Below are 54118 nucleotides of genomic sequence, written 5' to 3'. Positions count from 1 at the left end.
GTGAACCGACGGTGTGTCAGGCCGAAGGCGGGCCGTGGCCGTGGCCGGGTGATCCACAGTGGCGGAAGGAAATCCTCCGCCGAGAGGACCTCTTCCGTCTTCTGGAGTGGATCGTGACGTTCTCACTGTCGGATGCTGCCCGCCGGTCGGGACCTGGTGCCGGGCATCGTGCCGGCTCGGCCGCCGCCCGGGGCCGGGCGCTGGCCGTGGCGGCCGGCGTGTTCTGTACCGCCGCCATCGCTCCGGTGGCGCTGTCCGGGGCCGCCCACGCGCAGGGCACCTGTACGGTCTCAGGCCCCACCACCACCTGCACGTTCGCCTTCACCAGCGCCGAGCAAACCTTCACCGTGCCCAGCGGTGTCACGCAGGTCGACGTCATGGCGATCGGCGCCGGCGGCGGCGTGGAGGACAACGGCGTGAGCGGCGGCCGGGGCGCCCAGGTGTCCGGCACGCTCACCGGGCTGTCCGGCGGGCAGACCCTCTACGTCGAAGTCGGCGGCACCCCCACCAACGGCTCGTGCGCCGGCAGCGCGCAGTGCGCCGGTGGCTTCAACGGCGGCGGCAGTACCCACTTCGGCGGAGGAGGCGGCGGTGCCTCCGACGTCCGCACCCAGCCCGGCACCACCCCCCTGACCACCACCGACTCCCGCCTCATCGTGGCCGCGGGCGGCGGCGGAGCCGGCTGGGCCGGCCAGTGCACCGGAAGCCCGGGCGGAGACGCCGGTCAGCCAGGCGCGGACGCGACCTGCAGCGGAGGAGACGGCGGCGGGGCGGGCACGTCCACCCACGGCGGGACCGGCGGCACCGGCGGGGGCGGAGTGTTCGACGGTGGCCCCGGCACGCTCGGTGTCGGCGGCACCGGCGGCGGCCCGGGCAACTCCCTGACCGGTGGCGGCGGAGGCGGGGGCTACTACGGCGGAGGCGGCGGCGGCAACATCAACCCCTTCATCACTCCGAGCGGCGGCGGGGGTGGCGGAGGCGGCGGCTCGTCCCTGGTCCCCACCGGCGGCACCGGCCCCACGGTGACCAGCGCCGCCGCGGGCATCACCATCAGCTACCTCACCCCGGGCAAGCCCGTGACCACGGATCTGGTCTCGCGCCCGCACCGGACCCCACGAGTTGGCAAGACGGTGCAACTACGCGATGTGGTCTGCCCCACCGCCAGGAGCGCCAGGACAAGGCCCACCGGAACCGTGGTATTCACCGACACCACCAACCACACCACCCTGGGCACAGCTCCCCTGAGGCCCTTCCGCCGGAACTGCGCCGCCGCGATGGTCATCACCTCGTTCCGGAGCGTCGGCATGCACACCATCACGGCCGTCTACAGCGGCGACACCGTCTACCAGGGCAACAGCGGGAACCCAGAAACCCTCACGCTGACGGTGCGCCCGCGCTGGTGACGCCGCAGCACAACCATTAGGCACACCCCTACGGGCCCCTGCCGAACCACCCACCCGGCCGGGGGCCCCACACGTCCCGCCCCACCGACACGCCCTCCCGGGTGCTCTCGATTCCCACCGACATCTCCCGGCATCTCGAGTTCTTACCGGCACCCCGACCTGGGCCTGCCCGGCTGACGCGGGACCTGGGCGACTGCGGGGTCGTGCTCGACTGCCTCCGGGTAACAGTCCGCTGCGACTGTTACCCTCCTGACCTGCGGAAGTTCTAAAACTCGGCTCTCATCTGAGAGGCCAAATCAGGAAGCGGCGGCCGCGCGGTCGCACCCACCTCGTCGCCAATTGGCGAGTGCCCCGCGGCGGGTTCGACGGACGGGTCAGCACGACGCGGCACGCTGAGCGGAGCGCCCACGACGGACCCGGCCACATCGCGGCAGCAGCTGCTCCCCCGCAACCCACGGTGGCGGTGCGGTCTGCTCACGCTCGCGCATATGTGGCGGCGGCAGTACGGCGAGCGGCCCGATTCCGGCGGGGTCGACGGCGTACCGGCCCAGCGCCCTTCTCCGCCCCCTCCGCAGCCAGCCTGTCCTTCGTCACAACCGAGCTGCTGCAGTCGGCAGCGCGCCGGGCCACGTAAACCGCCTACGGTGTCCGTGTGCCGGCGGCGTCCAAGAACCGATCAGTTCTTGGACTGCGATGCCTGGGGGTCGACACGCCGAGCCGGAGCCGGCTGCTGTGAAGCTGTAAAGAATCAACCTGTTGGCGTGTCGCTATCCGGTGGGACTGCGGCGAAGAGTTCGTCCGCGGTGCGGTAGCGGGTAGGTGCGGGGCGGGCATGCACACCATCACGGCCGTCTACAGCGGCGACACCGTCTACCAGGGCAACAGCGGCAACCCCGAAACCCTCACGCTGACGGTGCGCCCGCGCTGGTGACGCCGCAGCACAACCATTAGGCACACCCCTACGGGCCCCTGCCGAACCACCCACCCGGCCGGGGGCCCCACACGTCCCGCCCCACCGACACGCCCTCCCGGGTGCTCTCGATTCCCACCGACATCTCCCGGCATCTCGATCAAAAGCCGATGCCAGAACACACCGACACCCGCTCTCAGCGCTCCAGCGCTCACCTACACAGCCAGCTGGCAAAGGCCGTGTACGGTTCGCCATCCACGGTGGTGACCGTGATCGCGGGGTCGTCGACGCCGGCCTGGGCGTCGTGGACGGCGACGGTCAGGTCGGCTGCTTCGGCGGCGTCCAGCAGCCGGTGGTACAGCGTCCGGTCGCTGACGAAGCCCTCCACGGCGGCACGCTGCTCCCACCACGACCCGTCGTGGCCGACCCCGGCCTCGCCGGGCTGGGAGGCGATGGTGAGGAACCCGGCGCGGTTGAGCGCCGCGAGGGAGGGGACCAGGTGCGCGGTCTCCTCATCGGGGCCACAACCTGGCATGTAGCCGGGCCAGGACCGCAGGTCGCCCTCCAGCCATAACGCCATCAGCGCGCCAAGGTCGGCGACAGTTTGGGCGGACCGCCAGCAGCGCCGGTCGGAGCGGCTCATCCACGGGAGCGTAGGTTTCACGGCCATGCTCCGGCGGCTCAGTAGCCGGCCCGGTAGCAGCGGGCCCGCTTCAGTCGAGTGGTCACCTCGGCGCCACGGACGGCGAGGCTGTCCCTGTCCTGGGTCCAGTCAGTGAGGCCCTCGAGGGCCGCAGCGCCCTTCAGGGCGTGGGCCTCAGTCTCGGCGATGGCGAGTGCCACTCCGGAGTGGTGGCCGATGCGCCACCGTTAGACATCACCGCAGTTGACGGTGTCGGGCAGCTTGTAGACGTGCAGGCCCGGCACGGGAGATGTGGACGTCACCAGGATGGCTCTGTTCACGAGAACGGGTTCTGGCTCGCTTTCCGTGATGCGCGCACGCTGAGTGACGGCTGACGCTCCGATCAGGCTCCGGAAAGTTGCCTGAAAATGACCAGGCCCATCTTGATGTGGTCGGAGCAATGCTCAGGACTTGTGGATCGGCCCCGGGAGGACACGCGGAGGGCGTACCTTCCCGAATGATCCGTAAGGTCTCCGAGTAGGCCCGCGTTCGCAGCGCGGGTCGGGAAGGCACGCCCGTGCTCAGCGTAGTGAATGCCGAGGGTTCCACCGAGTCCGGCTCCCTGATCGACGAGATCGTGCGCGAGGGCGCCCGTCGGATGCTTGCTGCAGCGCTGGAGGCGGAAGTCAACCAGTACATAGCCGAGTTGGCCGCCGAGCGGGACGAACGCGGACACCGCCTGGTGGTCCGCAACGGCCACCACCGGCCCCGCACTGTGGTCACGGCCGCCGGGCCGGTGGAGTTGAAAGCGCCCCGGGTGAACGACCGCCGCATCGACGAGGCCATCGGCGAGCGCAAGCGGTTCTCGTCCAAGATCCTGGCCCCGTGGTGCCGCAAGTCCCCGAAGATCTCTGAGGTGCTGCCCTTGCTCTACCTGCACGGCCTGTCCTCGGGCGACTTCGTGCCCGCGCTGGAGCAGTTCCTCGGCTCGACGGCCGGGCTGTCGCCGGCCACGGTGACCCGGCTGACCAAGCAGTGGGAGGACGACCACGCCGCCTTCTGCGACCGGGACTTGTCGGACCGCGACTTCGTCTACGTGTGGGCCGACGGCGTGCACCCCAAGGTCCGCCTCGGCCAGGTGCACTCCTGCGTGCTGGTCCTACTCGGGGTGCGGCTGGACGGCACGAAGGAGCTGATCGCGCTGGCCGAGGGGCTGCGGGAGTCGACCGAGTCGTGGGCCGACCTGCTGCGCGACTGCCGCCGCCGCGGCATGCGCGACCCCGAACTCGTCGTCGGCGACGGCGCGATGGGCCTGTGGAAGGCCCTGGCCGAGGTGTGCCCCGTCGCCCGGCACCAGCGCTGCTGCGTCCACAGAAGCCGTCAAGAATCAACCTGTCGCTTCGCGGTCAGCGGCTCGTTGGCCTTGTATGGCGATCACGGAGGAGATGCTGTCCCAACTCGACCGCCGCTTCGCGGCATTGCTGCCCCATCTGAACGAGCGGCAGCGGCGTCTGGCGGTGGCGGCCGAGGCGAGGCTGCTCGGCCATGGCGGGGTGCGCGACGCCGCCCGGGCAGCGGCGGTCAGCGAGACCACCGTGCGCCGGGGGATTACGGAACTGGAAGCCGGCGCCGGGCCGCTGCCCGGCGGACGCATCCGCGCCGAAGGCGGAGGCCGCAAACCGGCCGAGGAGATCGACTCCGGCCTGGTGAACGCGCTGATGGCCCTGGTCGAGCCCGACGAGCGCGGCGATCCGGAATCCCCGCTGCGCTGGACGACGAAGTCGCTGCGCCACCTGGCCGAGGAGCTGACCCGGCAGGGCCACCCGGTCTCCGCGCCGACGGTGGGCCGGCTGCTGAAGCAGGCCGGCTTCAGCCTGCAAGCCAACGCCAAGACCCTCGAAGGAGCCCAAAATCCCGACCGGGACGCCCAGTTCCGTTACCTCAACGAGCAGGTCAAGCAGCACCAGGCGGCAGGCGATCCGGTGATCCGGTGATCCGGTGATCCGGTGATCAGCGTGGACACCAAGAAGCGCGAGCAGATCGGGCGCCTGCCCATGCCCGGACGCGAGTGGCGCCCCAAGGGTAATCCGGTACAGGTCGAGGACCACCACTTCTTCTTCAGTGGACCGGACGTCGAGCAGGCCATCCCCTACGGGATCTACGACATCGCCCGCAACACCGGCTGGATCAACGTCGGCGTCGACCACGACACCTCCACCTTCGCCGTCGAGTCGATCCGCCGCTGGTGGAAGGCCCGCGGCCACAGCGACCACCCCAAGGCCACCCGGCTGCTGATCACCGCGGACGCCGGGGGCTCCAACGGCTACCGCTACAGGGTCTGGAAGAGCGAGCTGGCCGCACTGGCTGCCGAAACCGGCCTGACGATCACCGTCTGCCACTTTCCTCCGGGCACTTCGAAGTGGAACAAAATCGAGCACCGGCTGTTCTCCCACATCACCCACAACTGGCGCGGACGCCCCCTGACCAGCCACGACGTCGTCATCGAGACGATCGCCGCCACCCGCACCCGGGCCGGACTACGCGTCGAGGCCCGCCTGGACCGCGGCGACTATCCCACCGGCATCGCGATCAGCAAGGACCGCTTCGCCCCCCTGCCCCTGGTCAAGCATGAGACCCACGGCCAGTGGAACTACACCCTGCTGCCCACCCCCGCCGACACCGCGAACGCTCTGCCCGCCACCGGCGAGACGCAAGGTGTCGCCGACCGGCGCCGCGCACTCCTGGCCCGCCTGTCCGACCCACGGCTGACCGGGCTGAACAGCATGCAACTCACCGATCTAAGCGTCGAGTTGGCCCCACTTCAGGCCGCCCGGGCCCAGGAACGCTACAGCAAGCAGCGCGGCGGACGCGCCCGGCGGGCCACCGGCAACCAGCGGGCCAAGCCGCTGTTCGACGACGCGGCCAGGGTGATGCTCACCCTCCTCTACCAGCGGCAGGTCTGCTCGATGAAGCTGCTGGGCGACATGCTGGAGGTCACCCCCACTTGCATCGGCCACCTCGTCGCCGAAACCCGCCGCGCGCTGGAGGACCACGGCCACCAGCCCGGATACGCCCCCACCCGGTTCACCACGGCGGCCGAGTTGCTGGCCTTCCTCGACACCTCAACGGCCCCACCACGCACCCGGATCATGGAGAGCCTGTCCCATCCACGCCTGACCGGCATGTCCCACGAGGACCTCGACACACTCGCCCGGCGCCTCGCCCCACGCCAGGCCGCTCAGATCGAACGCGCCTCCCACCAGCGCCGGGGCGCCGATCGCCAGCCGGGCAGCCGCGGCGGCGTCTTCCCCCAAAAGATCGGCGACAAGGAGCGCGTCGTCCTCGCCGTCCTCTACCTGCGGAAACTGTGCACCCTGGACGTCCTCGCCGACGCGCTGGGCGACGTGAGCAGGTCCTTGATCGGCAACGTCGTCCGCGAGATCCGACCTTTGCTCGTGGAAGGCGGGCTCCTCCCGCCTCCGGCGACCGTCCGCTATCGATCCGCAGCTGATCTCCTCGCTGTCGCACATAGCGAAGACGACACACCGACAGGTTGATTCCTTACGGCTTCACAAGGCCCGGAATATCACGAATGCCCTGCCGAAGTCTGCACAACCGGGCGCCATCAAAAGCGATGCGGGAGATCTACAACGCCGAGGACCGCGCCCGCGCCGAGCAGGCGATAGAGGCGTTCGCCAAGACCTACGGCGCCAAGTGGCCCAAGGCCGTCGCAAAGATCACCGGTGACACCGACGAGCTGCTGGCGTTCTACGACTTCCCGGCGGAGCACTGGATCCACCTGCGGACGACGAACCCGATCGAATCGACGTTCTCCACCGTGAAGCTCCGCACCAAGGTCACCCGCGGCGCCGGCAGCCCGGCCGCGGCCCCTGGCGATGGTGTTCAAGCTCGTCGAGTCCGCTCAGGAACGCTGGCGCGCGATCACCGGCGCCCATCTCGTCGCCCTGGTCCGCTCCGGCGCGAGGTTCGAGAACGGCATCCTGGTCGAGCGTGAACAGAGCGCGGCAGCCTGATCAAGCGCCACCTGAACCAGGGAGGGGCTCGTCGTCCCAGTCAGGAACGGTTGTGCTGCCGGAGAGCCAGTCACGTCGCAGAATCGCGTACCCGACGGCGTCACGAACCTTGCCGTCGACTGTCGGCCATGCGTCGCGATAGTGCGCTTCCTTGGCGTAGCCGCACCGTTGAAAAGCACGGCGCATCGCCACGTTGTCCTGGCGAGTGGTTCCCTCGATCCGCTGGACCGGGGGGACCTCGGTGAAGACGTACCTGGTGAGCCAGGTGAGGGCCTGTCGGCCGAGACCCCGCCCTCGGTGCTCGGAGCGGATCCGCAGATCAAACAGCGGCGTGTCGTCGCCCAAGTCCATTAGCCGGACAAGGCCGGTCCGTTCGCCGGCAACCGTGATCCAGAACGTCCGGTTGCCCTCGTTGTCGTAGCGCCCTTCTCTGATCCCTTCCCGGACCTCGGCCTGGCTGACAACGTTCGAGCCATGGAACGGCCACGTGTCGCCCGAGAGGAAGTCGACCAACTCTTCTGCGTTGGTGGACCTGAAGCGTTCGTAGGTGATGTCCACGGGCGCACTCTAGAGACGGCGACGTCAACCCGGAACCGATTTTCTAGGCCACCGACGGAACGCTATGAGGGCCGCGGGGAAGCTTCACAAGCCGCCGGAGTCGAGTGATCCACAACTCTTGACAATTGCTCCCATACCTTTGGGCGAGGGGCCGTGCTGACCGTGGCACAGCCCCTCGCACCGCGGGTCAGGAACGGTTGTCGAACGTCACGAAACCCGCCTCCGTGTAATACCGGTCGAATTCCCCGCTGGGTTCGGCGCGGTCAACCAGACGGGCGAAGGCGCTTTCGTAGCGGGTGACCTCGTAGCGCACCACCGTGGTCTTGCCGTCGCGCTCCTCGAAGCACGGTTTGGGCAGGGGCAAGATGACGCGCCCACCGTCGACCGCTGTGAGGTAGTGGCGGTCGACGAGTACGCCGTGGGTGCGACGCTCGACCACCGGCAGCAGCGCAGCAATCCGCTCCCACAGCCCGTCATCAACCTCCCACGGCCTCCGCTGGCCCATGCCCATCCCGATCCGATCCATCGGATGTAGGCAAAGCGTCAGCTGACTGCCTGTCATTCCAAGGCAACAGCCGTTCATTTTGCTAGGAGTCCTAAGCGACACCGAGCCTCCGGCCGCGTCGCCCTCGGCTATCCAGATCCCCACGAACCTTCGCAGATCGCAGCACAACAACGGTCAAACCGTGGAGATGATCACAGTCGAGTTGGGTCCTCATTATCCGGTTCCGAGCGTTTTTATCTGGTGGGCATGTCATGTCCAGGTCACATAGGAAGGTGCTGCGACACCGAACGGATGTCGCAGCCATCCAAGAGTCGCCGCTGGTGGACGCCCACCCGCGTGAGAGGACCAACACCCATGAATGGCAAGAACTTAAGAAGGGTCCAGCTCCGCCCCGGAACACCTTCAGGGCAGGGCCGGAGGGGGAACACATTGCCTGGTCCGTCCAGAGGAAAGCTCATCCTTCGCCGGATAGCCATCGGCACCGCGGCGCTGCTGTTCCTGGGATCCGGGGCGGCGACCGCGACCGCAGCCGGGGGCGGCGGCTTCGATCGCAACACGAATCCGAATGCCGCACCGTCGAGCCGACCGGCCGCCGGGCCCTCGATGAAACCCATGACCGCGGCAGCGTCCCGGCCTGTGTCGGGCAAGAACCCCACGGCCGGGCCGGGCACGAAGGACGCCTCCGGTGTCTGGCAGGTCACCACGCCCAGGGTCAAGCTGAGCAACACCGTGACCAATGCCGACGGCGGCACGGCCGACCTCACCTTCGAGGTCTGGACCGCCGACTCCTCGGGGAACGCCAAGACCCAGGTGCCGATCAGCGGCGACCAGTACGGCGTCATGGTGTCCGGCTTCGTCAACTCCGGTTCGACCGCCTCCGTGACCGTCGGGGCCGGATACCTGAAGCCGAACGTTGACTACGTGTTCCACACCTCCGCCTACGCCAAGGAAAGCGGCCTGTACGAGACGTCGTGGTCGCCGTGGGCGCGATTCCGCGTCACGATGCCCGTCGACCTGACCCTGCCCAACCCCAACGCCTCGGCGGTGAACCCGGACCAGTCCGCCCAGCCGTACACGGACACGATGGCACCGCCCTCTCCGTGGACGACCACGGTCGCTCCGAACCGCGACCGCTCCACCGACCCCGAGTTGTTCCCGACCCACTGCACCACCTCCTCGGACGGAGTGAAGGTGTGCGGCAAGGCCGAGCCCTACGACGGCCGTAACTTCACCCTCCACCGCGGCACCGGCGCGCAGGCAAAGGCCGCCGCGCAGTCGTCCCTGGTCAGCGGCTGCGACCCGGCCAACCCGCGGGCGGGGCTGTGGACCACGCGCTTCGAGGAGTGCTCGTCGTTCACCATGGAGTGGGAGGCGTCCCTCAACGACGTCCCCGTGGGCACCGTGAAGGCGCTGGTGGTCAACGAGCGTCAACTCGACCCGAAGTCCGGGAACATCACCGAGCGGATCAACGTCACCGACGTGGACGTTCCGGCAACCATCCCCGCGTTCACCCTGGATGCCCCGGAGATCGACTGCGAGCCCTCCGGCAACTGCGGCGTCCAGAACGTCAGCGGCTGGACGGGCGCGGCCGCATGGGTGCCCGGCGACCACCACACCGTGACCGCGGATGCCACCTACCTCTGGGGGCCGACCCTGACCGGACCGTCCACCACCGACCCGCAGGTGATGAAGCTCGGCGTCGCGGTCGCACTGCAGGGCAACCCGAAGATCCCGGGCCGGACGGTGCAGACGACCCCCGCTTTCTTCATGGACGTCGTGGGCGGCGACCTGGAGAACGGCGGAGCTTCCGACCAGATCCGATGCGACAACACCAAGATCATCAACAAGGTGCCGACGATCGGCTGCGCGTTCCACAACTACGTGCCGACCTACACCTTCAACGCGGCGAAGTATCCGCAGGCCTCGTCGCACGCCTGGCTGATCCAGCACAAGCTGACCAACCACCCCGGCAGCAAGGCCGACAGCAAGCCGCTGTACTTCCTGCCCGACGGTGACATCAGCGGCAACCGGGCGGTGATCTGCCCCACCGGATGGGCGGCGGCCAACGGCGACACCAGCGCCCTCAACGGCGCGACGGACAAGGAGCTGAACTGCGACGAGTTCGCGTTCAACGCCACCTACAACAGCGGCGGGATGCCGTCGCTCGCGGGTGGCCTGAACCCGGTCAGCAGCGGGGACGCCTGTGTGCAGACCCTTGCGAGCAAGCAGGACGGCACCGTGCACCTGTTCAACATCGACGGCCTCGTGCCGACCTGGAAGGAGGTCTGCGGACGGTCCGCGATCTCCGGGAACGACAACAGCGGTTCGATGGCCGGGTTCGCAGCCTTCAACGCGAACCAGCGACTGCTGGACCGTGACCCGTACTGGCTGAACACGAACATGAGCGCGTCGTGCTCCGCCGACAGCACGACCGTGAAGTGCACCATGACCGCGAACAACCAGTAGCACCACCCCGCTCACAGGGGGCGCCGCGCCGAGAGGGCGCGGCGTCCCCGCTGCTACCGGTTCACACTGGCGAGGGCAGGTGCACCGCGGGCAGCAGCCCCAGCTCGATCTCCCGACGCGGCAGCGACAGCCCGAGATGTTCGCCCACCGCCGCGAACAACCGCTTCGCCAACTCCTCGTCCTCGTCCTCGGGGTCCTCGCAGCCGGGGAAGGTGTCCCGCACCGCCCCGGCCCGGCGCATGGCCGCATCCAGTGCCGCGAACGTCCCCAGCCGGTCCCTGGTCGGGACCGCGGTCTCCCGCAGGCTGTCACCGGGCTCGCCGGAACTCACCTCGCCAACTGCGTCGACGCAGCACACCCACGGGTGCTCGTGCAGGAAGCGGTCCAGGCAGACGAGTTCGTCGCCCTGCTCCACCAAGGTGTCCTGGCCCAGCCGGTCGAGGAAGACGAGGTGCCAGGTGGACCGCTCGACCTCCAGGACGTACGTCCACCCCCCGCTGCGACCGAACATCGCCACACTGTCCCCCAGGGGCACGCCTCGCCTGTCGAAGTCCTTGAACAGCGGCGGCCGTTCGGCCATGCCGCGGTCGGCGCCGAGGCTCACCACGAAGTCCACCGGGTCCACGCCCCGCACCGCCGTGAGGCTGATGTCCGAGAGCATCCCGTCCTTGGCGATCGCGCCGCTGTACCAGTGCTCGCCGATCCACCCCAAGCTGTTGCCCGTCACCGTGGCGACCCCTCTCCTCGACCTTCGCGCACACGATACTGACTTCGGCTGGTCAAGGTGACGTTGGATCACCGGGAGTCAGGCCGGTGCCAGCTATGAAGCTGTCGAGGGCGTCGGGCCGGTACTGGAGGCGTTTGAGCCGGTTGCGGACGAGGGCCTCGAGCCGATCGAGAGCGACGACTGCGAGGTTGGCCAAGCTGCGTTTGACGTGCGCCCATACGGCCTCCACGGGGTTGAGGTCGGGCGAAGGCGCTGGTGATCGCGCCTGTGCTCGCCGCGTGGTTCGCAGGCCTCCGGGTGACCAGCGGCATCGGGGCCCTGCCTGTCATGGCCCAGGGGTTCGGACGTGCAGGCCGGAGGGCTGAAACTCACCCGGACGACTCATCGAACAGGGCTCCGACTGGCGCCGAGCTCTCACGTCGAAGTGCCTTGCTCTGTGACAGGACGGCAGGGACTGGGCGGCCCCGTCCGCGCCCTGGTCCGGGGCCGCCCATACCTCGGTTGTTGTCGACCGGAGCCCGAGTCCGGCGGCGACGTCACCACCCTGTCCCCGCCCGAGTGCGCTTGCGGATGCTGCTGCGACCGCTGTCGCAGGCCGCCACGTAGCGGGCCGTGAGCGTGTCGGGACCGTGCACGGTGACCGTAAATCGGGTACGCCCGCGAGGCCCGAACCACTCCTGCCCGACCCGTGCGGTCAGTTCGGCGTACCGGTCCCGATGGCGGCCGCGGACTACATCGGCGGCGCGGACGCTCGACGCATGCACGGTGGCGACATCCGTCGGCCGGCCGGGCGGGTGTAGTCGTCGACGATCGCCTGCACGATCTGTTCGTCCAGGCCGGGCTGGTGGGGTCGGCCGCGCAGGGCGTAGGCGAGGTGGCGGCGGGCTTCGGCGAGCAGGTGGTGGCGCTTGAACGCGTCGCGCATCACGTACACCACGGCGACGGTATCGACGGCGGCCAAGGCGACGTCGACCACCGGCCGGTCTCGCGCCCACACGGCCGCGGCCGCCGCTCGCGCCCGCTCCGCCAGCCGGTAGATGGTGCAGGCGCCGAACGCCCGGATCGCTGAGCCGCGCCACCGCTCGCGCAGCTCGGTCAGCGACAGCGGCACGGTGCGCTTCGGCGGGCGTGTCTGGTCGGCGGCCTGGCAGCCCAGCGCGTAGGCGGCCCGCTCCCCCGGCGGGTGCCCCTGCCTCTCTTCGTAGTCGGCCGTGAGGACGGACAGCGCGTCTTCGATCTGCTGGCGGCGGGTCGACTGCCAGCAGATGAGGCGCTGGTCGATGCCCGCGATCTCCATGACCGGCCGGCGGCCGGGTGCCACCTCGCGCGGCTCCCACGCCCACCCGAGCCGGGTGGACACCTCCTCCATGAAGTACGGGGTGTAGAGGGTGCCGGCCGCAACGATGTGGTCCAGCATCGAGTCCGCCGACAGATTCCCCCACGTCCCCTTGGCGTCCGGCCGCCGGGCGCGGATCGACACCACCGCGTGATCGTGGAGCAGCCGCTTCCCGGCTCTGGACTCGTAGTGCCAGCACACCGCGACAATCCAGTCGCGCACCCATCACTACCCGTTCCGCCTGGTGCCGCCGGGCACCCTGGTGCTTCACAGCCCTGATCTCACCGTTGCTGCTCGGGTCTGTTTCTTGCCTGGGCCGTCCCTTGCGTTGGCCCTGGTCTCGCGCCGAGGTTTTCACCGCACGCCTCCTTGTTCACCAGACCTCAGAAGGTGATCACCCCCGCGTACGACGAGGACTGTCTGAGGCGTCTCAGGTTCAGCAGGGGGCGAGGGGGGCTGAGGTAGAGAGAGCTGGGTCGATGTCTTTCCCCAGGGCAGCCAGCCGGCGAGGGCCGAGAAGATTGACGCACCCAGCAGCCCGGTAGCCCCTCACTCCAAACGGTGGGGGGCTACTCGCGTCCGAGCAGACGAGCGATCTCGTCCTCCTCGGCTCGCTGCCTGGCGAACCGCTCCCGCAGCCCGACCTCACCGTTCGGCACTGGCGGTTTCCCCGACGAGTATCTTCAACGGCGCTATCTCGTTCGGGCTGGTCAGCGTCCCGATCACGGTCCTGAGCGCGACCGAAGACCACAGCGTCCACTTCCGGAGGATCCACACCGCCGACAACGGTCTGGTGCGCAACCGCTACTGGTGCGAGGTGGAAGACCGCGAGGTCACCTTCGGAAAAACAGGGCGCGGTTATGAACTGCCGGGCGGCCGGGTCATCCCGGTCACGGACGAAGAGCTGCGGACCCTGCCGCTGCCCACGGCGCGCGCCATCGAGCTGATCGCGTTCATCCCGGCCTCCGCCGTCGACCCGCTGCGCATAGGCCCCGGCTACTACCTCCAGCCGCAGGGCGCCGTCGCCGCCAAGCCGTACCTGGTGCTCCGGCACGCGCTGGAGCGCGCCTCGCGGGTCGCACTCGCGCGGTACGCGTGGCACGGCCGCGAGCGGCTCGGTCTGCTGCGGGTCCGGGGCGACGTGATCGCGTTGCACGGTCTGCTGTGGCCGGACGAAATCCACGACCCCGCCGCGATAGTCCCGCCTCCGGTCCAGCTGGACGAAGACGAGGTCGACGAAGCCATGGCACTGATCGAGGCCATGACCCGCGACGATCTCACCGGCCCGGAGTTCACCGACCGGTACACCGAAGCCCTTCACACGGTGATCGAGGCCAAGCAGGAAGACCGCCAGCTGCCGCAGCCCCCCGAGCCGACAGCCCGGCCGGGGCAGCTGGTGGACCTGATGGCCGCGCTGCAGGAGTCCGTCGACAAGGCCCGGACGGCGCGCGGCGACACGGATGTGCCCGAGGTGCCGGCCAAGCCCGCGAAGAAGGCACCCTCACCGAGAGCTTCCTCGAGGACCGCCGGGCGCGCGGGCGGCCGGCGCGGTACCTCAGCGCGCTGACCTGCCGTGGTCGAGCCCATGGCCGGGGCTACGGTCAGGGCGTGTCGCCGAAATGGTAGAAACGGCACGCGACGCCGGGACCAGGCGTGCGCGCCTCGCCGGGGCACGGGTCGTACAGATCGCGGCCGCCGACGAACTGCCCAAGCTCGGTGGACAGGGCCACGCCGTCGTCGACTTCATCCAGCCGCCAGCTCGTGATGTCCAGCAGCAGCCCGTCCAGCGGGCCGCCTATGAGCGTGGCGTACGTCTGGTGCGAAAGCGGACCGGGTTGGGATCGTCGTGGTCGTGGCCGTAGACCCGGCCACGCCGCCGGCGGAAGGCTTGCCCGGGTCAGGCACGGAAGCGGCAGAGCCAGCCGTCGGCCTTCCGGGCGGCCTGTTTGGCTTCCTGCTCCTGGTGGCGGCGCTCGTGCTCCTGGTGCTCGCGTTCGTCGGCTTCGGCCTGTTGCTCGCGCAGCGTCGGTCAGCTCTGCTGCATGGCCTTGAGGTCGCGCAGGAGCAGCTCGTTCGTGCCGCGGTCGGCCGCGCTGCCCTGGGTCCAGGCGAGGATCGCGGGGTGCGCCATCTCATACGGGGTGACGGCGGCCGTGTTCTGGCCGTCGGTGGCGGCGAGCTGGGTGAGGTAGGCGGCGAGGGCGTGCGGGCCGCCGCCGTTGTACCCGATGTTGTAACCGACGGCGTTGCGCTGCGGCAGGATCGACAGAAGCCCTTTCTCCGTCCGAGCCCAAAACAGGCAATGCGGCATCCATAGGTGACTCCCCGCGGTTCAGCCCTCATCCGTGGGCCTCGAGGAGTTCCCGGGTGCGACGCAGCAGGGCTTGCTGTACCGACTCCGGAGCGAGGACCCGCAGCGGCGTTCCCAGGCTGAGGAGGTAGCGGGCGAGGCCGTCCGGATCGGGACCGCCTATGTCGACCAGGGTCGCGTCCGGGCCGTCGGGGCGATGGGTACCGACCGTTGCGGGGACGACGCGCAGCGCCGCGTCCATGGGGAGCGGGAGCCGGATGGTCGCCGACAACGGGTAGGGGCCGTTCGCGATGTTGCGAGAGACCAGCCGTGCCGGGTCGGGCGGGTCGGTGAGATCCGCCGGCTGGCCGGTGCTCTGGAGACGGTCGACGCGGTCGGCACGGAACGTCCGCCACTGGCCTCGTTTCACGTCCCGCGCGACGAAGTACCAGCGACGTCCAGTGCGGACGAGATGGTACGGGTCGACGTCCCGGACCGTGGCCCGTCCCTCTGCGTCGACGTAGGACAGCCGGGCACGCTCGCCTCGTCGGCAGGCGACTGCCAATTCCAGCAACAGGCCCGCCCTGATCTGCGCTCCGTCGGCCCCGGGGAGGCTGACGAACGCGTCGTCCAGCTCACCCAATCGTTCTGCGATCCGCCGAGGCAGCACCTGGCGCAGCTTCAGCAGGGCGGACAGCGCGGCCTGGTCACCCCCCAGGGCGTCGCTCATCGCCGCCTCCCGTAGTCCGACCGCTACGGCCAGCGCCTCCTCGTCGTCAAGGATCAGCGGCGGCACCCGGGAGCCGGCGCGGAGGCGGTAACCGCCCCACGGCCCGGCCTCGGAGTCGACGGTGTAGCCGAGTTCCCTGAGCCGGGAGACATCCCGGCGGACTGTTCGATCCGTGACCTCCATGCGCTCGGCCAGTTCGCCGCAGGTCCACGACAGCCGGGAGGACAGCAGGGACAGCAGCCGTAGCAGGCGGGCGGAGGAGCTGATCACTCACGGAAGCTTTCCACATCCACGCCGCAACCAGGACCAGAACTGTCCGGGTCACGGCATAGCGTCCCTTCCATGAGCACGGACACCACTTCCGCACCCGCGTTCCGTTACGCCGCTGTCACCTTCGACTGCGCCGACCCCACCGAAATGGCCCACTTCTACGGCGAGTTGCTCGGCATGTCAGTCCTCTTCTCCAGCGAGGACTTCGTCCTGCTCGGCAAGGAAGGAGCGACCGGACTCGGCTTCAACCGCCTGGCCGACTACCGCCCGCCCACCTGGCCGGACCCCGCCCAGGAGAAGCAGGCGCACATCGAGCTGGGCGTAGACGACCTGGACATCGCCGAGAAGCGACTGCTCGACCTGGGCGCCGTCAAGCCCGCGTTCCAGCCGCAGCCGGAACGCTGGCGGGTGCTGCTGGACCCCGCAGGCCACCCGTTCTGCATCACGACCTTGGTCTGACACACCCTCGACCAACCGGAAGGACACACACCGCTTGACCTCCGCGATCCCCGACCCGACGTGATCCACCCACTGCACCAACGGGCTGTCCTCCTCAAGCCGCTGGTGACCAACCCACGCATCGAGGTCGGGGACTTCAAGATTGAGGAGTCCGTACGTACGGGTTGCTGCGCCGAGCATCCTGGCCGGAGTGCGAAGCTGATGTGGCGGCCCCCACTCAGGGCGCAGAGTGGGGGCCGCCTGGTGCCCTGGCGTCCTGCCAGCGCCAGGCATTACGACGCTACGTTCCAGCCCACGGGATCGCTCCTACGGTGCGTCGTACCGGGTGAATGCCGTGGCGCGATGCCGAGGAAGCGCCCCCCGCTGCAGCGCGCCCTGCGGGCGGCGGGAACGGCGGGGAGCCGCATCACGCCCCGGCCCAACAACAAGGGCGAGGACGGGCTCGTAGAACACCGCCCGCGGCCAGCCTTTGAGCTGTCGTCCCACCAGGCCCGCGCAGGCCTGGCCTGCCTGCGGGACATCATCGCCGAACGCGGCTGGCCGCCGCTGATCTGGACCAGGCCGGACGGCTACAAGTTCTGCTCGGACCCCGCCGAGCTCCAGGCATACGAGGTCGCGGTCATCCGGGAAAAGCTCACCGAGATCCGCCGGTTCATCACCGGCGTCGTCGCCCCTCACGCCGCCCTGCAACCGAAGGGACGGTGGATCAAACACCTCAACACCCAGCTCAGCTCGGTCGAGTCCACGCTCGGCGTGATCGCCGACTACATCGACGCCTGACCGGTGGGGCCGGTCGCGAAGCAGCCAGGCCCCACCCGCCCCCGGAAGGAGGGAAGTTGCCGCGGCGACGCTGCTATCCCTCCGACACCTGGGACGACGAGTGGGCCCTGATCGAGCCGTTGCTGCCGACGCCCGCCTGCGAAACGAGGTCGGGCGGCCGTCCGGAGAAACATCCCCGCCGGGAGATCGTGGACGCGATCAGATACGTGGTCGACACCGGCTGCAAGTGGCGGGCCCTGCCCAAGGACTTCCCGCCCTGGCGCACGTGCTACGGGTTCATGGCCCGATGGGCCGCGGCCGGCGTCGTCGGACAGATCCGTGACCAGCTCCGCAAGCGCGTCCGGCGCGAGATGGGCAGAGCACCCGGAGCGGTCGCCACCGTCATCGACTCCCAGTCGATCAAGGCCGCCGAGACCGTCGGCAAGGACTCCCGCGGCTACGACGCCGCCAAGAAGATCAACGGCCGCAAACGGCACCTGGTCGTGGACACCAAGGGCCTGCCCCTGTTCGTCATGGTCACCCCGGCCGACACGACCGACCGCAACGCGGCCAAGGAAGTCCTATTCCGGCTGTGGCTGATGCACCCCGAGATCACCATCGTCTGGGCCGACTCCGCCTACGCCGGAGAGCTCGTGACCTGGGCGAAGACCTACCTGAACCTGACGATCAAGACCGTCAGCCGCCCGAAGAACGCTTCCGGTTTCGTCGTTCTTCCCCGGCGCCGGGTCGTCGAACGCTGACACGCCTGGGTCATGCACGCCCGCCGACACGCGCGCGACTACGAACGGCTCGTCCAGCACTCGGAATCGCTCATCACCTGGGCCGCGATCACCCTCATGACCAGGCGAATCACCCGCCGAAGCTCCCGCAGGAGCGGTCAGCCGGACTCTCGCGAAGCCCACCGGGACTGACCAGACGACGGTCACGCTCACCACCGCCACCCAGAAACCTCCCGATTCCTCGGGCCTGGGCCGAATCCTCCCATCACCACCGGAAGGCCGTCAACGGAACCGCCTCACCGGAAAACTCACCGAGTTCCGCCGGTTCCTGCGCCTATGCCGGAAAGCTCGCGGCCTGGGCAAAGAAGTACCTCAGTCTCACGATCAAGACCGTGATCCGGCCCAAGGACGCCTCCGGATTCATCGTGCTGCCCTGCTGCTGGGTCGTGGAACGAACCTGGGCCTGGATGACGCACGCCCGCCGCCACGCAAGGGACTACGAACGGCTCGTCCAGCACTCCGAAACTCTGATCACTTGGGCCGCCATCACCCTCATGACCCGCCGCATCACCCGTGGAGCCAATCGCCCCCTCACGTCATCAGTGGCAGTGAGCGTGGCCCGGACCGCAACCCAAAAATAATTTGCCCGCGCGCCTACGTCGCCGACAGGATCCGCCCATGACTACGACTGTCGCCCTCCTACCGCTGACTTCCACCGCCCGGCCGGTGCGATTCCAGCAGCAGCCGGGCCGACTGCGAAGGCAGAGTTTCCCTCGCTCGTGATCGCCGTCCTGATCGCGGGGCTCCTCGCAGGCTATGGCATTGCCATGCCAGTGGGAGCGGTCGCGACATACCTGGTGGCCCTGACGGCCCGGACATCTCTGAGGATCGGTGTGTTCGCCGCACTGGGTGTCGCAACCGCTGACGGCCTTTATGCATTGATCGCCGTGACCGGGGGCTCAACGATTACTCCCCTCATCGAGCCAGTCGTCCTTCCGCTGCGATGGGCTTCCGCCTCAGTGCTGATTCTGTTGGCCCTCTGGAGTGGTGCCACGGCTATCCGCCAGTTCCGCAAGCAGCAGACGGCGATCCGAACCGATAAGACGCCCCTCACGCCTGTACGGGCCTACGTGGGACTACTTGCGATCACGATGATGAACCCCTTGACCGTGATCTATTTCGCGGCGCTTGTGCTCGGCAGCAACATCGCAACTGCTGCCACTCGCGTGGAGCAGGCTGTATTCGTCTTCGCTGCGCTCGCGGCGTCCGCCAGCTGGCAGTTGCTGCTCGCCAGCGGCGGAGCACTGCTGGGCCGAACGTTGACTGGCAGCCGTGGCCGGCTCGTTACCACCGTGCTCTCCAGCGGCCTGATTACCGCACTCGCCATTCAGCTCGTCCTCTCGCCGTCCTGACGCGGCTCGACCGCTGAGAGCACCACTCAGTGAAATTTCAAGGCCGCTGGCCAGCAAGACTGGCCAGCGGCCTCCGCCGTCTTCTGGACACAGCCTTCAGAAACAGCCACTGAGAGGTCGTTTTCATCTTTAACATCCTGCTATCACCGTTTTTCTTCCGCGTGATGTTGTGGTGCTGAAGAGGCTGCCGGGTTGATCGGCCCTTATGGGCCCAGTGGGGTGACAGCCGGGGCTGGGGGCGACTTACGCCTGTCTCATTCCGGGACGCCCGGATCTGTGCTGTGCTTCCGTGGGCGCTGCCGCGCGCCTGGGCGCACTCGGACTTGAGCGGTATGCCCAGGTCATGACCGAACGCCGTGCGTATCCGAGTGATCTGTCCGATGCCCGCTGGGAGTTGATCGAGCCGGTCCTGGCGGCCTGGCGGGCCGAGCGGCGCCGACATGCCCTGAACATCGGCCGGGCGCCCGAGCACGAGCTGCGCGAAATCATGAACGCGATCCTGTACGTGGACCGCACCGGAGTGCAGTGGCGCTACCTGCCGCACGACTTCCCGCCCTGGGAAACCGTGTACGGCTACTTCGCCAAGTGGCAGAAGGACGGCGTGTTCGCCCAGCTCACCGGCGTGCTGCGCAGGCTGTTACGGCAGAAGGAGGGCACGGGTGCGGAGCCGTCCGCGTGCGTGATCGACGCGCAGAGCGTGAAGACCTCCACCAGCGTTCCGGCCGCTGGGCAGGGCACGGATGCGGCGAAGAAGATCGTGGGCCGCAAGCGGAGCATCGTCACCGACACCCTCGGACTGCTGCTCGCGGTGCTGGTCACGGCCGCAACCGTGCAGGACTCCGTCGCCGGCACCCACTTGATCGACCAGGTGGCCGCCGCTCACCCCTCGATCCGCAAAGCCTGGGTGGACGGCGACTACCGTCAGCACCTCGTCGAGCACGCCGCCCACCTCGGCATCGACATGGAAATCGTCCAACACACCTCCGGCACCAGGGGATTCACCCCGCTGCCGAAACGCTGGACCGTGGAACGGACCTACGGGTGGCTGATGCTCCACCGCCGTCTGGCCCGCGACTACGAAACCCTCCCCACCCGCTCCGAAGCCATGATCCACCTCGCCATGACCGACCTCATGGCCCGCCGCCTCACCGGCGAAGCCACCATCTCCTGGCGCGACCCGACACCGCAGGATCAAACACCTATGCCGGGATAAAACATTGGGAGAAAGCGACCTCTTAGCAACCGGACCACCCGCATCATGCAGCTCACCGCCACCTGCTCTCGTCCTGGCAGGTAGCGGTGAGCTGTTCGGCGTTTCGGCCTCGGACCCGGCCTCGAATTTGAGACCAATCCCACTGCTACGCTCGGTGATTCTGTGACCACGGATCGGGCAGAGAGTCGGGGAGAAGAGTGGAACAGAAGAGCGACGAAGGTACAGGGGCCACTGAGCAGACCGTGCCCATAGCCGCGACATCGGTGACGGCGGCAGCGACAACAAAGACATCAGCTCCGCCGCCTACCCGTACCGCCCGCACCCGCCGGTGGCTGACGTGGGGCGGGTGCGTCCTGGTGGTGCTCGCCCTGACGGCCTTCGGGTTTTGGGAATTCAGCCCGTGGGAGCGCCTGTCCGGGCCGCACGGCACGCCTCCCGCGCCGTTGCAAGGCGTCCCCGCGCACGGAGCGAAACGGTATGAGTTCGCCATGGACCCGGTTCTGGTCGCGGGTGCGCTGATCGAGCGGCACGACGGTGGCGTCCGCGCGGTGAATCTCCGTACCGGGAAGACCTGGTGGGGAATCAGCAGGCCCGGCCGGGCGAAGGTGGCCGCTGTCGGACGCGTGGACGACCGGTACGCGGCCATCGTGTGGAGTGACCGCCGTCTCACTGTCGTCGACGTGCCCACCGGACACCGAACGCACGTAGACCTTCCGGACCGCTCCTACGCCAACGTCCGCGATTACGAAGCCGGCTTCGACCTCGACACGGGCGACAAGAAGGTGACAGGGCTCGCCAACGGGAGCGGGCATTCTCTGGTCGCCGTCGTCCAGTGGCGCGGGGTGGACGCCTACGACGCCTCTTCCGGCCGACGTCTCTGGACCCGGAAGGCCCCCGGGAAGTGCGGATACCGCCTGGCTGGTTCCGGGGGCCGCGACACAGGCGGGTTCCTGTCCCTGGACGTCGACTGCCCGCGGTTCACGCCTCCCCAAGGCGATCCTGTCGAGCTGAACTACGCGTACAGCACCCTCCTCGGTGCCGACACCGGCCGGCCGCTGCCGGGCTTCACCCACTTCTCTGACGGGTCCCTCGTCCCGGTCGGTACCGACCGGCTCCTGCAGGCCCACTACACCAAGTACCTGCGCTACCGGGTGATCAACTCCCGTACTGGGCGCGAGGTGTGGAGCCTCGACGACAAGGCCTGGATGGGGGACGGCTTCGTCGGAGCGGTGGCCGGAGGCGACGGCCTGGTGGTGGCCGAGAACGGCAAAGGCCGGGTCACCGCCTTCCGGGCCGCTGACGGAAAGCAGCTGTGGCAACGCACCCTGCCCGCGTCCCACGGCTGGGCCGACGTGCGGTCCCCCGCGGTGGTGGCTAGCCAGGTACGCGTCGTCGAGTTCAGCCCCCGGCCCTTGCAGGTCATCACCTTCACGTCGACCGGAGCGATCGCGGGAAGGGAGGAACTGCCCATGTTCGAAAGCAGGGGCTATCCCTGGATCGTGGGCGGAGACTACGGCACGCTCCTGATCCAGAACACAAACATGCGGGAGGAGAAGGAGCCGGGTGCCTACGTGTATCTGTCGGCCACTCACTAACGACTCGGTACGCGGTAGCGCGGGGTCGGCCGTGACATGACGACGGCCGCGCGGGTTGAGTGGATTGTGACGTCCTTCTCGGCCCGCGCGGCCTTGTCCCATCCTGCCTTCTGCGGCCTTGATCGTGCACATCTCGGCGATTTGAACGAGGAGTTGGCTGCCCCGTGGACGGCGCGGTGCGAGTCCGCGCTCCGGGAACGCCGGGGCGGCGACCGGCACCCCCCGCCAGAGGCGGGGGCGTTCTGCGTCTCGTGGTGGCTGGCTTACTGGTCGGTCAGACCCGCCGCTGCGACCTCCTGGCGCACCTACCCGTGGAGGTTGGACACCCAAGACCGGGCGGCTGCCCTGGGAGTGGGTAACCGACGGAACTCGCATGGTCCGGCGGGAGGCCCAGTACGACTCGCTCGACGACGCCCTCGCTCGGTGGTCAACCGGATGGAGCGCTACGGCAACGGCGAACTCGACCTGGAGTTCCGACAGATCGCCATCGCCGCCGACGACGTCCGCTCCGGCCAGCTCACCACCCACGACGTCAACACCCACGACGTCAACTTCGCCCGCTACCGCGAGGAGTGCATGCGCGAAGGCATCGATCCGCACACCGCTGTCGGGGTCGAAGCCCTCCGCCCCGGGCTGCTGCGGCAGCGGCTCGACGAGGCGATCGAGGGCTTGGTCGACGACGTCCGGCAGTGGAACATCGAGGCCCGCACCGAAGAGGCCGAGCGGGAGCTGCTGCGCTCCCTGCAAGGAGCGGTGAAGAAGATCGTCCAGCGCACCGCGGACATGCCGGCCTCCGAAGACGACGGGGACCAGTAGGCCCCGTGCACCACACGACACATGTTGCATCAGCTACAGTGCTCGGGACCGCTCCTGAGCTGCGGAAACTCCATCCGCACACCTGCGGCGCCCCGGAGAATGGTCGGTGATTTCGACGCATCAGGGGCGGACATCGAGCGCGACTGGGTGGCGCGCACGAGCTGCTGGAGCCACGTGGAGCGCGTTGTACTCACCCACGACCAAGTGCGTGAGCACGAGCTGCCCGCGGCGGCCGGCAAAGCTGGGGATCCACGGTGGCCGGGTTTCGCGGACCGATACGGGCTGGATCCGTCCCGGCCGGTGCAGTGGGAGGTCGAGGCCCTGGAGCCGGTACCCACCCCGGCTTCAACCCCTGCCCGCACCCTGACCCCGGCACAAAGACCGGCCGGCGCACCCCAGCGAGACCCGCTTCGTCTCCGAACTGCCCACGGCCGGCAAGGGCAAGGACCACGCCTGAACTTCCCCTCCACCTGGAGGCCCCATGAGCAGCACCCAGCGCGACGTTGACCACTCGCCTACCCCGAGCCGCTGGCCTCGCCGCTCTAGGAGAGGTTGCGGATGATCCCCTGGATCGCCTCGATGATGTTCTCGTCCTGGATTGTTCGCCGCAGCACCCGGGGCCCGGACTCCTCGCAGGCTTCGAGCAACCGGGCGACCTGCGGGGTACGGACGTCGATCCAACCGCCGTCGTCCAGCAGCAGGTAGACGCCCGGGTTCCCCCACATGGTCTGGTTGCGATTGAGCTCGAAGACCGCCCGGACCCGCTGCAGGGGCACCTGGTACGGAGTGCCGGTGCCGGAGGCCGTAAGCAGGGTCAGCCAGCCCGAGTCGTGCACCAGCAGCCCCGCATCCCCGTCGACCCGGGCAGGCACGGCGCAGCGTGCCCCGGCGGGCGCGGTGACCCGGCCGGCTGCGGCGGCCACGGCGCGCTTCCCATGCATGTGCCGCAGGCCGGTGAGGAGCCCCACCAGGAGCACCACGAGCACCCAGACGATCCCGGCCTCAGCCAACTCCGTGCGCCTCATAGGGGAGCCGATTTGGGCGAGGAGCATGCCTCCGGCGAGGAAGAAGCCGGCGAGAACGGTGAGCACCCAGTAGTTGGGATTCTTTCTGTAGAACTGCACCTTCTCGGGCGTACCGTCCGTGGGGGCCTTGGCCAGGCGTTCGAGATGCCGGAGCCGGCCAGGCCCGGTGGCGCGCACTTCCGCCAGGTCCGCTTCGGTCAACGTGACACCGAATCTCGGGACCCCGGCGATGAGTTCGAAATCCCGGTACCGGGTCTCAAGGAACGTGTAGTCGTGGATCGACAGGCGGTACCGGCGGATCACCTTGGTCAGCCCTGCGGCCCCCGCGGTGCTCATCGTGACACACAGGCCGAACCCGAAGACCGCCGAGGAACCTTGCGCCTGCCTGACGCCGAGGAGCCCGACGCCGAAGCCCAGCAGCCCGGCGAGGAGGGCGGCTGTGCTGCCCGCCCCCCAGAGCAGTCCCCGGACACCCATCCGGTACCGACCCGCGAGCGGGTCAGCGGTGCCCGCCGGACTGCCGGCGTACGGCTGCGGCGGCTGTTCGAGGAGCGCCATGCGCTCCGCGCTCAACCGGTCCGTCAGTGCCTGCCTGTCGCGGCGCCCGTTCCAGAGCATGCCCGCCGTCACCGCCACCGCCACCGCGATCAGCGCCGTTCCCAGCGCCAACCGCATCGTGCGGTCCCCGTCGGACGTGCTCGCCACGAGGATCCAGCCGAGCCCGGACGCCCACAGCAGCGCGGCGTGGGCCACCAGCCGGACCAGCGACAGGTCCCGGTGGGAGAGCTTCTCGAGCACGGTGTCCCGGCCGAAGGGCGACGGGACGGCAGCGGCCTGCTGCTGAGCGTGCGATGACGTGGAGGGGGTCGAGTCCTGGTTGCCCATGCCTTATCCGTGATCGCGGTGGACCGTCCGGAGGACGGCCTTGGCCGGCCGCAGCGCTGCTGCACGATCGCGCTGCAGACCGCCCGCAACCCTAGCGACCTGACAGGCCGTCCGAGTAGCACTCGTGATCACCGCCCACACATTTTTTCGAGCTTGGCCAGCGCCCCCGAGCGGGCAGGCATCCGCGCGCGCAGCATTTGCTCTGCGCAGCTCCTCCAGGTGCGCGCCCGATCCTGAGCAACCGAAGCAGAGGGCCTAATACCAAGGGCGGGCCTCATGCGTGGGCAGCGGACGCAGTCCTGGCCAACGTTCGAGCAGGCGGCCGGCCAGGTCGGAGCTGAGGCGGCCGACGGCGTGCAGGTGATCGTGGTCGCGGGTCATGTCGGCGACCACGCCCAGGCGGTGGACGAGCCGCTCACGGGCGGAGACGTAGCCCCACTCGAAGTCCTCGGCAGGCACCCGGGCGAGCTGGTCGACCGTCCCGCGATGGGCCCGCTCGACGAGCGCGTCGCCCTGGATCAGCCAGCCTGCGCACGCGTCGGCGAGGTCACCCGGCACGTCCTTCCCGGTGAGGCCGCGCCAGGTGGTCCGGTAGACGTCCTCGACCTCCGTGAGCGGGGCCGCGGTGACCGACATGGCACACCAGCAGGTGGGGAAGCCGGTGCGGAAGTAGGCGAGTTCGATCAGGCCGTTGCCGAGCGAGGCCCGCTCGAAGTCGACGAAGCGGACGCCGTCGGCGGTGCGCAGATCATTGCCGGGGCAGGGGTCACCGTGCAGCAGCGCATGGTGCGGGGTGGGGTCCAACCGCTCCAGGAGACCGGCGAGTTCATTGGGAACCGTGGACGGTACGGGCACGTCGAGCGCCCTGGCCAGGGTGAGGAAGGACTCCGCGTCGGTGGCCGTGGGCCCCGACCAGACCGGTAGTGCGCCCGTGTCGGCGGGCCCGGTCAGGGCGTGCAGCCGGGCGAGCGACTCGGCGTACCCCGGCATCCAGTCGTCCGTCTTGCCGAGGTCGTCCAAGTGCTCGAGGACCATCACCCGCGAGGACAGGTCCGTGGCGAGCACCGCGGGGGCCACGGCGGGACCGGAGGCCCGCCCCGCCAGGTGCAGCCCGGCGACCTCCCGCGCGAAGCGCGTGTTCGCGTCGGCGCCCGTGTCCCCGCCGTCGGTGATCTGCTTGACGATCACCAGCCGCCGGTCGGCCAGCCGCACCCGCCACACTCGTGACCGCGGACTGCTGTCCAGGAGTTTGGTCAGCTTGGGGGTGCCCACGGTGGAGAGCAGCGCCTCATTGAACGGAACTCGGTTCGGCATGCCGACGAGCGTAGCCGTAGCTTCGCACGCGCGAGCGCGCTACAGCCGACCACCGAGCACGGCCCCAGACGACCGGCACTGAGCTAATCAATCTTCACTGAGACAATCCATCAAGCATCAATTTTCGCTGAAACGGAAGAGATCAGCGCAGATTGCTTGAGATCGCATCAACCTTCGCTGAGACAGGTCAACATCGATTCGGCGGACGTGCGCGGCACCGCCCTGGCGGCCCTGCGCGGCTGGGCCGCCCGCCGCGACCGCCTTGCCGCCAACCGCGCCAACCTCATGGCCGCCGCTTGGTGGGCGGGCACCCGCACCATCGCCGAACTCGCGCGTGCCGCCGACGTCTCCCGCGACACCGTTTACGACGAACTGCGTCGCCCGCGGCGTCGAACCCACCGACAAGACCGCCGAACCCGCCGGCACTCTCCCGCCCTACGCGCCCCTCACAACCGAGCCCGTGCGGAACTCGCCCAGCACGCCTGGTCCCTGGTGCGGCCCGCGATGCTCACCGACCGGCCCGACTGGTTGGCAACCGCGCCTGGCGCCTGAGCGTCGCCCTGGACCGGATCGGCATCCTGCTGGAGGACTCCACCGACCCCGACCGGAAGGTGACCGCGGCCGAGAACCTCCTCGCGCAACTGGCCACCGCCCAGGACGCCGCGCAGAAAAACTGGGCCGAACTGGACACTCCCCACCAAGAGCACCTGGCGATGGAGCAGACCGCCGTCACCCAGGACGCCGGGGGCGAGGGGCAGGTCGTGGCCCGGGGCACGGACCTGAGCTGCGCTTGCGGGCGGACTCGTGGCCTTCGAGGGTGCGGTCGCGGATGTACTCACGTTCCATGCCGGACAGGGCGGCGAGCACGGTGAACACGATGCCGGACGGGTTGTGTGAGCCCTTCAGTTCTCCGGTGAGGAACTCCAGACCGACGTCGCTCGCCTTCAGTTCCTCGGCGAGCATGGCGAGTTCGATGCCGCGGCCGAGTCGTTTGTGTTCGTGGGCGACGAGGGTGCGGTGGCAGCCTCTGTGCGGCCTCCGTCAGGGCGTCTCGGACGCTGGCCGCGGTGTGGTCGGTGGGCAGGTGGAGGAGCATCACGTAGCGGGTGCTGCGTTCGACGAGGGTGCCGATCGCCGAACCGCTGTTCTTGCCGATGATCAGGTCGCCTTCCCAGTGGCCGGACACGGCCCGGTCGTCCGCTTCAGCCGGGCGGTCGCTGATCATGACCATGGGATCGGTGAAGCGCGGCTGCCGACAGTTGGCCTGGCGGTGGGGCTTGCGGCGGGCGCGCCCGGTGCGCAGAGCACCGGCCACCTCCCGGCGCAGCGCTCCGCGCCCTTGCACGTAGAGGGGGGATCGCACTGGCGACCTCGCGTATTCGGCTGTCGCGTATTCCACTGCGTGTGAGGTTCAGTGGTGACCGTCTGTGGTCGTGCCGACAAGTTGACGGACAGAGGGAGAGACTGTCACCACATCTTCACCACATCTGTCCGGGCCCCGGGCAGGCGTTGGGCGGGGCAGCATCCCCCAGTCCGAGTCTGGGGTGCCGCGGCAATACGCTCCAGTTACTTGACGCCGATGTCATGCAGCAGGCGGAGGCGCGACAACTGGTGGGTTGAGGCGGGCGAAGCCTTCCTGGCGCTGATAAGGGAAGTACGGGTAGGGCGCTGTCTTGCCGCTCGCCGCATCGAGTTTCGCCATCTGGTCGGGCGTGAGCGTCCAGCCGACGGCACCGAGGTTCTGACGGAGTTGCTCCTCGTTGCGGGCGCCGATGATGACGGAGGAGACGGTCGGTCGCTGCAGCAGCCAGTTGATGGCGATCTGCGGAATGCTTTTGCCGGTCTCCTGCGCGATCTCGTCGAGGGCGTCGACCACGCGGTAGAGGTGTTCGTCCTCGACCGGTGGGCCGTAGTCCGCGGTGTGGTGTAGTCGGCTGTTGGCCGGTAGCGACTGGCCGCGGCGGATTCTGCCGGTGAGCCGTCCCCAGCCGAGCGGGCTCCAGACGAGGGCTCCGAGTCCCTGATCGAGCCCGAGGGGCATCAGCTCCCATTCGTAGTCGCGGCCGATGAGTGAGTAGTAGACCTGATGTGCGACATAGCGCGGGTGGCCGTATCTCTCCGCGCTCGCGAGGGACTTCATCGCCTGCCAGCCGGAGAAGTTGGAGATGCCGGGGTAGCGGACCTTCCCTGCTCGTACGAGATCGTCGAGTGTGGACAGGACTTCCTCGATGGGCGTGCCGGCGTCGAAGGCGTGCAGCTGGAACAGGTCAATGTAGTCGGTGCCGAGCCGGCGCAGGGCGGCCTCGCATGCGGTGATCAGGCGCGAACGAGAGGTGCCCGCATCGCCTGGGTCGTCGCCCATCGGCAGGCCGGCTTTGGTGGACACGATCACCTGGTCCCTGCGGCGTTTGATCGCTTCGCCCAGGACCTTCTCGGAGGCCCCGCTGGAATAGACGTCGGCGGTGTCGAACATCGTGATCCCGGCGTCGAGGCAGATGTCCACGAGGCGGCGTGCTTCGTGCGCATCGGTGTTGCCCCAGGCACCGAACAGCGGCCCTTGGCCGCCGAAGGTGCCGGCGCCGAAGCTCAGTGCGGGGACCTTGAGGCCGGATGTGCCCAGCCGCCTGTATTCCATGGCTGTTCCTCTCTCGTCGCCCGACCTGGCTAATGGGCTTGGAGTTCCGTTAGCGTGTGCCTCAACGTAGCAGGTGCAAGTGATTAACGAAACTGGAGTCCCGTTATGGGGTTTGAGGGTGCGGATCCGGGGACCGTCCGTCCTGGAGGGCGCACGGCGCGGGTGCGGGCGTCGGTGCTGCAAGCGGCTGGGGACGCCTTGGCGGAGCATGGCTTTGCCCACCTGGACCTCACCGACATCGCGCGCCGTGCCGAGGTGGGCAAGACCACCGTCTACCGCCGCTGGGGAACGGTGACCAGCCTGGTGGCCGATCTGCTGATGGACATGGCCGAGCAGTCACTGCCGCGTACCGAGACCGGCTCGCTGCTCGGTGACCTCAAGGCCAATGCTCGGCTCGTGCAGCGCACCTTGGCCGACCCGCGGCAGGGGGCTCTGTTCAAGGCAGTGATCGCGGCCGCCACCTGTGAGGCGAAGACGGCCGAGGCCCTGCACCGCTTCTACGACATCCGCGTCACGGAGTGGGCGCCCTGCGTCCAGCAGGCCATCGACCGGGGCGAGGTGCCTGAGGGCACCGATGTCCGCGAGGTGATCCGTGCTGTCTCCGCTCCCCTCTACTACCGCCTGCTGACCAGTAGCGATCGTCTCGACGAAGCCGCCGCAGACCAGGCCGCCGCGGCCGCCGCGGCCGCGGCGCGTGCGGGAGCGTACCTACGGGACGACGAAGGTCGTGCGTGACCGGTCCCGCATCCGTCGCTGAGCGCGGGTCACCGTGCGTGATCTCCGGGGGCATAGCGTTTCCAAGTTCCTCCGGCCTCTTCGGCGAGACAAGTGGTGTGGTCGTCGTTGTAGCCGAGCATCCGGGCGATCACCGGGGCGGGGGCTTGGAGGACGAGTCGGCGGATCGCCGCTGTGCGTCCTGGCCGGGTCAGGAAGCCCAGTTGGCGGAGCCGGGGTGCCATGGCTTCCGGGGTCATGGGCTGTCGGGCCCGGCGGCCGGGAAAGACCCATTGGGCATCGGGGTTGGTCGCGGTCTTGGTGTTCGGCCGCTGCCCCAGGTAGTTGAGCAGCATTCCGTCGAGCGGGGCAGGAACGGGCGACGGTGGGTCGCCGAGCCGGACCAGGACTTTGCCGTCCTCGTGCTGGACGTCGTCGCTGCTGAGCCTGGTGATCCGCGTAAGCGGCTGGGCGTAGAGGAGGACAAGGACGGCTGCCACGCGGTCCTAGAGCGGGATGTCGTCGCGGTTCACGAGCTGTCGTAGCAGCGCGAGCCGTTGGTGCTGGGTGATCGGCGCGGGATTCGCCGTCGAGCGGTGCGGGATGGTGACAGTGGGCATATGCCTGGAATGCACGGCCCGGCGGAGGAAGGAGTGGGTGAGGCGCCGGGCGGTGTAGCGGCCTGCGTACCAGGTGTCGACATCGACCTGGGTGCAGTCGGCGAGGGCGCGTCCGCGCTGGGCGAGGTGGCCGAGGTAGCTGATTGCTAGGCAGAGTTTGTTGCGGGCCTGCTGGGTCTGGCTGCTGGTGAGCGGGCCACGGCCGGCCAGGGTGCGGAGACGGCGTTGGATGTGCCAGTGGCGAAGAGGTCCAAGAGCATGCGGTGCTCGGGGTCGCTGACGGCCGGCAGTTTTTCGGCGGGCCACCGCTGGAACAGCAGCAGGTGCCTGTCGGCCGGCGGGAGGACGCCGCACTGCATGAGCAGGTCGCGCAGGTAGGCGACCGATCGCCACGGCGTGAGCTGGCTCAGTCCCTCGTGGGTGAGTGGGACTTGATTGCGGGCCAGGGTCTGGAGGTTTTGCTGGACGTGCGGCTGGTTGGTCCAGGTCAGCCCGCCCCAGGGGCCGTTTCATCTGCCGGAGCGTGTCGAACAGTGGGAGGAGTTCGGGCCGGATGCGGCCGGTGCCGTCGTCGAGGAGTTCGTGGAGGCGCTCGGCCAGGACGCATCGGCCGCAGATTCCGCGGCGGTAGCGTGGTGCTTCCTGGCCGCACTGTTCACAGGTGAAGTCGCCGAGGCCACCGGCGCAGTCAGTGCAGAGCTTGCCGCCGTCCGGAGCGAGGCCCAGGGTGTGCCGTTCGACGCCGCAGCAAGCTCCGCCGCTGCGCCGAGCGACGCAAGGCCCCGGTCGAGTGCTTCATCGCCCTGGCCAGCACCATTATCACCGTCCGCTGCCTCATCCGACGCGCCTGGACCCGCTATCGCTGGGACAGCCGCCCGAGAACTCCGCGCATCCGATGACCCACCGCCCAACGCTCGCGGGGCGTTGACCAGGCGTCAGGCGGTCACTAGGGGCACACCGTCTGGGCAGCCGGCCAGCAACGACGCAATGTGGTCTGCGCACCGGACGGCTGCCGTGGCCATGGCCTCCTTGGTCATCCCGGCGACGTGCGGGGTCAGCAGGGCGTTCGGCAGACCGAACAGCGGCGAGGCGAAGGCGGCGTGCTCGTGCGCGAACGTATCGACGGCTGCCGCCAGGAGCGGGTGTGCGTCGTCACGCAGCGCATCGGCCAGTGCCTGTTCGTCGACGATTCCGCCCCGGGCGGTGTTCAGCAGGATCGCCCCGGACCGCATCATTGCCAGCTCGGCCCGACCGATCATTCCCCGGGTCTGCGGGGTGAGCGGAAGGTGCAGGGAGATCACGTCACTGGTGGCGAGCAAAGCGTTGAGGGACTTGGCCCGGGGCACCGAGGTCTCGGTCGGGCGCCGTGAGAATCCCTGGACTGACATGCCCAGGGCGGTGGCTCGTTCGGCCAGCGCCAGTCCGATCCGACCCAACCCGACGATGCCCAACGTCAGTTCTGACAAATCCACGGCGGGAGCAGCTGGTGCACTCCAACGGCCCTGGTGCGCGGCCTCGTTGTGCGCTGGAAGATTCCGGGTCAGGGAGAGGAGCTGGGCCAGGGCGAACTCGGCAACCGCGTTCGCATTGGAGCCCGGGGTGTGGGTGACGACGACGCCGTGACGGGCGGCGGCGACCAGTTCGACGTGGTCGGTGCCTGCCCCGGCCCGACCGACCACCCGGAGCCGGTTGGCCAGCGCGGGGTCGGTGGCCGCCGCGAGGAAGGCAGCGCGCAGCGGGACACCCGCGCGGGACTTGACCGCGTGGTAGCCGATCCCATCCCGAATGGTCTCGGCGATCAGCGTCGGCTCGTCGAAGGCGTCGAAATCGGCGAAGTCCACCCGACCGACCCAAGCGGCCCGCGTGCCAGCCTTGTCGGCCTCCCGCCGCACGTTCAGCGTGACGGCCAGCCCGTGGCCGAGCAGACGCGCCAGTTCCCGGTCGAGCAGTTCGCCAGGAGCCGCGTCCAGCAGTAGGACTCGCAACCGCTCCATTCGATGGGTCCCCTTCCCCCAGAACCGACCCTACTGTGCTCCAGGAGTTGGTCGCGAGACACTCCTGACCGGACAGGCATCAGTGCTCCTACCCTGCTCGGTCCCGCACCTACTGGCGAGCCTCTTACAGCGTGTCCTACGTGGTGAGGCAGGTGATGCACCCCAGGAGATGGTCTGCTCGATGCGTCAGAACGCACTCGCGGCAGTCGGGCCCGCGCAGCCTCACATCCGGGATCTCAGCACGTCGACCTCACAGCCCGGCGCGAACGGGTCGAAGCCATGCTCGACCAGCCAGCGAACCGCCAGCAGGCTTCGCAACGACCACCATGCGCGGACCACGTCGAGGTCGACGTCGGTGCCATAGCCGGCGATGACGTCGCCGAGGTGCTCCTCGTGTCCGAGCGTCAAGGTGGCGAGGTCGAACAGGGCATCACCCTTGCCGGCCTCGGACCAGTCGATGATGCCAGTGATCTCCTCGCCGTCGACGAACACATGAGTGATCTGCAGGTCGCCGTGCGTGAACATTGGGGTCCACGGCCGGAGCGCGGCCTCGGCGACCTGACGGTTGCGGGTGACCAAGTCGGCGGGCAAGACGCCGTTCGTCACGAGCCACTCGCACTCCCCGTCGAGATCCGCCGCCAACTCGTCGAGGTCCCGGCCGGCCTGGCCCGACCAGGGCGGCAACGGCGCGTCGTGCAACTTGCGGATGGCGGCACCCACCGCGGCCCACGCCGCCGGCGACGCGGTCGACGGCTGGCCGAGGCAGCCGAGCGCCGTCCCCGGGACCGCGGGGATCGCGAGCACGGGCGGCTTGCGCCACAGGACTTCCGGGGTCGGAACCGGCGCCAGGGCCATCGCCTCGACCTCGACGTCGATGCGCGCCTGATCGGCGTCCACCTTCAAGAACACGTCGCCGACGCGCAGGGTCGCGCGCTCGGAATGGGCGACGACGACTTTGACCTCATCCATGGGCGACCAGTATCCCGGGGATGACCGTCGACGTCGCCGGGTTTACCGCGTGCGCTTACGCGGCTGACCGCGTCCCGATACCCGGCGGCCTCGTGCACGACACCGACCGCCGACCCGGGCGCCCCGGCCCCGGAGCCGCCGGGCGCGCGTCCTCGACATGCCGGGCAAGGCCGCCGACTTCCTCCGCGCCACCGAGCCGGAGCCCGCCGAGCGCGCCGCGCTCGACCACGGCGTGATCCCCAAAGAGCGCAGGCCCGGTCGGGGCCGGGCACCACGATCACGGCCAGCGCCACGGGCGGCGAATCCGACGACGGCGGACAGTTCCACGAGGGACTCCTTTCTCAGGAGAAGGATTCAGGTGGCCCTGACCGAACGTGCTCGCGCTGTGAGCGCGATGGAGGTGGGGTTGGAGAGGGACACGGCAGGCTGATCACCGGCGGTGCGCGCATCGTCGTATCCGCCTCGCCCGGGCCGGGGGGCTGTACAACCGGCCGTCCGGTCCGAGAAGGGAAGGTCAGGCGAGCATGTCGGCTGCGTAGAGGGCATAGACGGCGGCAGTGCGGAACAACTCCCGCTCGTCGACGTGCTCGTTCGGGCCGTGGGAGACGTCCAGGCGGCCGGCGCCGTAGCCGAAGGCGGGGATGCCGAGCTGGTCGTACCAGCGGTTCTCCAGGATTCCGCCGCACATCTCGAACCTGGCGGGCTCGCCGCGGGCCTCCTCGACGCAGCGGGCCAGCGCGGCTCCGGCCGGGTGATCGGCCGGGGTGCCGGCGGGCGGCTGGAACTGGGTAACCTCGACGGTGACCTTCGCGTCCACTTCGGCCGCCGTGTCGCGGATGAGGGTCTGCATCCGCTCCAGTTCGGCGTGAGGGTCCTCTTCGGGATTGAAACGGCCGTCGACGGTGAACCAGGCGTCGGCGGGCACGACGTTGAAGTTCGACCCGCCGCCACACAGTCCGCCGACGACGACCATCGACCCGGCCGGGTCGTCAGGGTCCATGCTTGCCGATGGGCGATGTCGACGAGTTCGGGAGGCGTGGGCGCTCTTGCCAGGGGAGCATCGAGGTGCTCTTGGTGAAGGGCATTGGTCACGCCGCGGACGAAGGCGGGGCTGTAGGCGGCGATCCGGCGTGACCATCGTGGCGGCGTGTCGATACAGGGGCGGACACCTGTGCGAAGATCGCAGCGTGGACGATCTACGCTTCCGTCTTGCTCACGACGCTGATCTTGCCGCTGTAAGTGCGTCTGCGCGACGGCGCTGCCCGCTGGATGCTGACCCAGGGCGTCACTGGTCAGTGGCGGCCTGGTGAGCTGGGCGAGGATCACTTCCGCCGGATCATGCACAGTGGGGAACTGTGGCTCGCGGAGGTTGCCGGTCGTGTGGTCGGGGCCTGGGAGCTGTGGTGGGAGGACGAGGACGCCTGGGGGCCGCAGCCGCCGACGGCCGGCTACGTGCACCGGCTGATGGTCGACCACGGCAGCGTCCCGCCCGGTACAGGGCGGGAGCTTCTGCGCGTCGCGGAGCGCCGCGTGGCCGAGGCGGGCAGACCGTTGGTACGTCTGGACTGCCTGGCCGGCAACGCACGACTGAATGCGTACTACCTCAACGCCGGTTATCAGGTTGTCGGACGCAAGGAAGGCAAGCCGCAACCAGGCGGCAAGCCAAAGTCGTTCACACTGCTCGAAAAATCCGTACGGGACGAAGGGGAATAGACGACGCCTGCTCCGGCGTGGTGGGACGGGAGCGGCAGGACGCCCCCGGTCGCCACAGTGCGTGATCGGCGTCATCCGGCAGCCCTCTGGGGCGATCCCACGACCGTCACCGGTCGCGGGACACGAGGCTGCCGTCCTTTGTCATCGACATCCGGGCCCCGATGATCGGCTCTGGTCCACTTCCTGTGGAGCTCACCGTCAGTGATGTCAGTGCCGTGTGGTGAGATGGCCGCGCTCTGTCAACCGCTCGGTGGAGGTCATCGCGATGCCCGTGTACCCGTCGCTGATCCGTGCTCTGGCGGAGGCATTGGTCGACGTACTCTGGTTCGTCGAGGCGTGCGAGGACGACCAGATGGATTCTGATGACGCCGTCAAGGTCCTGGAGGGGGTCGCCTCTCTGGTGACACAGTTGACGAGCGATCAGCGAATCGAGTTCATCGATCTGATCGGTTCGATGGCCGCGGAGGAGGCAGATCCGTCGCGTCGTGAATTCCTGGAGGGCTTCCCTGAAGGGTTCGGTCTCATCGAGGGAGATTCCTGACCTGGTTTCGTTCATTTCTAGTGCCGTGACCGGAGAGGTTCACCGGTTTGGCGTGCACACCGTAGCCTCCCAGCATGGATCAAGGAGAGGTTCGCGTCATCGTCCGCAAGTTCGACGGCAGCCTGCACTGGCACCACACCATGCTGCGGCTCGGCGAGGACGAGTACGGTGTCTGGCTCGGTGCGCCGATCGGGACGATCTACGGGAAAGGCGCGGAGACCGAGGTCTACGTCACTGAAGAGCCACGAGTCATGCTCTTTCCCTGTGGTGCCTGGTGGACGGCCATGTTTCAGGAGGCACCCGCGCGGCTCGACGTGTACTGCGACGTCACCACGCCGCCCGAGTGGGCGAACACTGGCGAAGTGACCACGGTCGATCTGGACCTGGATGTCTGCCGGACGCGCGGAGACGGATCCGTCTACGTCGCCGATGAGGATGAGTTCGCCGACCACCAGGAGCGTTACGGCTACCCGCCACATGTCATCGGCCACGCAGAGAGCGCCGCGGAGTGGCTGGCAGGGGCACTGCGCGACGGCGTCGAACCTTTCGCCACTCGCTACCGCGCATGGCTTGCCCAGGTCAGTTGAGCCGAGGAGCGCCGATCAAGATGCCGTGGCGAGCGGCGTCCACCCCACCGGATGCCTTCCTCTCTCCGGATGAGGGCTTACGGACGCCTGAGCATCCATCCGGCGACCGTCCGCGGTGTGGGAGGCCGGGCGGTCACCGGTCGCGGCGAGACCCGTCGTCGAAGTAGGGCTTGTATTCGTCGAGGACGGACGTCCGGTTCTGCCGCCGCCCGTCGAAGACGGTCTTCGGGCGTGTCGGCACGGGAGAACTGCGGGACCCTGTACTGGCTCATGCCGAGTTGCCGAGCCACAGACCGCTTGCTGTGCCCGCGGCCAGCAGTGCGTGAATCGTGGCGTGCTTGGCGCGGGTACGCTCAGCAAACCTGTGCCCGGTCGGCCAGGGTGAACCGGACGGCTTCCTGTCGGAGGCGTGCTCCCCGACGTTGCGGGGCGTCATGCCATCACCGAAGTCAGAGGCTTGTCACGGGCTCCTAGCGCCTGTCCGGCCGATCATGCTCTTGGTTGAGGTGCTGGCCTGTCGAAACGCTCGTGCGCAACGAGACCGGCAGCACGACCTGCTGGTGGGTCGCGGTCGCCAGCCTCGGCCGGAATGTCGGTGAGGTCGCCAGTGCATGGTTCTCACCCTGCATTCGGTGGTCGTTATGGTGGCTCCCCACGTCGACCGGGTTCGCAGCGCCGCCGACCTGGCTACCTCGAGCAACGGTGTCAGCCCGCACAACTAGGGTTACTGACCACCTACTCAAGGGGGACTCCGCCATGGGCATTCATCCTGACGTGGCCGTACTGCTCGATCTTGTGCCGGCAGACTTGGCAGGTGGCGAGCGGATCGACTGGAATGCGGCCGAAGCTGCGCTGGGCACCAAGCTGCCGAGTGACTACAAGACTCTGCTGGACACGTACGGCGTGGGCGATATCGGAGAGCTCGTCATTCTGCCTCCCCTCCCGAGTGACGTGCGCGGGTGGGAAGCGTGTCACATCGGAAGCATGGCAGTCGGCCTGCGTGGGCTCTGGGATGAGGACGCAGGCGTCCCGGGCGTAACGCTCGGTGCCGATGCCGTTCTGCCCTGGGGCTCTGGGATGAATGCCAACGAGATGGCTTGGCTCATGAACGACCCCGATCCGGACAAGTGGCCTGTCGTAGCCTGGCGTCGGCACCACTCATGGGGCGAGTCGCCTTGGGCCTTGTTCGACTGCGGCATGGTCCAGTTCATCATCCGCATGATGCTGGGCCGGTTCGACGCCTGCCCACTCGGCGATGCGTCCCTCTGGAAGCGGACAGACACTTTCGTCAGCTGGCGCGAGCAACGTCGACGGCTCGTGGCCGGGCTGGACCCGCAAACCGGCGAGCCCGACCCCTATGCCGACATGTACCCCATCACTGATGACTAGGAGCTTGTCTCAGTATCCGGCGACCCGCGCAACGTTTCGAGAATCCGTTGTCACACGTCATTCCCGGTGAGAGCGAGACGGAGGCCGAGGCCGACCATCACCGCCCCGGACACTGCGCAAATCCCGGACAGGCGACGGGGCGACCCGCGGAGCCAGTCACGTGCGGTCCCGGCGAGGAGCCCCCAAGCCGAGTCGGAAACCAGAGCGACAGCGGCGCAGACGATGCCAAGGAGCAGGAGCTGCAGCGTCACGTGCCCCGCCGAGCGGTTGACGAACTGGGACAGCACAGCGGAGAAGATCAGGAAGCCCTTCGGATTGCTCATCCCGACGGTGAAGCCCTGCCAGACGATGCGTCGCACGCTTGCGGGTGGCCGCTGCCGCGCGTCCGTGACGGCCAGTTCCCCGCGATGCCGCCACGTCTGGACGCCGAGGTAGACCAGATACAGCGCGCCGGCGAACTTCAGCGCAGAGAACACCATGATCGATCGCGTGACCACGGCTCCCAACCCAAATGTTGATGGTCAGGCCACTTGGGTGTCCCGTTCGATGGCGGCAAGTCGGTTCTTGAGGCGGTAGCTGGGGCCGTTGACAGGGATGACTCCGCAGGGGTGGAGGGCACGGTCGAGGATGGCAGTGGCCGGTGCGCCGGCTCTTGCAACGCACCGGCTCGCCGGGCCTTGGCTGAGCCGCGAACGGCTGGATCCGGCACCGTCCCGACTGGTCGGCATCTTCCCCGACCGCACCGCCCTGATCCGGCTCGTCGGCGCAGTCCTGGCCGGGCAGAACCACAAGTGGACCGAGGAACGCCGCTACATGGCCGCGAGTTCCTCGCCAAAGCCCGCCTCCACCCCATCGAGTCCGAGGCCGACGAGACCACTCTGGCCACAGAACTCACCACACAGCCTCAAAACGAGTTCACCGAGTGACCCTCGATACACCGCTCCAGCGGACGTGGCCCTCTCCCGCCAGGGCGGATGAGGTGTTCGGCAAGTGCAGGCACCGGTGCCGCACGACGTCCGCTCAAGCTCCCTGATAATCCTGTGAGTTGGGTCAAGCGACTGGTAGCGACAAGCCATCGGGCGGCCATCGGAGCGTCACGCGCAGCCCTCGTCCGGTAAGGCGGAAGTCAGAATTCCAGAAGGCCCTTGTTGTCGCGTACCCAACAAGTCATCGTCTTTCGCGGGCCTGTTCGGCCCGTCGCCGGGGACACCGTACCGGCGTAACGCACGCACTCGCACAGCCCCTGTCACCCATTTCCAGGAGGCAGTACGTTGCGCACTTCACCCTCTGCCAGAGCGAACCGAGCCCCCCTACACGGCCGGTGGCGCCGCGTCGGCTCCGCCGGCGCCGCCACCGTCGCCCTCGTCCTCGCCGGATTCGGCACGGCCGTCCACGCGGACGCCGCGGGGCACCACGTCCTCGAAGGTGACGTGGACCCGTGCCTGTGCCGTCCCGAGCAAGGCGGGCGAGATGGCCTGCAAGGCACTGCGCGTCACCGGTGGCCTCACCGCGTACCAGAAGGCGCAAGGCAAGGCCAAGGGCGTCACCCCCAAGGCCGCCGACGCCTCCACCCCGTCCGGCTACGGGCCCAGCGACCTCCAGTCGGCCTACGGCCTGACCTCCGCTGCCGCCTCCAACGGCCCCGGAAGGACCATCGCCATCGTCGACGCCTACAACGATCCGAACGCCGAGTCCGACCTCGCCAAGTACCGTTCCTACTACGGCCTGCCGGCCTGCACCACCGCCAACGGCTGCTTCAAGAAGGTCAGCCAGACCGGGTCCACGACCTCCCTGCCCTCCAACGACGCCGGTTGGTCCGAGGAGATCTCCCTGGATCTCGACATGGCCAGCGCCATCTGCCCGCTCTGCGACATCCTGCTCGTCGAGGCCAAGTCCCCCACCATGGCCAACCTCGGCACGGCGGTGAACGAGGCGGTCACACTCGGCGCGAAGTACATCTCCAACAGCTACGGCGGCTCCGAGTCCTCCTCTGACAGCACGTACGACTCCTCCTACTTCAACCACCCCGGCGTGGCCATCACCGTCAGCGCCGGTGACAGCGGCTACGGCGCGGAGTACCCGGCGGCGTCCCGATACGTCACCTCCGTCGGCGGCACCGCCCTGTCGAAGTCCTCCTCATCCGCCCACGGCTGGACCGAGACCGTTTGGAAGACCAACAGCACCGAAGGCACCGGCTCCGGCTGCTCGGCCTACGACACCAAGCCGAGCTGGCAGTCCGACACCGGCTGCTCCAAGCGGACCATCTCCGATGTGGCGGCCGTCGCCGACCCTGCGACCGGCGTCTCGGTCTACGACTCCTACGGCGTCACGGCCGGCTGGTACACCTTCGGCGGCACCAGTGCCTCGTCGCCGATCATCGCCAGTGTGTACGCCCTCGCGGGCACCCCGTCCAGCGGCTCCTACCCCGCGAAGTTCCCGTACAACGCGGCCGGCACCTCCGCCCTGAACGACGTCACCAGCGGCAACAACGGCACCTGCTCCCCCACGTACCTGTGCACCGCTCAGTCCGGCTACGACGGCCCGACCGGCTGGGGAACCCCGGAGGGAGTCACGGCCTTCACCGGCTGACCTCCGGACACGGGCGGACTGCCGCCAGCGGTACGTGACGACTCCGTCGGGCGGCGCACCCAAGAGAGCGGGCCGCGGCATCCAGCCGCGGCCCCCTCGCCTACGGCGCGCACCTGATCAGAGAGTGTGCGACGACCCGGCACCTGCAGCCGTCCACCGAGACGCCTGCCAGTGGCAGTTCGCCCGCATCCGTGATCCGGAAGTCCGCCTCAGGCCACCGGTCGCGGGCGACGGCCATCATCTGCTCGCTCGGGTCCACGCCGATGGCCTTCACTCCCCGCTCCGCCAGGGCGTGTCGCAAGAGCTGCCAGGTGCACGCGCCAGGAGCGAGCGCAACTCGGTGGCGTCTGGGGAGGAAGTCAGGAAAACTCGCGCGCATGGTCTCGGTATTGCAGAACGTGGCGATTGACTGTGTGGATGCCTACGAACTGGCCCGGTTCTGGAGCAGGGTGACCGGCCGGCCGTTGCATCCGGAGGACAATCCGGGTGATCCGGAGGTTCAGGTGTTGCTGGCGGATGGCCCGGTGCTGTACTTCAGCCAGGTGCCCGAGGCTAAGACGATCAAGAACCGGGTCCATCTGTGTCTGCGCCCGGAGACCTCGCGTGAGCAGGAGGTGGAACGGCTGCTGGGCCTCGGTGCCACCCTTGTCGCCGATCTCCGGAATCCCGATGGCTCTGGCTGGGCGGTCCTTGCCGATCCCGAAGGCAACGAGTTCTGCGTTCTGCGCAGCGATTCCGACCGGGCCGTCATGTCTTCCTGATGCTTCCGCGATCATCCTGGCCGGTGTCGGATGAGTGCTGGTCAAAGCCACTCGCTGAGGGCAGCGACGAGACTCGAACTGCGGGGAGTCCCCGCTCATTGTTGCGAGCACGGCCAAGCCGTGACGAGAACATGCGGCGCGCGCCACCGCAGGCCCTCGGCCAGCAGGATCCGGCGATCACCCGAGATCGAACGAGGAATAGGCGCGGGGCGAGAGTCAGTGGACGGGTAGCTGCTGCTCGGCCCAGATGGTCTTGCCGTGGCTGGTGTAGCGGCTGCCCCAGCGCTGCGCGAGTTGTGCGACGAGGAACAGTCCGCGGCCTCCTTCGTCTGTCACCAGGGCTCTGCGCAGCCGCGGCTGGGTCTGGCTCGGGTCGGAGATCTCGCAGATCAACGTCTTGTCCCTGATCAGCCGAAGGCCCACCGGGCCGCCCGCGTAGCGGATGGAGTTGGTCACCAGCTCGCTGACGAGCAGTTCGGTGGTGAACGCGAGCTCCTCCATCTGCCAGACGGCCAGCTGGGTGGTGACCGCGTACCTCGCTCGGCTCACCGCCTCTGGGTCGGCGGGGAACTCCCAGGCGGCGACGGACCCCAGGGGTAGGGCGTACAGTCGGGCGATCAACAGGGCCACCTCTTGCTCGGGTGCCTGGGGCAGCAGGTGCCGCAGCACAACGTGTCCGGTCTGCTTCGCCGACCGGTCCTTTCGAGCCGCGGCCTGCACCTGGTCCCGCAACTGCTGCAACCGCTCCTCGGTGCCGTCCTGGCGGTGGGCCAGCAACTTGTCGGTGTAGAAGGCGAGCAGCGTCCCCGGCTCCATCACCAGTTCCGTGGACTCGAACGGCAGGCCACCCACCCCCAGCGGCGGCCCCGGCTTGACCTGTGCGAAACAAGCCGACTGCTCGGGGGCGGACAGCACCGGCGGCGGATGGCCGGCGCTGGCGATCGCGCACAGTCCGGTGACGGGGTCGTACACCGCGTACACGCACGTCGAGCCGAGCACGCTGCCCACCCGGTGCCCCGCAGGCGGGGCAGACGCCGCCCGCTCCGCCTGCGACAGTCGGGTGACCAGGTCGTCGAGGTGGGCCAGCAGCTCCTCAGGGGGCAGGTCCATGTCGGACAGGGTCTGCACGGCGGTACGCAGCCGCCCCATCGCCGCTGCCGCCTCGACACCATGCCCCAGCACGTCGCCCACCACGAACGCCACCCGGCACGAGGACAGTGGGATCACGTCGAACCACGTCCCGCCGATCCCCGTCGCGGTACCGGCCGGCACGTAGGTCCCGGCCGCTTCCGCCGCGCTGACCTGGACGTCTGCCTGGGGCAGCAGGCTCCGCTGCAGGATCTCGGCGGTGCGGCGCTCGCGGGTGTAGCGCCTGGCGTTGTCCAGGCTGATCGCAGCCCGGGCACCGACCTGGGCTCCCAGCGTCGCATCGTCCTGGTCGAAACGCGCCCGGTTGCCACACCGCCACAACACAGCTGCGCCGAGGAGCTGCCCGCGGGCTCGCAGCGGCATCATCAGCAGCGATGTCGCCGCGTCCGGCAGCACCTGGCGGCTGCCCTCGGCGTCGTCGGCGAGCGCGGCCCGCAGCTCGGTCAGGTCCGGCACGGCCACCGCGTGGCGTTGGTAGACCGGCTCGCGCTCCGGATCCCGGACCCGCACCAGGGCCCCGACCGGCAGCAGCTCGGCCGGCCACGAACCGGCCACCGCGGCCCGCCGCAGCGGTGCTGCGAGTGAGAGGTCTCCGGGTTCCTCACCCAGCAGTGCCGCCTCCGCCAGGTCGATCGCCGCCAGGTCCCCGTACTCGGGTACCAGCACCCTGGCCAGCCCCTCGGCGGTGGCGACGATGTCGAGCGAGCCCAGCAGCAGCTTCTCGGCCCCCTCGACCAGAGCCTGCCGGCGTTGCGCCTGGTGGCGTTCGGTGACGTCGCGGAAGAGGACTGCGACGCCGGTGCTGCGGCCGTCGCGGTCCTCCAGCCGCAACGCCGACAGGGAGATGACGCGCTCCTGCTCGGGCGCCGTGCGGTAGCGGGCTTGGAGCACCTGGTCGGTCACCGGCACCCCGGTCTGCGCGACTTGGCGCAACTGCTTCTCGACGGCCGCGGCGTCCTGCGGGACCAGCACCTCGTCCAGAGTTGCACCTGGCAGTCCGGCCCCGGAGTCGGCGGGCGGGCCGAGGGCCCCCGGAGGGTGGTTGCTTCGCACGATCCGCAGATCCGGATCGTGCAGCACCAGCCCGATCTCGGTCTGCCCGGACAGGGCGCGCACCAGAGCCTGGTCCTGTTCCTGATCCGCGGCCACCGCCTCCGGCACCGCCCACACCAGGCACTGAGCCCCCAGGCCGCCGCCGAGCGGCAGCACCTTCAGGCGCACTCTCACCGCTGGGCCGCCACTGGGGCGAAGCGTCGCCCGACCGTCGCGCGGGAGCATCCCCCTGCTCGCCCCGGCGGCAAGGAAGTCGGCGAACGGCCTGCCGATCAGCTCCGTGCCCCGCGCGCCAAGCAGCGTCACGACGCCCGGCGTGCACGCCAGCACCGTCCCGTAGCTGTCCAGCATCAGCGCCGCTCCGTCACCCGACAGCCGCGCGGCGACCTCGGACACTGGGCTCGTACTCGTACGCCTCACCCCCTGCACAGGTGGTGGTCCACTTTCATTGAACCTCCCCGCGTCTGTCACCGGCATCCCGAGTACGGAGGGCCGGCGGTCCTGCAGAGCAACAGGGCGACGTCGTCGTCGGGTGTGGGGGCGAGCCGGTCCACAACGGTGTGGCTGAGGCCGTCCAGCGGCAGGCCGGCGTTGGCGGTCAGTACGTCCAGGAGCTGGGTCAGGCGCCGGTCGATGTCCGCGTAGCGCGCCTCGACGAGGCCGTCGGTGTAGAGGGCGAGGATGCTGCCCGGGGGCAGCGGCAGCTCGGTGGGTGCGAAGTCGATGCCACCGACTCCCAGCGGTGCCCCGGCGGGCAATTCCAGCAGTTCCGCGGTGCCGTCGGGGTGGACGACGGCTGGTGGAGGATGGCCTGCCCGCGTGATCGAGCAGGAGCCGGCCGCTGGGTCGCACACCGCATAGGCGCAGGTGGCCAGAGGAGCGTCGGGAAGGTCCCCCAGACCGGTGTCGAGCTGACGCAGCAGCTGCTCGGGGGGCAGCGCCAGACGGGCGAGCGCCCGCATGGCGCTGCGCAGCTGACCCATCGCGGCCGCGGCCGCGATGCCATGTCCCATGACGTCCCCGACCACCAGGGCGGCCCGTCCCTCGGGCATCTCCACGACGTCGTACCAGTCACCGCCGACCTCGTTGACGTCGCTCGCGGGCCGGTAGCAGTGGGCGACCTCGATCCCGGGCGGGGGCGTCAGCCGGTGCGGCAGCAGGCTGCGCTGCAGCGTCACGGCCGTGTCGTGCTCGCGGGTGTACAGGCGGGCGTTGTCGAGGTGGACGGCCGCGCGAGACACTATGTCGCGGGCGAGCATCACGTCGTCGGGCGAGAAGGGCCGGGCGGGGAGTTCCCGGAAAAGGGTGGTCACTCCCAGCACTCTGCCGCGGGCGAGCAGCGGGACCATCAGCAGGGAGTGCACCCTCAGCTCGCGAAGCCGCCGGACGGTGGAGATGGGGCAGGAGGGGGCGGCGATGGCTCGCTCGTCCACCTCGGCGACCATGAAGGGTTCCCGACGTGCTATGGCCTGTGTGTACGGTGCGTCCGCCGGGTAGTGCAGGGTCGCGCCCAACGGGGCGAGGGTCTCGGCGGCGGGCGAGCCCCGGGCCGGGGCCTTGCCGATCCGCCGCATCACGATGCCGCCGGTCAGTTCACTGCCAAAGTCCGCGGCAGCGTCGTCGGCAACGCCCGTCATGAGGTCCACGGTGACCATGTCGGCGAGACCGCGCAGCGCCACGTCGGCCAGTTCCTGTGCGGTCTGCCGCATGTCCAGGGTGGTGCCGACGCGGGTGCCGGCCTCGTTGAGCAGGTCGAGCCGCCGGCGGCTCGCTGCGGCCGCCTGCTCGGCCCGGAGCCGTGCGGTGATGTCGACCACCGAGGCGCCGACGCCGAACGGGCGTCCCCGGATGTCCTCCAGACGGAAGTAGGAGCAGGACCACACCCGGTCCTCGTACGGGGTCGCCGGCGTGCGGCCCGTCGCGCGGAAGTCGACCACAGGCTCGCCGGTGTCCAGCACTCCCTGCATCACGGTCTCCACCTCGGCGCTGTTCACATCGGGCAGCACCTCGGACAGCCGCCGACCGAGGTGTCTGGCCTCGGGCGCGCCGTTGATCGCCTCCAGGGCGGTGTTGACGTTCAGGAAGCGCAGTTCGGTGTCGAACGCGGACAGTCCGATGGGCGAGTGGCAGAACAACCCGTCCAGGACAGCGTGAGACACCCGCGGCTTCAACACTGCGGAAACGTCCACAAGGAACGCGAGCACGTCGCCACTGGCCGGGACCTGGTAGGTCCACACCGCGAGCTCCAGCGGGTGCCCGTCCCGGTGCCGCGCCGTGCACCGCCCCGTCGTGGTACCGCCGACGGTGATCTGCTCCAGCAGCGACGGCGCCCCGGAGCCCCCTTCCACTCGGACGAGCCGCTCGCCCCGGCTGCCCAGTACCTCCGACGCCGGATAGCCGAGCAGGGCCTCGGCCGCCGCGTCCCAGTGGGCGATGCGGCCCAAGGCGTCCAGCCGCAGTCCGGCAACCGGCAGTTCGGCCGGCCGCAAACCACCCGGGCGTACCTCCGTTGGGTCGGCCGCCTCGTCGAATTCTTCGGGATGGCGCATGGGGGCTCCTCCCGGACAGTTCTCTATCCACTATGCGACCTTCTGGGCATGGCCCACGATTGCGAACCCGAGGTGTTCGGACCGGTGGCGTGCGCCAGGTCGCGTGCGCCCTGATCCGGGCGATCGCCGTATCTGGGCCAGTGTTTCTACAGGCTGGACGGGAGTTGTCGGGGCGGCGAGACCGTGAGCCGCTGCTTCGGCAGTGAGAAGGGGAGCCGCCAGGGTGTGTTCGGGTAGGGCATGCCGCTGGTGGAGTAATGGGCGGGCTGGGGTGTTCAGCCGTGGGACGCTGTGTGGTCTTTGTTGATCACGGGTGTGTCAGGAGGCCGGCATGCACCGCTCGCGTGAATGTCTGTGTGAGCGGATCCGTCGTGATGGCCGGATGGATCGCAGGATCTGGGCACGGGCCTTGACCTGCCGCTGCGGGGTGAGCGGGGACGCGGTGGCGAACGAGTACCGGTCCAGTGGAGGATCGTGATGACACGCGGCAGCGGGGAGGAGGGGCCGCGTGGTCGTGACCTGCTGGGGCGGCTGGACGTCGAGCTGGGTCGGATCGACGAGCAGTTGCGTGCCCTGGCCGCGGCAAAGGGCCGGATTCAGGGCCTGTTGGACGCGGTGGTGGCCATCACCCGGGAGATGGAGTTGCCTGCGGTGCTGCATCGCATCGTGACCACCGCCATGGACCTGGTCGGCGCCCGTTATGGTGCGCTGGGAGTCCTTGCTGATTCCGGCGATCACCTGGCGCAGTTCATCGTCGCCGGCATGACCGAGGAGGAACGCACGGCCCTGGCTGGGGTTGACTTCCCTCGCGGCCTCGGCGTGCTCGGGTACCTGATCCATCACCCCGAACCGCTGCGGGTCGACAACATCTCCTCCCACCCCGCCTCGACCGGGTTCCCGCCCGGCCACCCGCCCATGCACACCTTGCTCGGTGTCGCCATCAGCGTCCGCGGCGAGATCTACGGCGACCTCTACCTGTCCGAACGAACTGACGGGCAGCCCTTCGACGTCCATGACGAGCGCATCCTCGTCGCCCTGGCCAGCGCCGCCGGGATCGCGATCGACAACGTCCGCCTGTTCGAGCAGGTCCGTGCCGGATCCGAGCAGTTCCAACGGCTTTTGCTGCCGACCCTGCCCGACCTGCGACCCTACGAGGCCGCCGCCACCTACCGACCCGCCGCCGAGCCCAGCCCATTGGGCGGGGACTGGTACGACGCCTTCCTGCTGCCCGACGGCGCGCTGGCGGTCGTCATCGGCGACGTGGTCGGCCACGACCTGCATGCCGCAGCCGCCATGTCCTCCACCCGCAACATGCTGCGTGCTTTGCTGTTCGACCTGCGCACCCCACCCAGCGCAGTCCTGGCCCACCTCGACCACACCCTCGAGGCCATCACCGACAACCCCATCGCCACCGCCAGCCTGGCCCGCATCGAACCTGCTGGAGGGGCATGGAGACTGCACTGGAGCAGCGCGGGACACGTCCCGCCTCTCCTGATCACCCCCGACCAGCGAGCGCGATATCTGTTCGCCGAACCCGGACTGCCTCTGAACGTCGACAGCGGGCAGCACCGCCCCGACCACACTCATCCCCTTCCTCCTGATGCGACCGTGGTCTTCTTCACCGATGGGCTCGTCGAACATCCCGGGCGGTCCCTCGACGAGGGCCTGAATGAACTCGTTGAACTCGCCACCGCCCACGCGGCCCTTCCCCTGCCGGACTTCGTCCGGGCGCTCGCCGATCACTGCCCCGGCGACGGGCACGACGACATCGCCATCCTCGCCCTGCGCACCCCGCAGCGAACCGCCGCGAGTCTCATGAATCAGGTGTGATCCTCCCCAAAGGAGTCACCTGGTGAGCACGACGACGGGTTTCGGCACGTGATGTCGGCCAGAACAGTCACAGGGCGAAACCCGACAGAGCATTTCGTGAAAGGCCACACAGATGAGCGGCGGCGTGGTGAACCGGTCGTGATCGGCGGACGACGGAGTACGGGACGAGACCGGAGGAAAGACCTCCCAGTGGTCGCCCACCACGACCGGCTCCGGCGCGGGAGCACGGCGGCACTGGAGATCTGCGCCGTCGCCGCGCTGTATTACGCCTCGGGCAAGCTGGGGCTGCTCCAGCAACTCGTGCGCGGCCAGGTCACACCGCTGTGGCCCGCGAGCGGCATCTCCGTTTCCGGACTACTCCTCCTCGGACCGCGCATCTGGCCCGGGGTCACGCTCGGCGCGTTCCTGATCAACATCTCACTGGGGCTGCCATCGATCACCGCGGTGCTTGTGATCACGACGAGCGACACCCTCGCGTCCCTGTGCTCCTACGCACTCCTTCGCCGCGCCGGATTCCGCACCCGGATGAACCGCTTGCGAGACGCACTCGCACTGGTCTTCCTCGGCGCGCTCACCAGCATGCTCATCAGCGCAACCGTGGGATGCGGCACCCTGCACCTCACTCGCGCGCTGCCCGGCGGGTTCTGGCCGACATGGTGGGTCTGGTGGACCGGCGACGCGATGGGCGTCCTGGTGGTCGCGCCGGCACTGCTCGCCCTGCGCTCGGCGCGCCGGCCCAGTGACGCGCCCCTCTCCCGGTGGTTGGAAGGATCGCTTCTTGGGGCGGCCACCATCGGCATCGGGCTCCTCCAGACCTCTGCCGCACCGCTGCTCTTCCTCGCCTTCCCATTGCTGACCTGGGCGGCCTTCCGCTTCCAGCGGGCCGGGGCCGCGCCCTGCGCGCTGGCCGTATCCATCTTCGCGATCCTCGCCGCCTCCCATAGATCGGGCCCGTTCACCGGTCACAGCCTGCTCGCCAACATGATCGCTCTGCAGGCATTCAACGGCGCCGCCGCACTGACCGCGCTGCTGCTCGCCGCAGCCATCACCGAGCGGAACCAGGCCCAGGAGAAGATCGAGCAGGCATGCAGGCGGCTCGCCGAGATGGTGGCCAGGATCGCGCAGGACACCGGTGTCGTACCCACGTTCAGCGACAACGACCAGCGCGGAAAGGGTGACCAGGCGGAGGACGGCGGAGCGACCCGACCGTCGTGATCAATCGACAGCACCAGGGACGGGCGCTGTGGTCCCACGGGTCAGCCGTTCATTGAGCACTTCGACGCGCGCCTGCTCGTCGGCTGCGTCGACCAGCCGCGTTGGATCAATCGCGGGTCAGGCCCTACGCGGAGAGCAGCATGGCGACTGTCACCAGGGCAAGCAGTCCGATGTACGCCCAGGCGTAGGTGCGGTCGGGGATCCGGGGCGGACGCCGCCGCAGTATCGCGATCACCGGCAGAGCTCCGAGGAGCAGCGCCGAGGCAGCGCGAAGGTCGATGAGACCCACCAGGTGCAGGTGCGCGTCAGCGGCAGCTGGGACGGCGGCGCCGCTCAGAGACACTGCGGTGGCCGGCAGCGCGATGGCGAGGGTGAGCGGGTTGGCCAGCGCAGTCGCCACGCGCATCGTGTGCCCGGCCCTTCGCATCGCGGGGACGGTCATCACGCTGCCCCCCACGCCGAGGAAGGCCGCGACCGCACCGGCCGGCGCGCCGAGAACGGTCGGCAGTGGACGCGGGGCATCGGAGGTCGCCTCGATCCGGGGGGCCGGGCGCAGGAAACCGGGGCGCAGGAGCACGTCGGCGATGGTGAGAGCGACGTACGCGACGAAGGCCCAGCGGGCCAGATCGGCCGGGGCGAGGCGCGTGGCGAGCGCACCGACCGAGGCACCGGCCGCCAGCAGGAGGAGCAGCGTGCCGCTGCCGCGGAGCGCGAGGAGCACCCGCCGTGGTGTGACGGCTGTCGCGAAACCCGCATTCACCACCATCACCAGGGCCGAGGTGGCAGTCGCCACCTGCATGGCATCGGCGCCGAGCGCGGCGTCGGCCCACACCACGACCGGTACCGTGACGAACCCGCCGCCGAACCCGAACAACACCGTCGTCGCCCCGGTGAGGAGCCCGATCCCGATCAATGCCACAACATCCACAGCCCCCACTCCACCAGCTCCGACAGGCTTCCCGCATGCGATGTCCGGCACCATTCCTTCGCGTCTCAGCCAGTAGGGTGGCTGGGTGAGGAACGTCTCCCTGGCCGACGTCGACCACGCCGACCGGATCGTCCTGCCGATCGGCACCGACTACCCGCCCGGCCACGTACTGGACTGGCACGAACACCGGCGTGCACAGTTCCTCTACGGCGCCACCGGGGTCATGGTCGTCGACACCGCCGAGGGCACCTGGACCGTTCCGCCCGAGCGCGCCGTACTGATTCCGGCCGCCACCCGGCACCGGGTCCACATGCTGGGGGTGAGTACCCGGAGCCTGTACGTCGAGCCGAGTGCCATCCCCTGGTGGCCCGCCACGTGCACCGTCGTGAACGTTCCGCCACTGTTGCGCGAACTGCTCCTGGCCGCTGTCGAGTTCGAGATCGATTACAGCCTGTCCGGTCGGGAGGGAACCATTGCCGCCCTCCTCCTGCACGAGATCGCGGAGCTCGCCCCGCTCCCGTTCCACGTCGGGATTCCCGCCGCCGCCGACCTCGCGAAGCTCTGCCGCGAGTACCTGGCCGCCCCGGACGCCGGCGTCACCAACGCCGCATGGGCCGCGAGGACGGCCATGAGCGAACGGGCCTTCACCCGGCGCTTCCGCTGGGAGACCGGTGACAGCCCCGCCGTCTGGCGAGCCCGCGCCCGCCTGCTCGCGGCCGTGCCACTGCTGCGCAGCGCGTCCGTCAGCGAGGTCGGTGCCCGTCTCGGCTACGCCTCTCCCGCCGCGTTCACCGCCGCCTTCACGCGCACTTTCGGCATGCCCCCGTCCCGCTTTGCCGCGAGCCGCCGCAGCGGCGGCCCCAACCGCAGTCGCACCTCCTGACGACTCTCGTTGGCCTGACCGACCCGTCAGACCACGCAAAACTCGTTACCTTCCGGGTCCGCCATCACCACGTGATCCGGCCTGCCCTGCAACTCGTCCTCGCGGACCACGGTCGCGCCCGCGGCGGTCAACCGCTCCACCGCCTCGACCACGCGCGGCCAGCGCACCTCCCACGGTGTGTCACGGCCACCACCAACTTGCACGTCGACATGCAGCCGGTTCTTCACCATCTTCGGCTCCGGCACCTTCAGGAAGGACAACGTGGGGCCTACGCCGTCCGGATCCGAGAGGTACGCCCCGTCATCCCATTCGTCCTCCGGAACCCCATGATCCGAGAACCACTCCTCCCAGCTCCCGAACCCCGGGGGCGCGGGCTTCTCCACATAGCCCAACGCCAGTGCCCAGAACGCGGCCAGCTTCGCCGGGTACACGCAGTCGATCGTCAAGCTCCACTTGGTCGCCATGATCCCCCTCAGTCGGAGGAACGGACTGTACCGCGCGCCTATGACAGTCTCGGCCGCGAGGTCGAGCTCCCGGACAGGTCGCGGGTGGCGTCCGGGCGTTGTGCCTTGAGACGGCGAGTCAACTCCACCTGGCCCAGCCGGACTGCCTGGACATCGTCCATGTCCAGCTCGTCCAGGGCACTCAGCGTGGCGGCGAGGGCGTCCGCCAAGGCCTCGCGCTCGTCGGACGCCACTGGAGGCTCGTGCGGGTTCGTCTCGACGGCCAGTTTCACCAGTTCTCGGGCGATCTTCCACATGTCGAGATGGGTCAGGCTGCGCTTTTCGCCCTGCCAGCTCACCAGCCGCGACAGGCGTACCGGCTGGTCGACGCGTCCCGCGCCCGGCCTCTCCTTGACGAAGGGCCTGGCGATGATCGGCCGCGCGACCGACGAGGCGATGCGAGCGGTCGTACCCACACTGGCTGGATCCATCGGACCTCCGAGTCGGCGCCTCGGGGACCCCCGTCCCCGCTCGTAAGGGTCCTGAATCATGGGGAGTTCGGGTCGTGGTGAGCAAGGGAAGACCGGAAGTGACCTTCTTCTCGCAGCGGGTGGCCAGGCTCCGTACCGTCTCGGCGATGCGGTCGCGGAGTTCGGCCGGCCGGGTGCGACCATGCGCGCCATCGGGGCCGTGATCGGAAGCAGATCACGGTGGCGGGGAAACTGATGAACTGCACCTGGATAAACGGACGTTCACTGCATAGTCTCCGACAGGCCGCCCACACTCCTGGGCTATCCACTCACTTCGGAGTCCTCATGGTGATGCACGAGCACGAAGTCGATCGCCGCACCCTGTTCCGGGTCGGCCTGGGTACGGCTGTCGCCGCTGTCGTCGGCACGGAGGTGGCGTTCCCGACCGCCGCCGGCGCCACGCCCTCGCCGCAGTTCCCCTGGATCATCGACTGCGACAGCTGGGGCGCGCGCCCGCCGTCCAGTCCGACCGAGATCACCGGCAACACCACCAACAAGATCATCTTGCATCACATGGCGTTCCCCAACGTCACGGACTACTCCCCCGAGCACGCCATGCAGCTGGCACGTGACTGCCAGGACCTTCACATGGACACCAACGGCTGGGCGGACACGGGGCAGCACTTCACCGTCAGCCGCGGCGGCTACGTCCTTGAAGGCCGGCACCGCAGCCTGGAGACCCTCGTCGCCGGCGAGCACCAGGTGACCGCCGCCCACTGTCCAGGGGAGAACGGCAACGCCATCGGGATCGAGAACGAGGGCACCTACATCACCGAAACCCCGCCGGCGGCACTGCTGGACTCGCTGGTGGAACTGTGCACCGCAGTGTGTCGGCAGTTCCACCTGAATGCGTGGGACATCTTCGGCCACTGGGACTTCCGCCTGGGAACCGACTGCCCCGGCATCGCCTTCTACCGACTCTTCCCCCAGATCCGCAAGCGAGTACTGCAGTCCATGGGCGTGTCGCCTGCCGCCGCGCCGACACGGAGATGGCCGGACATCTGGCGGTTCGTCGACAGTCAGGTGGTGCAGGTCGCCCAGTACCTGCTGGTGAACGCCGGCTACAGCGACCTGCCCATCGACGGCGTGTTCAGCACCGACATGAACACCGTCGTCGCCGACTTCCAGACCAGCCATGGCATTGCCGTCACCCCCGACGCCACCTTCGACACCCCCACCTGGGAAGCGCTCGCTCCCCCGCTGGACAAGGACTCCTCCGGGTTGCCCGTCGAGGCGGTGCAGTACCTGCTCACCATCAAGGGCTACGCCGACACCGTCGGCATCACCGGCACCTACGACCACCACACCATGAAGGCGGTGCAGGACATGCAGCGCCTGCACAACCTCCGCCCCACCGGCAGGACCGACCTCAGCACGTGGTGCGCGCTGGCCGGTGGCACCGTCCGCGAGACTTTCACCCGCTGAGCCTTCTCCGACTGACCACCGGGCCGAGTCCAGCCAGGGTGGCGCTGCTCCTGCGACGGCCGATCGTGCGGCAGGCGGTGTGGGTCGTTCAGTCGGCGGTCCAGCCGAGTTGCTGGGCCGGCTCAGCCCGCCGCTGCCGACTCCTGGCCGTCGGGCACCTCCTTGTACGCGAGGTGCCCGACGGCCGAGTGGGCCCGGGTCAGCCTGCCGTTGAGTGCGGCCACGAGATCTGTGGACGCGGTACGCCTCCCCCGACGTACCCAGTTCCGCGGTCTTTTGGGGCTGTGGCTCCCGCGTTGGTTCAACGACTGGTTGGGGCCGCGCCGCGTTTGGGGCCCTGGTATCGGGCATGGCTGGTGTGCCAGACGAAGGAGCGGGCGATGTCCTCCAGGGCGCGGGCGTGGGCTGTGAGCGCGCTCGGGGGGTCGCCGGCGAGGCTGGTGATCCCTTGCCGGGCGACGGCTGCCTCGTTTTCGCACATACCGCCCGCGCGCGCAAACGCCTCCTCCAGGCTTCCGCCGTGCCGCGCCCGCAACAGCGTGGGCAGACTCAACGGCTGCGCCGGCCCTCGCGCCGCCTCACGCTCGTAGGAGGCCAAGTCGTTGATCCAGCCCGCGAGGTTGGCCACAGCGGTCTCCAGATGCCGTACCGGCGCCAGCGCCCGCTGCGCGTCCGTCAGTTCGTAGTCCAGGACGATCTCCGCCGCGGCGAAGATCGTCCTGACGAACACGGTGTGCGGACGCATCTCCAGATAGGTCTCAAGCGCGACCCTCTCCGGCTCCGCCACATGGTGTGCCTCCCAGACCAGGGCCATGATGGTGTCGCGCAGGCTCGCGGCAAGCCGGAGGTACGCGGCCGGACCGGTCCGGGCCCGAAAACGGGCAAGCAGGTCGTACAGGGCGGCGGGGAACGGGTTCGTGAGGGGAGGCGGGCTGCCGCCGGCCAGGACAAGCGTCAGCTCCGCGGTGCGGTCGACAAGGGCGACCAGGTCGCGGGCGGCGTTGCTCTCGCCGTGCATGTCGTCGAACGCGGTGAGCCACAGCAGGAGTTCCGCGAACAGCACCAGATCGTCCGCGTCGGCGGTCGGCAAGGTGCGCGACACTCCGTGACTCGTGATGTTCACCAGAACGCTCCTGGCCCTGGCGGAGGGGAGCAGTGGGTACTCCTCCAGCCAGCCGAGGAGTTGGCGCTCCGTCCGTTCCCCGTGCGGACTCGTGGGGAACGGACCGGGGAAGGTGGCGGTGAAGTCCGGCTGAGGCAGAATCGTCACCGCATCGCCGGTGCGGGTCATGCGGCCTCCTGGTGGCGGCGCACCGGGGTCCGCGCCTCGGCGGTCATGCGCAACGTGGACGGATGCAGGGTGATCGCTCCGACCGGCCGAACGGCAGGTCCCGCGACGGGCCGCAGTCGCCAGCGGGACGCGATCAGGGCCGTGATCAGGGTCGCTTCGGCCACGGCGAACTCGTTGCCCATACATTGCCGCTTCCCGGCCCCGAACGGGATGAACGCCCCCTTCGGGGGCTGCGGACGCT

General features: G+C 69.0%; 45 protein-coding genes and 13 pseudogenes (1 of these 58 cut by a window edge). 29 read left to right on the top strand and 29 right to left on the bottom strand.

Annotation, left to right across the window (positions count from 1 at the left end):
- Positions 1-113 precede the first annotated feature (113 nt).
- The gene (locus tag ACTYVM_RS25505; protein WP_445528196.1) at positions 114-1403 is read left to right on the top strand and encodes an Ig-like domain repeat protein; all 1290 of its coding nucleotides are present in this window, start codon (positions 114-116) and stop codon (positions 1401-1403) included.
- Positions 1404-2524: 1121 nt separating this feature from the next.
- On the opposite strand, the gene ACTYVM_RS25500 is transcribed toward ACTYVM_RS25505, so the two are convergent.
- Together ACTYVM_RS25500 and ACTYVM_RS25495 are read right to left on the bottom strand one after the other, a co-directional pair.
- Positions 2525-2956, bottom strand: a complete 432-nt coding sequence (locus ACTYVM_RS25500; protein WP_445528195.1) for a DUF6919 family putative SAM-binding protein — start codon at positions 2954-2956, stop codon at positions 2525-2527.
- Between the two features lie 38 nt (positions 2957-2994).
- Entirely contained in the window at positions 2995-3156 is a 162-nt protein-coding gene (locus ACTYVM_RS25495; protein ID WP_445528194.1) for a hypothetical protein, read from the bottom strand.
- 356 nt (positions 3157-3512) lie between these two features.
- On the opposite strand from ACTYVM_RS25495, the pseudogene ACTYVM_RS25490 reads away from it, so the two are divergent.
- The 3 pseudogenes from ACTYVM_RS25490 to ACTYVM_RS25480 all read left to right on the top strand — a co-directional run.
- Positions 3513-4310: pseudogene (locus tag ACTYVM_RS25490) on the top strand (IS256 family transposase); the annotation flags it as partial.
- Between the two features lie 52 nt (positions 4311-4362).
- A pseudogene (locus tag ACTYVM_RS25485) lies at positions 4363-6492 on the top strand (ISAzo13 family transposase).
- Between the two features lie 13 nt (positions 6493-6505).
- Positions 6506-6969, top strand: a pseudogene (locus ACTYVM_RS25480) (transposase); the annotation flags it as partial.
- Here the strand turns inward: ACTYVM_RS25480 and ACTYVM_RS25475 are convergent.
- Entirely contained in the window at positions 6970-7527 is a 558-nt protein-coding gene (locus ACTYVM_RS25475) for a GNAT family N-acetyltransferase (protein WP_445528193.1), read from the bottom strand.
- A gap of 187 nt (positions 7528-7714) precedes the next feature.
- The gene (locus ACTYVM_RS25470) at positions 7715-8053 is read right to left on the bottom strand and encodes a hypothetical protein (protein ID WP_445528192.1); all 339 of its coding nucleotides are present in this window, start codon (positions 8051-8053) and stop codon (positions 7715-7717) included.
- Positions 8054-8644: 591 nt separating this feature from the next.
- Here ACTYVM_RS25470 and ACTYVM_RS25465 point away from each other — a divergent pair.
- Positions 8645-10498, top strand: a complete 1854-nt coding sequence (locus tag ACTYVM_RS25465) for a hypothetical protein (protein ID WP_445528191.1) — start codon at positions 8645-8647, stop codon at positions 10496-10498.
- A 61-nt stretch (positions 10499-10559) separates the two neighbouring features.
- Here the strand turns inward: ACTYVM_RS25465 and ACTYVM_RS25460 are convergent, their stop codons facing one another.
- The 3 genes and pseudogenes from ACTYVM_RS25460 to mobF all read right to left on the bottom strand — a co-directional run.
- Positions 10560-11225, bottom strand: a complete 666-nt coding sequence (locus ACTYVM_RS25460; RefSeq protein ID WP_445528190.1) for a hypothetical protein — start codon at positions 11223-11225, stop codon at positions 10560-10562.
- 52 nt (positions 11226-11277) lie between these two features.
- Positions 11278-11481 (bottom strand): annotated as a pseudogene (locus tag ACTYVM_RS25455) (IS630 family transposase); the annotation flags it as partial.
- A 522-nt stretch (positions 11482-12003) separates the two neighbouring features.
- Positions 12004-12771: pseudogene (mobF, locus tag ACTYVM_RS25450) on the bottom strand (MobF family relaxase); the annotation flags it as partial.
- A 448-nt stretch (positions 12772-13219) separates the two neighbouring features.
- Here mobF and ku point away from each other — a divergent pair.
- Entirely contained in the window at positions 13220-14128 is a 909-nt protein-coding gene (gene ku, locus ACTYVM_RS25445) for a non-homologous end joining protein Ku (protein WP_445528200.1), read from the top strand.
- A 34-nt stretch (positions 14129-14162) separates the two neighbouring features.
- Here the strand turns inward: ku and ACTYVM_RS25440 are convergent.
- From ACTYVM_RS25440 to ACTYVM_RS25430, 3 genes and pseudogenes are all read right to left on the bottom strand, one after another.
- Positions 14163-14434, bottom strand: a pseudogene (locus ACTYVM_RS25440) (hypothetical protein); the annotation flags it as partial.
- 156 nt (positions 14435-14590) lie between these two features.
- Complete coding sequence (locus ACTYVM_RS25435; RefSeq protein ID WP_445528189.1) at positions 14591-14872, bottom strand: hypothetical protein; 282 nt, start codon at positions 14870-14872, stop codon at positions 14591-14593.
- Positions 14873-14900: 28 nt separating this feature from the next.
- Positions 14901-15851 carry a helix-turn-helix transcriptional regulator gene (locus ACTYVM_RS25430; protein ID WP_445528188.1) on the bottom strand — a complete coding sequence of 317 codons (951 nt, stop codon included), beginning with the start codon at positions 15849-15851 and terminating at the stop codon, positions 14901-14903.
- A gap of 72 nt (positions 15852-15923) precedes the next feature.
- Between ACTYVM_RS25430 and ACTYVM_RS25425 the strand changes: the two genes are divergently transcribed.
- The 8 genes and pseudogenes from ACTYVM_RS25425 to ACTYVM_RS25390 all read left to right on the top strand — a co-directional run bounded on the left by ACTYVM_RS25425 (position 15924) and on the right by ACTYVM_RS25390 (position 22845).
- Positions 15924-16310: a VOC family protein gene (locus ACTYVM_RS25425; RefSeq protein WP_445528187.1), complete on the top strand. Its 387-nt coding sequence runs from the start codon at positions 15924-15926 to the stop codon at positions 16308-16310.
- Positions 16311-16652: 342 nt separating this feature from the next.
- A complete protein-coding gene (locus ACTYVM_RS25420; RefSeq protein ID WP_445528186.1) occupies positions 16653-17090 on the top strand; it encodes a RacP protein in 438 nt (145 codons plus the stop codon).
- A complete protein-coding gene (locus ACTYVM_RS25415) occupies positions 17012-17830 on the top strand; it encodes an IS5 family transposase (protein WP_445528185.1) in 819 nt (272 codons plus the stop codon). Before ACTYVM_RS25420 ends, ACTYVM_RS25415 begins: the two co-directional genes overlap by 79 nt.
- Before the next feature lie 311 nt (positions 17831-18141).
- A pseudogene (locus tag ACTYVM_RS25410) lies at positions 18142-18438 on the top strand (IS5-like element IS4811 family transposase); the annotation flags it as partial.
- A gap of 150 nt (positions 18439-18588) precedes the next feature.
- A complete protein-coding gene (locus ACTYVM_RS25405; protein ID WP_445528184.1) occupies positions 18589-19221 on the top strand; it encodes a LysE family transporter in 633 nt (210 codons plus the stop codon).
- Between the two features lie 343 nt (positions 19222-19564).
- The gene (locus ACTYVM_RS25400; protein ID WP_445528183.1) at positions 19565-20434 is read left to right on the top strand and encodes an IS5 family transposase; all 870 of its coding nucleotides are present in this window, start codon (positions 19565-19567) and stop codon (positions 20432-20434) included.
- 488 nt (positions 20435-20922) lie between these two features.
- Positions 20923-22029, top strand: a complete 1107-nt coding sequence (locus ACTYVM_RS25395; protein WP_445528182.1) for an outer membrane protein assembly factor BamB family protein — start codon at positions 20923-20925, stop codon at positions 22027-22029.
- 423 nt (positions 22030-22452) lie between these two features.
- Positions 22453-22845 (top strand): hypothetical protein, encoded by a 393-nt coding sequence (locus ACTYVM_RS25390; RefSeq protein WP_445528181.1) that lies wholly within the window; start codon positions 22453-22455, stop codon positions 22843-22845.
- Between the two features lie 542 nt (positions 22846-23387).
- On the opposite strand, the gene ACTYVM_RS25385 is transcribed toward ACTYVM_RS25390, so the two are convergent.
- The gene (locus ACTYVM_RS25385) at positions 23388-24755 is read right to left on the bottom strand and encodes a hypothetical protein (protein ID WP_445528180.1); all 1368 of its coding nucleotides are present in this window, start codon (positions 24753-24755) and stop codon (positions 23388-23390) included.
- Positions 24756-25010: 255 nt separating this feature from the next.
- Positions 25011-26069, bottom strand: a complete 1059-nt coding sequence (locus ACTYVM_RS25380; RefSeq protein ID WP_445528179.1) for a phosphotransferase — start codon at positions 26067-26069, stop codon at positions 25011-25013.
- Positions 26070-26276: 207 nt separating this feature from the next.
- Between ACTYVM_RS25380 and ACTYVM_RS25375 the strand changes: the two genes are divergently transcribed.
- A complete protein-coding gene (locus ACTYVM_RS25375) occupies positions 26277-26621 on the top strand; it encodes a hypothetical protein (RefSeq protein WP_445528178.1) in 345 nt (114 codons plus the stop codon).
- Between the two features lie 177 nt (positions 26622-26798).
- On the opposite strand, the gene ACTYVM_RS25370 is transcribed toward ACTYVM_RS25375, so the two are convergent.
- The 3 genes and pseudogenes from ACTYVM_RS25370 to ACTYVM_RS25360 form a co-directional block, all read right to left on the bottom strand.
- A complete protein-coding gene (locus ACTYVM_RS25370; protein WP_445528177.1) occupies positions 26799-27032 on the bottom strand; it encodes a recombinase family protein in 234 nt (77 codons plus the stop codon).
- 31 nt (positions 27033-27063) lie between these two features.
- Positions 27064-27420: pseudogene (locus ACTYVM_RS25365) on the bottom strand (IS30 family transposase); the annotation flags it as partial.
- A gap of 231 nt (positions 27421-27651) precedes the next feature.
- Entirely contained in the window at positions 27652-28704 is a 1053-nt protein-coding gene (locus ACTYVM_RS25360; protein ID WP_445528176.1) for an aldo/keto reductase, read from the bottom strand.
- A gap of 105 nt (positions 28705-28809) precedes the next feature.
- Here ACTYVM_RS25360 and ACTYVM_RS25355 point away from each other — a divergent pair, with 105 nt between their 5' ends.
- Entirely contained in the window at positions 28810-29439 is a 630-nt protein-coding gene (locus ACTYVM_RS25355) for a TetR/AcrR family transcriptional regulator (protein ID WP_445528175.1), read from the top strand.
- A gap of 29 nt (positions 29440-29468) precedes the next feature.
- On the opposite strand, the gene ACTYVM_RS25350 is transcribed toward ACTYVM_RS25355, so the two are convergent.
- Positions 29469-29918 (bottom strand): hypothetical protein, encoded by a 450-nt coding sequence (locus ACTYVM_RS25350; RefSeq protein ID WP_445528174.1) that lies wholly within the window; start codon positions 29916-29918, stop codon positions 29469-29471.
- 120 nt (positions 29919-30038) lie between these two features.
- On the opposite strand from ACTYVM_RS25350, the gene ACTYVM_RS25345 reads away from it, so the two are divergent.
- Positions 30039-30188 (top strand): hypothetical protein, encoded by a 150-nt coding sequence (locus ACTYVM_RS25345; protein ID WP_445528173.1) that lies wholly within the window; start codon positions 30039-30041, stop codon positions 30186-30188.
- A gap of 599 nt (positions 30189-30787) precedes the next feature.
- Positions 30788-30937 (top strand): annotated as a pseudogene (locus ACTYVM_RS25340) (IS5/IS1182 family transposase); the annotation flags it as partial.
- Positions 30938-30973: 36 nt separating this feature from the next.
- Here ACTYVM_RS25340 and ACTYVM_RS25335 read toward each other — a convergent pair.
- From ACTYVM_RS25335 to ACTYVM_RS25325, 3 genes are all read right to left on the bottom strand, one after another.
- Positions 30974-32032, bottom strand: coding sequence for an NAD(P)-dependent oxidoreductase (locus ACTYVM_RS25335; RefSeq protein WP_445528172.1), 1059 nt, complete (start codon positions 32030-32032; stop codon positions 30974-30976).
- A 222-nt stretch (positions 32033-32254) separates the two neighbouring features.
- A complete protein-coding gene (locus tag ACTYVM_RS25330; protein WP_445528171.1) occupies positions 32255-33001 on the bottom strand; it encodes a phosphotransferase family protein in 747 nt (248 codons plus the stop codon).
- A 514-nt stretch (positions 33002-33515) separates the two neighbouring features.
- A complete protein-coding gene (locus ACTYVM_RS25325) occupies positions 33516-34001 on the bottom strand; it encodes a M20/M25/M40 family metallo-hydrolase (RefSeq protein WP_445528170.1) in 486 nt (161 codons plus the stop codon).
- A gap of 187 nt (positions 34002-34188) precedes the next feature.
- Between ACTYVM_RS25325 and ACTYVM_RS25320 the strand changes: the two are divergent.
- The 4 genes and pseudogenes from ACTYVM_RS25320 (at position 34189) to ACTYVM_RS25305 (ending at position 37231) form a co-directional block, all read left to right on the top strand.
- A pseudogene (locus ACTYVM_RS25320) lies at positions 34189-34714 on the top strand (GNAT family N-acetyltransferase).
- 250 nt (positions 34715-34964) lie between these two features.
- Complete coding sequence (locus ACTYVM_RS25315) at positions 34965-35255, top strand: hypothetical protein (RefSeq protein WP_445528169.1); 291 nt, start codon at positions 34965-34967, stop codon at positions 35253-35255.
- Between the two features lie 74 nt (positions 35256-35329).
- Positions 35330-35842, top strand: a complete 513-nt coding sequence (locus ACTYVM_RS25310; protein ID WP_445528168.1) for a DUF402 domain-containing protein — start codon at positions 35330-35332, stop codon at positions 35840-35842.
- Positions 35843-36598: 756 nt separating this feature from the next.
- Positions 36599-37231 carry an SMI1/KNR4 family protein gene (locus tag ACTYVM_RS25305; protein WP_445528167.1) on the top strand — a complete coding sequence of 211 codons (633 nt, stop codon included), beginning with the start codon at positions 36599-36601 and terminating at the stop codon, positions 37229-37231.
- Positions 37232-37281: 50 nt separating this feature from the next.
- Here ACTYVM_RS25305 and ACTYVM_RS25300 read toward each other — a convergent pair whose 3' ends face one another.
- Both ACTYVM_RS25300 and ACTYVM_RS25295 read right to left on the bottom strand, forming a co-directional pair.
- The gene (locus ACTYVM_RS25300; protein WP_445528166.1) at positions 37282-37737 is read right to left on the bottom strand and encodes a LysE family translocator; all 456 of its coding nucleotides are present in this window, start codon (positions 37735-37737) and stop codon (positions 37282-37284) included.
- A gap of 15 nt (positions 37738-37752) precedes the next feature.
- Positions 37753-37869: pseudogene (locus tag ACTYVM_RS25295) on the bottom strand (ATP-binding protein); the annotation flags it as partial.
- 49 nt (positions 37870-37918) lie between these two features.
- Between ACTYVM_RS25295 and ACTYVM_RS25290 the strand changes: the two are divergent.
- Both ACTYVM_RS25290 and ACTYVM_RS25285 read left to right on the top strand, forming a co-directional pair.
- A pseudogene (locus tag ACTYVM_RS25290) lies at positions 37919-38080 on the top strand (IS256 family transposase); the annotation flags it as partial.
- Positions 38081-38502: 422 nt separating this feature from the next.
- Positions 38503-39820 (top strand): annotated as a pseudogene (locus ACTYVM_RS25285) (S53 family peptidase).
- Between the two features lie 100 nt (positions 39821-39920).
- On the opposite strand, the gene ACTYVM_RS25280 reads toward ACTYVM_RS25285, so the two are convergent.
- Positions 39921-40199, bottom strand: a complete 279-nt coding sequence (locus ACTYVM_RS25280) for a class I SAM-dependent methyltransferase (RefSeq protein WP_445528165.1) — start codon at positions 40197-40199, stop codon at positions 39921-39923.
- Between ACTYVM_RS25280 and ACTYVM_RS25275 the strand changes: the two genes are divergently transcribed.
- Positions 40198-40581 carry a VOC family protein gene (locus tag ACTYVM_RS25275; RefSeq protein WP_445528164.1) on the top strand — a complete coding sequence of 128 codons (384 nt, stop codon included), beginning with the start codon at positions 40198-40200 and terminating at the stop codon, positions 40579-40581. The genes ACTYVM_RS25280 and ACTYVM_RS25275 overlap by 2 nt on opposite strands.
- Positions 40582-40797: 216 nt before the next feature.
- Here ACTYVM_RS25275 and ACTYVM_RS25270 read toward each other — a convergent pair whose 3' ends face one another.
- Together ACTYVM_RS25270 and ACTYVM_RS25265 are read right to left on the bottom strand one after the other, a co-directional pair.
- The gene (locus tag ACTYVM_RS25270) at positions 40798-43179 is read right to left on the bottom strand and encodes a SpoIIE family protein phosphatase (RefSeq protein WP_445528163.1); all 2382 of its coding nucleotides are present in this window, start codon (positions 43177-43179) and stop codon (positions 40798-40800) included.
- Between the two features lie 71 nt (positions 43180-43250).
- A complete protein-coding gene (locus ACTYVM_RS25265) occupies positions 43251-45332 on the bottom strand; it encodes a SpoIIE family protein phosphatase (RefSeq protein ID WP_445528162.1) in 2082 nt (693 codons plus the stop codon).
- A gap of 477 nt (positions 45333-45809) precedes the next feature.
- On the opposite strand from ACTYVM_RS25265, the gene ACTYVM_RS25260 reads away from it, so the two are divergent.
- A complete protein-coding gene (locus ACTYVM_RS25260; RefSeq protein ID WP_445528161.1) occupies positions 45810-47162 on the top strand; it encodes a PP2C family protein-serine/threonine phosphatase in 1353 nt (450 codons plus the stop codon).
- A gap of 189 nt (positions 47163-47351) precedes the next feature.
- Entirely contained in the window at positions 47352-48377 is a 1026-nt protein-coding gene (locus ACTYVM_RS25255) for an MASE1 domain-containing protein (RefSeq protein WP_445528160.1), read from the top strand.
- Between the two features lie 124 nt (positions 48378-48501).
- Here the strand turns inward: ACTYVM_RS25255 and ACTYVM_RS25250 are convergent, their stop codons facing one another.
- The gene (locus ACTYVM_RS25250) at positions 48502-49305 is read right to left on the bottom strand and encodes a sulfite exporter TauE/SafE family protein (RefSeq protein ID WP_445528159.1); all 804 of its coding nucleotides are present in this window, start codon (positions 49303-49305) and stop codon (positions 48502-48504) included.
- An 85-nt stretch (positions 49306-49390) separates the two neighbouring features.
- Here ACTYVM_RS25250 and ACTYVM_RS25245 point away from each other — a divergent pair, with 85 nt between their 5' ends.
- Positions 49391-50188, top strand: coding sequence for an AraC family transcriptional regulator (locus tag ACTYVM_RS25245; RefSeq protein WP_445528158.1), 798 nt, complete (start codon positions 49391-49393; stop codon positions 50186-50188).
- A 26-nt stretch (positions 50189-50214) separates the two neighbouring features.
- Here the strand turns inward: ACTYVM_RS25245 and ACTYVM_RS25240 are convergent, their stop codons facing one another.
- Together ACTYVM_RS25240 and ACTYVM_RS25235 are read right to left on the bottom strand one after the other, a co-directional pair.
- Positions 50215-50652, bottom strand: coding sequence for a VOC family protein (locus ACTYVM_RS25240; protein ID WP_445528157.1), 438 nt, complete (start codon positions 50650-50652; stop codon positions 50215-50217).
- Between the two features lie 38 nt (positions 50653-50690).
- Positions 50691-51107, bottom strand: a complete 417-nt coding sequence (locus tag ACTYVM_RS25235; RefSeq protein ID WP_445528156.1) for an NACHT N-terminal Helical domain 1-containing protein — start codon at positions 51105-51107, stop codon at positions 50691-50693.
- A gap of 345 nt (positions 51108-51452) precedes the next feature.
- Between ACTYVM_RS25235 and ACTYVM_RS25230 the strand changes: the two genes are divergently transcribed.
- Positions 51453-52586, top strand: a complete 1134-nt coding sequence (locus ACTYVM_RS25230) for a peptidoglycan recognition protein family protein (RefSeq protein WP_445528155.1) — start codon at positions 51453-51455, stop codon at positions 52584-52586.
- A 301-nt stretch (positions 52587-52887) separates the two neighbouring features.
- Here ACTYVM_RS25230 and cldD read toward each other — a convergent pair whose 3' ends face one another.
- Both cldD and ACTYVM_RS25220 read right to left on the bottom strand, forming a co-directional pair.
- Positions 52888-53877 (bottom strand): (12E)-labda-8(17),12,14-triene synthase, encoded by a 990-nt coding sequence (cldD, locus tag ACTYVM_RS25225; RefSeq protein ID WP_445528154.1) that lies wholly within the window; start codon positions 53875-53877, stop codon positions 52888-52890.
- On the bottom strand, positions 53874-54118 hold the end of the coding sequence (locus ACTYVM_RS25220; protein ID WP_445528199.1) for a cytochrome P450. 1078 nt of this gene lie beyond the right edge of the window; only the last 245 of its 1323 coding nucleotides appear in the window; its start codon lies beyond the right edge, outside the window; the stop codon is at positions 53874-53876. The genes cldD and ACTYVM_RS25220 overlap by 4 nt, the downstream gene beginning before the upstream one ends.

It is taken from the genome of Streptomyces cyslabdanicus (assembly GCF_052663305.1).
The sequence above is the reverse complement of the archived record's forward strand: the minus strand, read 5'-3'. Positions and strand labels throughout refer to the sequence as shown.

Bases quoted from the DNA above. Each gene is read 5' to 3' on its own strand.
- ACTYVM_RS25500 (WP_445528195.1), bottom strand. From the start codon at position 2,956: ATGAGCCGCTCCGACCGGCGCTGCTGGCGGTCCGCCCAAACTGTCGCC.
- ACTYVM_RS25470 (WP_445528192.1), bottom strand. From the start codon at position 8,053: ATGGATCGGATCGGGATGGGCATGGGCCAGCGGAGGCCGTGGGAGGTT.
- ACTYVM_RS25465 (WP_445528191.1), top strand. From the start codon at position 8,645: ATGACCGCGGCAGCGTCCCGGCCTGTGTCGGGCAAGAACCCCACGGCC.
- ACTYVM_RS25435 (WP_445528189.1), bottom strand. From the start codon at position 14,872: ATGCCGCATTGCCTGTTTTGGGCTCGGACGGAGAAAGGGCTTCTGTCG.
- ACTYVM_RS25425 (WP_445528187.1), top strand. From the start codon at position 15,924: ATGAGCACGGACACCACTTCCGCACCCGCGTTCCGTTACGCCGCTGTC.
- ACTYVM_RS25420 (WP_445528186.1), top strand. From the start codon at position 16,653: ATGCCGAGGAAGCGCCCCCCGCTGCAGCGCGCCCTGCGGGCGGCGGGA.
- ACTYVM_RS25400 (WP_445528183.1), top strand. From the start codon at position 19,565: ATGACCGAACGCCGTGCGTATCCGAGTGATCTGTCCGATGCCCGCTGG.
- ACTYVM_RS25395 (WP_445528182.1), top strand. From the start codon at position 20,923: ATGGACCCGGTTCTGGTCGCGGGTGCGCTGATCGAGCGGCACGACGGT.
- ACTYVM_RS25385 (WP_445528180.1), bottom strand. From the start codon at position 24,755: ATGGGCAACCAGGACTCGACCCCCTCCACGTCATCGCACGCTCAGCAG.
- ACTYVM_RS25380 (WP_445528179.1), bottom strand. From the start codon at position 26,069: ATGCCGAACCGAGTTCCGTTCAATGAGGCGCTGCTCTCCACCGTGGGC.
- ACTYVM_RS25370 (WP_445528177.1), bottom strand. From the start codon at position 27,032: ATGCTCGCCGAGGAACTGAAGGCGAGCGACGTCGGTCTGGAGTTCCTC.
- ACTYVM_RS25360 (WP_445528176.1), bottom strand. From the start codon at position 28,704: ATGGAATACAGGCGGCTGGGCACATCCGGCCTCAAGGTCCCCGCACTG.
- ACTYVM_RS25355 (WP_445528175.1), top strand. From the start codon at position 28,810: ATGGGGTTTGAGGGTGCGGATCCGGGGACCGTCCGTCCTGGAGGGCGC.
- ACTYVM_RS25345 (WP_445528173.1), top strand. From the start codon at position 30,039: ATGCCTGGAATGCACGGCCCGGCGGAGGAAGGAGTGGGTGAGGCGCCG.
- ACTYVM_RS25335 (WP_445528172.1), bottom strand. From the start codon at position 32,032: ATGGAGCGGTTGCGAGTCCTACTGCTGGACGCGGCTCCTGGCGAACTG.
- ACTYVM_RS25330 (WP_445528171.1), bottom strand. From the start codon at position 33,001: ATGGATGAGGTCAAAGTCGTCGTCGCCCATTCCGAGCGCGCGACCCTG.
- ACTYVM_RS25325 (WP_445528170.1), bottom strand. From the start codon at position 34,001: ATGGACCCTGACGACCCGGCCGGGTCGATGGTCGTCGTCGGCGGACTG.
- ACTYVM_RS25310 (WP_445528168.1), top strand. From the start codon at position 35,330: ATGGATCAAGGAGAGGTTCGCGTCATCGTCCGCAAGTTCGACGGCAGC.
- ACTYVM_RS25305 (WP_445528167.1), top strand. From the start codon at position 36,599: ATGGGCATTCATCCTGACGTGGCCGTACTGCTCGATCTTGTGCCGGCA.
- ACTYVM_RS25275 (WP_445528164.1), top strand. From the start codon at position 40,198: ATGGTCTCGGTATTGCAGAACGTGGCGATTGACTGTGTGGATGCCTAC.
- ACTYVM_RS25280 (WP_445528165.1), bottom strand. From the start codon at position 40,199: ATGCGCGCGAGTTTTCCTGACTTCCTCCCCAGACGCCACCGAGTTGCG.
- ACTYVM_RS25265 (WP_445528162.1), bottom strand. From the start codon at position 45,332: ATGCGCCATCCCGAAGAATTCGACGAGGCGGCCGACCCAACGGAGGTA.
- ACTYVM_RS25260 (WP_445528161.1), top strand. From the start codon at position 45,810: ATGACACGCGGCAGCGGGGAGGAGGGGCCGCGTGGTCGTGACCTGCTG.
- ACTYVM_RS25240 (WP_445528157.1), bottom strand. From the start codon at position 50,652: ATGGCGACCAAGTGGAGCTTGACGATCGACTGCGTGTACCCGGCGAAG.
- ACTYVM_RS25230 (WP_445528155.1), top strand. From the start codon at position 51,453: ATGCACGAGCACGAAGTCGATCGCCGCACCCTGTTCCGGGTCGGCCTG.
- cldD (WP_445528154.1), bottom strand. From the start codon at position 53,877: ATGACCCGCACCGGCGATGCGGTGACGATTCTGCCTCAGCCGGACTTC.